General features: G+C 43.0%; 55 protein-coding genes, 1 pseudogene and 1 other annotated feature (1 of these 57 cut by a window edge). Of the genes and pseudogenes, 37 read left to right on the top strand and 19 right to left on the bottom strand.

What is annotated here, in order from left to right:
* Together BM213_RS01410 and BM213_RS01405 are read left to right on the top strand one after the other, a co-directional pair.
* Positions 1–327: transposase (locus tag BM213_RS01410; protein WP_208601845.1), on the top strand; the 327-nt coding region annotated here is incomplete at its 5' end.
* Positions 328–624: 297 nt separating this feature from the next.
* Positions 625–996: a VOC family protein gene (locus BM213_RS01405; protein WP_003397545.1), complete on the top strand. Its 372-nt coding sequence runs from the start codon at positions 625–627 to the stop codon at positions 994–996.
* A 341-nt stretch (positions 997–1,337) separates the two neighbouring features.
* Here BM213_RS01405 and BM213_RS01400 read toward each other — a convergent pair.
* The 3 genes and pseudogenes from BM213_RS01400 to BM213_RS01385 form a co-directional block, all read right to left on the bottom strand.
* Positions 1,338–1,724: pseudogene (locus BM213_RS01400) on the bottom strand (transposase); the annotation flags it as partial.
* Positions 1,725–1,931: 207 nt separating this feature from the next.
* Positions 1,932–2,732, bottom strand: a complete 801-nt coding sequence (locus BM213_RS01390) for an ExeA family protein (RefSeq protein WP_003397543.1) — start codon at positions 2,730–2,732, stop codon at positions 1,932–1,934.
* A complete protein-coding gene (locus BM213_RS01385) occupies positions 2,725–3,948 on the bottom strand; it encodes an IS481 family transposase (protein WP_003397542.1) in 1,224 nt (407 codons plus the stop codon). Before BM213_RS01385 ends, BM213_RS01390 begins: the two co-directional genes overlap by 8 nt.
* A gap of 432 nt (positions 3,949–4,380) precedes the next feature.
* On the opposite strand from BM213_RS01385, the gene BM213_RS01375 reads away from it, so the two are divergent.
* Positions 4,381–4,764: a hypothetical protein gene (locus BM213_RS01375; protein WP_128682684.1), complete on the top strand. Its 384-nt coding sequence runs from the start codon at positions 4,381–4,383 to the stop codon at positions 4,762–4,764.
* Positions 4,765–4,906: 142 nt separating this feature from the next.
* On the opposite strand, the gene BM213_RS01370 is transcribed toward BM213_RS01375, so the two are convergent.
* The 6 genes from BM213_RS01370 to BM213_RS01345 are packed head-to-tail and all read right to left on the bottom strand — an operon-like array spanning position 4,907 to position 10,021.
* Positions 4,907–5,980 carry an ABC transporter substrate-binding protein gene (locus tag BM213_RS01370; protein ID WP_091700162.1) on the bottom strand — a complete coding sequence of 358 codons (1,074 nt, stop codon included), beginning with the start codon at positions 5,978–5,980 and terminating at the stop codon, positions 4,907–4,909.
* A complete protein-coding gene (locus tag BM213_RS01365; protein ID WP_244149157.1) occupies positions 5,977–6,756 on the bottom strand; it encodes an ABC transporter permease in 780 nt (259 codons plus the stop codon). Before BM213_RS01365 ends, BM213_RS01370 begins: the two co-directional genes overlap by 4 nt.
* Positions 6,753–7,550, bottom strand: coding sequence for an ABC transporter permease (locus BM213_RS01360; RefSeq protein ID WP_091700158.1), 798 nt, complete (start codon positions 7,548–7,550; stop codon positions 6,753–6,755). The genes BM213_RS01365 and BM213_RS01360 overlap by 4 nt, the downstream gene beginning before the upstream one ends.
* Before the next feature lies 1 nt (position 7,551).
* Positions 7,552–8,607: an ABC transporter ATP-binding protein gene (locus BM213_RS01355; RefSeq protein WP_091700156.1), complete on the bottom strand. Its 1,056-nt coding sequence runs from the start codon at positions 8,605–8,607 to the stop codon at positions 7,552–7,554.
* Between the two features lie 49 nt (positions 8,608–8,656).
* Positions 8,657–8,884 (bottom strand): Ger(x)C family spore germination C-terminal domain-containing protein, encoded by a 228-nt coding sequence (locus tag BM213_RS01350; RefSeq protein ID WP_244149156.1) that lies wholly within the window; start codon positions 8,882–8,884, stop codon positions 8,657–8,659.
* Between the two features lie 21 nt (positions 8,885–8,905).
* Positions 8,906–10,021: an FAD-dependent oxidoreductase gene (locus BM213_RS01345; RefSeq protein WP_244149155.1), complete on the bottom strand. Its 1,116-nt coding sequence runs from the start codon at positions 10,019–10,021 to the stop codon at positions 8,906–8,908.
* 140 nt (positions 10,022–10,161) lie between these two features.
* Between BM213_RS01345 and BM213_RS01340 the strand changes: the two genes are divergently transcribed.
* The 6 genes from BM213_RS01340 (at position 10,162) to pgmB (ending at position 16,488) form a co-directional block, all read left to right on the top strand.
* Positions 10,162–11,442 carry a transcriptional regulator gene (locus tag BM213_RS01340; protein WP_091700154.1) on the top strand — a complete coding sequence of 427 codons (1,281 nt, stop codon included), beginning with the start codon at positions 10,162–10,164 and terminating at the stop codon, positions 11,440–11,442.
* 89 nt (positions 11,443–11,531) lie between these two features.
* A complete protein-coding gene (locus tag BM213_RS01335; protein ID WP_091700152.1) occupies positions 11,532–11,759 on the top strand; it encodes a hypothetical protein in 228 nt (75 codons plus the stop codon).
* A 173-nt stretch (positions 11,760–11,932) separates the two neighbouring features.
* Positions 11,933–14,536, top strand: a complete 2,604-nt coding sequence (gene adhE, locus BM213_RS01330; protein ID WP_091700150.1) for a bifunctional acetaldehyde-CoA/alcohol dehydrogenase — start codon at positions 11,933–11,935, stop codon at positions 14,534–14,536.
* Positions 14,537–14,612: 76 nt separating this feature from the next.
* Positions 14,613–15,095: a Cys-tRNA(Pro) deacylase gene (gene ybaK / locus BM213_RS01325; protein WP_244149154.1), complete on the top strand. Its 483-nt coding sequence runs from the start codon at positions 14,613–14,615 to the stop codon at positions 15,093–15,095.
* Between the two features lie 18 nt (positions 15,096–15,113).
* Positions 15,114–15,830: a TrmH family RNA methyltransferase gene (locus BM213_RS01320; protein ID WP_167357355.1), complete on the top strand. Its 717-nt coding sequence runs from the start codon at positions 15,114–15,116 to the stop codon at positions 15,828–15,830.
* Positions 15,823–16,488, top strand: coding sequence for a beta-phosphoglucomutase (gene pgmB, locus BM213_RS01315; RefSeq protein ID WP_091700146.1), 666 nt, complete (start codon positions 15,823–15,825; stop codon positions 16,486–16,488). The genes BM213_RS01320 and pgmB overlap by 8 nt, the downstream gene beginning before the upstream one ends.
* Before the next feature lie 8 nt (positions 16,489–16,496).
* Here pgmB and pflA read toward each other — a convergent pair whose 3' ends face one another.
* Together pflA and pflB are read right to left on the bottom strand one after the other, a co-directional pair.
* Entirely contained in the window at positions 16,497–17,225 is a 729-nt protein-coding gene (gene pflA / locus BM213_RS01310) for a pyruvate formate-lyase-activating protein (protein ID WP_091700144.1), read from the bottom strand.
* 49 nt (positions 17,226–17,274) lie between these two features.
* Positions 17,275–19,503 carry a formate C-acetyltransferase gene (pflB, locus tag BM213_RS01305; RefSeq protein ID WP_425265903.1) on the bottom strand — a complete coding sequence of 743 codons (2,229 nt, stop codon included), beginning with the start codon at positions 19,501–19,503 and terminating at the stop codon, positions 17,275–17,277.
* 302 nt (positions 19,504–19,805) lie between these two features.
* Here pflB and BM213_RS01300 point away from each other — a divergent pair, with 302 nt between their 5' ends.
* From BM213_RS01300 to BM213_RS01290, 3 genes are all read left to right on the top strand, one after another.
* Positions 19,806–20,606 (top strand): basic amino acid ABC transporter substrate-binding protein, encoded by an 801-nt coding sequence (locus tag BM213_RS01300; RefSeq protein WP_091700140.1) that lies wholly within the window; start codon positions 19,806–19,808, stop codon positions 20,604–20,606.
* A gap of 66 nt (positions 20,607–20,672) precedes the next feature.
* Positions 20,673–21,326 (top strand): amino acid ABC transporter permease, encoded by a 654-nt coding sequence (locus BM213_RS01295; protein WP_091700138.1) that lies wholly within the window; start codon positions 20,673–20,675, stop codon positions 21,324–21,326.
* Positions 21,323–22,045, top strand: a complete 723-nt coding sequence (locus tag BM213_RS01290; RefSeq protein ID WP_091700136.1) for an amino acid ABC transporter ATP-binding protein — start codon at positions 21,323–21,325, stop codon at positions 22,043–22,045. The genes BM213_RS01295 and BM213_RS01290 overlap by 4 nt, the downstream gene beginning before the upstream one ends.
* Positions 22,046–22,084: 39 nt before the next feature.
* Here the strand turns inward: BM213_RS01290 and ald are convergent, their stop codons facing one another.
* A complete protein-coding gene (ald, locus tag BM213_RS01285) occupies positions 22,085–23,215 on the bottom strand; it encodes an alanine dehydrogenase (RefSeq protein ID WP_091700134.1) in 1,131 nt (376 codons plus the stop codon).
* Between the two features lie 120 nt (positions 23,216–23,335).
* Positions 23,336–24,565, bottom strand: a complete 1,230-nt coding sequence (locus BM213_RS01280; protein WP_091700132.1) for a PucR family transcriptional regulator — start codon at positions 24,563–24,565, stop codon at positions 23,336–23,338.
* Between the two features lie 208 nt (positions 24,566–24,773).
* Between BM213_RS01280 and BM213_RS01275 the strand changes: the two genes are divergently transcribed.
* From BM213_RS01275 to BM213_RS01185, 19 genes are all read left to right on the top strand, one after another.
* Positions 24,774–25,256, top strand: coding sequence for a PTS sugar transporter subunit IIA (locus tag BM213_RS01275; protein ID WP_003397122.1), 483 nt, complete (start codon positions 24,774–24,776; stop codon positions 25,254–25,256).
* A 40-nt stretch (positions 25,257–25,296) separates the two neighbouring features.
* On the top strand, positions 25,297–26,127 hold the full coding sequence (locus BM213_RS01270) for a PRD domain-containing protein (protein WP_091700130.1): 831 nt from the start codon (positions 25,297–25,299) through the stop codon (positions 26,125–26,127).
* A 280-nt stretch (positions 26,128–26,407) separates the two neighbouring features.
* Positions 26,408–27,778, top strand: a complete 1,371-nt coding sequence (locus tag BM213_RS01265; protein WP_091700128.1) for a sucrose-specific PTS transporter subunit IIBC — start codon at positions 26,408–26,410, stop codon at positions 27,776–27,778.
* A gap of 42 nt (positions 27,779–27,820) precedes the next feature.
* A complete protein-coding gene (locus BM213_RS01260) occupies positions 27,821–28,780 on the top strand; it encodes an aminoimidazole riboside kinase (RefSeq protein WP_091700126.1) in 960 nt (319 codons plus the stop codon).
* Positions 28,777–30,216, top strand: a complete 1,440-nt coding sequence (locus tag BM213_RS01255) for a glycoside hydrolase family 32 protein (RefSeq protein ID WP_167357354.1) — start codon at positions 28,777–28,779, stop codon at positions 30,214–30,216. Before BM213_RS01260 ends, BM213_RS01255 begins: the two co-directional genes overlap by 4 nt.
* A 114-nt stretch (positions 30,217–30,330) precedes the next feature.
* Positions 30,331–31,272 carry a sugar-binding transcriptional regulator gene (locus BM213_RS01250; protein ID WP_091700124.1) on the top strand — a complete coding sequence of 314 codons (942 nt, stop codon included), beginning with the start codon at positions 30,331–30,333 and terminating at the stop codon, positions 31,270–31,272.
* Between the two features lie 174 nt (positions 31,273–31,446).
* Positions 31,447–32,661, top strand: a complete 1,215-nt coding sequence (locus tag BM213_RS01245) for a NupC/NupG family nucleoside CNT transporter (protein WP_091700123.1) — start codon at positions 31,447–31,449, stop codon at positions 32,659–32,661.
* 55 nt (positions 32,662–32,716) lie between these two features.
* Positions 32,717–33,382 carry a deoxyribose-phosphate aldolase gene (gene deoC / locus BM213_RS01240; protein WP_091700122.1) on the top strand — a complete coding sequence of 222 codons (666 nt, stop codon included), beginning with the start codon at positions 32,717–32,719 and terminating at the stop codon, positions 33,380–33,382.
* Between the two features lie 15 nt (positions 33,383–33,397).
* Entirely contained in the window at positions 33,398–33,568 is a 171-nt protein-coding gene (locus BM213_RS01235; protein WP_091700121.1) for a XapX domain-containing protein, read from the top strand.
* Positions 33,569–33,593: 25 nt separating this feature from the next.
* Entirely contained in the window at positions 33,594–33,989 is a 396-nt protein-coding gene (locus tag BM213_RS01230) for a cytidine deaminase (RefSeq protein WP_004893149.1), read from the top strand.
* Positions 33,990–34,086: 97 nt separating this feature from the next.
* The gene (locus tag BM213_RS01225; protein WP_091700120.1) at positions 34,087–35,286 is read left to right on the top strand and encodes an MFS transporter; all 1,200 of its coding nucleotides are present in this window, start codon (positions 34,087–34,089) and stop codon (positions 35,284–35,286) included.
* A gap of 66 nt (positions 35,287–35,352) precedes the next feature.
* Positions 35,353–36,168 carry a glycosyltransferase family 2 protein gene (locus BM213_RS01220; protein ID WP_091700119.1) on the top strand — a complete coding sequence of 272 codons (816 nt, stop codon included), beginning with the start codon at positions 35,353–35,355 and terminating at the stop codon, positions 36,166–36,168.
* Positions 36,169–36,179: 11 nt separating this feature from the next.
* The gene (locus BM213_RS01215; RefSeq protein ID WP_091700118.1) at positions 36,180–36,413 is read left to right on the top strand and encodes a hypothetical protein; all 234 of its coding nucleotides are present in this window, start codon (positions 36,180–36,182) and stop codon (positions 36,411–36,413) included.
* A gap of 225 nt (positions 36,414–36,638) precedes the next feature.
* On the top strand, positions 36,639–37,202 hold the full coding sequence (gene ahpC / locus BM213_RS01210; protein WP_003397103.1) for an alkyl hydroperoxide reductase subunit C: 564 nt from the start codon (positions 36,639–36,641) through the stop codon (positions 37,200–37,202).
* A 14-nt stretch (positions 37,203–37,216) separates the two neighbouring features.
* Positions 37,217–38,746: an alkyl hydroperoxide reductase subunit F gene (ahpF, locus tag BM213_RS01205; RefSeq protein ID WP_091700117.1), complete on the top strand. Its 1,530-nt coding sequence runs from the start codon at positions 37,217–37,219 to the stop codon at positions 38,744–38,746.
* Between the two features lie 63 nt (positions 38,747–38,809).
* Positions 38,810–38,987 (top strand) — a binding site (T-box leader).
* A gap of 59 nt (positions 38,988–39,046) precedes the next feature.
* Positions 39,047–40,429 carry a glycine--tRNA ligase gene (locus BM213_RS01200; RefSeq protein WP_091700116.1) on the top strand — a complete coding sequence of 461 codons (1,383 nt, stop codon included), beginning with the start codon at positions 39,047–39,049 and terminating at the stop codon, positions 40,427–40,429.
* 57 nt (positions 40,430–40,486) lie between these two features.
* Complete coding sequence (locus tag BM213_RS01195; RefSeq protein WP_091700115.1) at positions 40,487–41,161, top strand: uracil-DNA glycosylase; 675 nt, start codon at positions 40,487–40,489, stop codon at positions 41,159–41,161.
* Entirely contained in the window at positions 41,136–41,342 is a 207-nt protein-coding gene (locus BM213_RS01190; protein WP_091700114.1) for a uracil-DNA glycosylase, read from the top strand. Before BM213_RS01195 ends, BM213_RS01190 begins: the two co-directional genes overlap by 26 nt.
* Positions 41,339–42,334 (top strand): potassium channel family protein, encoded by a 996-nt coding sequence (locus BM213_RS01185; protein ID WP_091700113.1) that lies wholly within the window; start codon positions 41,339–41,341, stop codon positions 42,332–42,334. Before BM213_RS01190 ends, BM213_RS01185 begins: the two co-directional genes overlap by 4 nt.
* Before the next feature lie 17 nt (positions 42,335–42,351).
* Here BM213_RS01185 and BM213_RS01180 read toward each other — a convergent pair whose 3' ends face one another.
* A complete protein-coding gene (locus tag BM213_RS01180; RefSeq protein ID WP_091700112.1) occupies positions 42,352–43,968 on the bottom strand; it encodes a glycoside hydrolase family 13 protein in 1,617 nt (538 codons plus the stop codon).
* Between the two features lie 105 nt (positions 43,969–44,073).
* Between BM213_RS01180 and BM213_RS01175 the strand changes: the two genes are divergently transcribed.
* Positions 44,074–44,310, top strand: a complete 237-nt coding sequence (locus BM213_RS01175; protein ID WP_091700111.1) for a YwdI family protein — start codon at positions 44,074–44,076, stop codon at positions 44,308–44,310.
* A 10-nt stretch (positions 44,311–44,320) separates the two neighbouring features.
* On the top strand, positions 44,321–44,683 hold the full coding sequence (locus BM213_RS01170; protein WP_003397093.1) for a DUF423 domain-containing protein: 363 nt from the start codon (positions 44,321–44,323) through the stop codon (positions 44,681–44,683).
* Positions 44,684–44,709: 26 nt separating this feature from the next.
* Here the strand turns inward: BM213_RS01170 and gerQ are convergent, their stop codons facing one another.
* The 4 genes from gerQ to BM213_RS01150 all read right to left on the bottom strand — a co-directional run bounded on the left by gerQ (position 44,710) and on the right by BM213_RS01150 (position 47,095).
* A complete protein-coding gene (gene gerQ / locus BM213_RS01165; protein WP_091700110.1) occupies positions 44,710–45,153 on the bottom strand; it encodes a spore coat protein GerQ in 444 nt (147 codons plus the stop codon).
* A gap of 18 nt (positions 45,154–45,171) precedes the next feature.
* Complete coding sequence (locus tag BM213_RS01160) at positions 45,172–45,594, bottom strand: cell wall hydrolase (RefSeq protein WP_091700109.1); 423 nt, start codon at positions 45,592–45,594, stop codon at positions 45,172–45,174.
* A gap of 122 nt (positions 45,595–45,716) precedes the next feature.
* Positions 45,717–46,463 (bottom strand): hydrogen peroxide-dependent heme synthase, encoded by a 747-nt coding sequence (hemQ, locus tag BM213_RS01155; RefSeq protein ID WP_091700108.1) that lies wholly within the window; start codon positions 46,461–46,463, stop codon positions 45,717–45,719.
* Between the two features lie 68 nt (positions 46,464–46,531).
* On the bottom strand, positions 46,532–47,095 hold the full coding sequence (locus BM213_RS01150; protein ID WP_091700107.1) for a YqaA family protein: 564 nt from the start codon (positions 47,093–47,095) through the stop codon (positions 46,532–46,534).
* A 196-nt stretch (positions 47,096–47,291) separates the two neighbouring features.
* Between BM213_RS01150 and pta the strand changes: the two genes are divergently transcribed.
* Both pta and lipL read left to right on the top strand, forming a co-directional pair.
* The gene (pta, locus tag BM213_RS01145; RefSeq protein WP_091700106.1) at positions 47,292–48,275 is read left to right on the top strand and encodes a phosphate acetyltransferase; all 984 of its coding nucleotides are present in this window, start codon (positions 47,292–47,294) and stop codon (positions 48,273–48,275) included.
* Positions 48,275–49,099 carry an octanoyl-[GcvH]:protein N-octanoyltransferase gene (lipL, locus tag BM213_RS01140; RefSeq protein ID WP_091700105.1) on the top strand — a complete coding sequence of 275 codons (825 nt, stop codon included), beginning with the start codon at positions 48,275–48,277 and terminating at the stop codon, positions 49,097–49,099. The genes pta and lipL overlap by 1 nt, the downstream gene beginning before the upstream one ends.
* A gap of 26 nt (positions 49,100–49,125) precedes the next feature.
* On the opposite strand, the gene BM213_RS01135 is transcribed toward lipL, so the two are convergent.
* The gene (locus tag BM213_RS01135) at positions 49,126–49,797 is read right to left on the bottom strand and encodes an RsfA family transcriptional regulator (protein WP_091700104.1); all 672 of its coding nucleotides are present in this window, start codon (positions 49,795–49,797) and stop codon (positions 49,126–49,128) included.
* A 145-nt stretch (positions 49,798–49,942) separates the two neighbouring features.
* Between BM213_RS01135 and BM213_RS01130 the strand changes: the two genes are divergently transcribed.
* Positions 49,943–50,167 (top strand): YuzB family protein, encoded by a 225-nt coding sequence (locus BM213_RS01130; protein ID WP_003397078.1) that lies wholly within the window; start codon positions 49,943–49,945, stop codon positions 50,165–50,167.
* Positions 50,168–50,265: 98 nt separating this feature from the next.
* On the top strand, positions 50,266–51,482 hold the 5' portion of the coding sequence (locus BM213_RS01125; protein ID WP_091700103.1) for an HD domain-containing protein. It continues 106 nt past the right edge of the window; 1,217 of the gene's 1,323 nt are visible here — the first part of the coding sequence; it begins with the start codon at positions 50,266–50,268; its stop codon lies beyond the right edge, outside the window.

Raw genomic sequence — 51,482 nt, 5'->3', positions numbered from 1 at the left:
TTTCTAGACTTTTTACATCTGTTGAAAGAGAAATATGCGAATCGATTCATCGTGCTTGTGTTGGACAACGCGCGTATTCATTATGCCAAGATGGTGCGAGCATTCCTTGATAGTCAAGAAGGTGCTACTTTTCACTTTATCTTTTTGCCGCCGTATTCCCCACAGTTAAACCCTATTGAACGGCTATGGAAGTGGCTAAAAGATGAAGTCATTGCTAACGTCTTGCATAGAGATCAAAAAGACATCGCCCAGTCGATTACTCGGTTTGAACAGCACGTCTTACAGCACCCAGATGAGGTGTTACGCCGCATCGGGTGTGCTGCGTGAATCAGAGGTTAAAATGTCAATTTGGATGTATATAGTTCGTGACGACATTACTAAGGATTGAACTGTTACTTCAAATAACCGTGTTCTCAGTAAATTTGTTCTATGAAAGAGTATCATTTTTCACTGTTGTTCAAACTTTAAATTAGAGTGATAACATAATTGTCATTCGCTGCAAAGCATATACTGTTCTTGCGCGACAAACATGTTCAATAAATTGAAATAAATTAAAATAAATTAAAATAAATTAAAATAAATTATTTTAACTTAATTTAATATATTTACTGAGGAGGAATATACATGAACTTTACTTTCTTAGAAATTGATCATGTTCAAGTTGCTGCTCCTAAAGGTTGTGAAGAAAAAGCACGTGAGTTTTACGGAAAAATTTTAGGAATGAAAGAGATCCCAAAACCTGAGAACTTACAAAAGCGAGGTGGAGTATGGTTTCAATGTGGGAGTCATCAGCTACATATTGGTGTACAAGATGATTTTCAACCTGCTAAAAAAGCACACCCAGCCTTTCATGTAAAAAATCTTGCTGTATTGCGTGACCACTTAATTGAGAAGGGGATTGCAGTAAAGGAAGATGAACCGCTAGAAGGAGCAAATCGTTTTTATGCCAATGATCCTTTTGGCAACAGACTCGAATTTTTAGAGTGGATTAAATAATAACTGTACTTGAGCAAATTAAGCACCACGTCGCTAATGATAGGATATACAAAACTTCCTAATAACGAAATAAGAAACAAAGAAAATGAAATAATAACCATTTTATTACTTTTCAATTCTCTTCGCTTATTACAATAAAAAGCTCCTAAGCATATAGAACTTAGGAGCTTCCTGCATTTTTATACAATTCCTCCATAACGATATCTTCCAAGGACCTCGCTGTTAAAGACTATACGATATGCTCCCTCTTCGTCACCTAGCTTCTTTGCTAGGTCAGTAGCCATTCTTTTAATAAGAAGGTCATTTTGTGCGAGTTTTTTCATTTTGATGGTGTTGCAAAACTAGAGTAAAAACTCGAAGTTATGCATAAGGATACAACATAACACATGCAGTAAATATCGATGAAATCCATACCATCGAGGCTGTTCCACCCCGTCACTTTTTAACTCATTAAATACCCGTTCAATCTCGCGGCGAAGCCCAAACAGCCATTGGCCAAATCTTGTTTTCAAAAAGACAGAAAGAACCCGACCATAGGCATCTTTCCGTTCCACACTATTGCGGCGGTTGATGGGGGAAAGAAATAAGATTCCTGCTTGTTCGGCAGTTTGTCGAACCTTTTCACTGTCGTATGCGGCATCGCCTAATACCAACTCAATATCCCACTGCTGTAAAGAAACCAGCAGCTCTGGCGCCACTGCCGCATCCTTCCGATTCGCTGTGGTCAATGTAAATTAGCACATTATTTCAGAATCCCTTTTTCAAATTATTTCAGGCGGATTCGGAAATAATGTGCAAAATTTTTGCGGATTGTTCCGGATTTTGCACATTCTTTCGGAACGTTTGCACGCTCTTTCAGATGAAGATTTCCAGCGCGCCTGATGGACCTATGGAAAAGAGAAAGCACAAAAGAGGCCGATTCGGCCCCTTTCGTGCTAATACCCCATTTCCTCTGCGGCCATGCGCACCATTTCTTCGTCAATGACGTCCTTTTTCAGCTGATACCCGTATAACAGGCACGTCGTGGCCAACGTGTTGATCACCCGAGGCCATCCCCGCGACTGCAGGGCAATCGCCTCTAACGCCGATGGGGTGAAGATCGGATGCTTCGCCCCGGCCTGTTTCATCCGATGCTTGATGTAGCCCGCCACCTCTTCCTTCTCCAGCGGCCCCATCCGGTATCGCATGATGATCCGCTGGTCGAGAGGGCGGTGCTGATTGAGCCGCAGCTTCCCCTGTAAATGGGGCAGCCCGGCCAAAATCAAGACAAATGGGTTGGTCGAATCCATCTCAAAGTTGAACAAGATCGCGATGTCCTGTAAAAATGCATCCTTCGCTAAATGCATCTCGTCCAAAATGAACACCGGCGTGATCCGCCGTTCATGATACAATCGCTCGATCGCCTGCTGGATTTGGCGGAAGAGGTCTACCTTGCGGTACTTCGGTTCCTCTCCTAATCCCAAGGCCAAACCACGGTAAAAATCCATCACGCCTCCGGTGGATAACGGAAAGTAGACGACATGATACAATGATGGATTCAATGATTCTTTCAGCGCCCGAAGGGCGAACGTCTTGCCCGCCCCCGGCTCTCCGATCAACAGCCCGATCCCCCGGGTTCGTTTCACGTACTCCAGCGCCCGCAACGCTTCCTGAAACGGCGCCCCTTTATACGCCTCGGACGGGTCTGTTTCTTTCGCAAACGGCTCCCGCGAAAGGAAGTAAAACGATTTATACACCGTGTTCTCCCTCCTTCGCCGGAATCGCCGCAAACGGGGACCGATGGCGTTTTACATAGGCGTTGTCCTCCAAACGAATCCGAACGGCCTCCGCCACCTTCCTTCCATCTTCGTACACATAGACGCCCCGTTCGTCATAGCGGAGTTCAATCGATTGCCCAATGAACCGGGGCGGCACTTCATACAGCTGCTTGTTCAAGGTGATCGTTCCATCGGCTTTGACCTTGCGGTGCTCCCGCTTCAGAAAAATCGCATCCAGCCAATCGCTATCTTCGATGAACGACACGAGATGCACTTGCGATTGAAACACCTCATGCGGCGTTTTTCCGTCCAGCGAGGCGTGCGGTTTTCGATGATACTCCTCTTCAAGCCACCTCCAAAAGCGCTCGTTCAGCTCTTCGAGCGACTTCGGGGGATCCAACTCCAGTAGCGGATAAAACCGCGTCTGTACGGTGCGGAAGAACCGTTCGATTTTCCCTTTGCTTTGCGGGTCATACGGCTGGGTGTGGATGAGCGTAATTCCCATCTCGGCGCACGCATACTGCAGCACCTCGGATCGATAAATTTTCCCGTTGTCCGAGTAAATGCGCTTCGGCTTCCCGCAACGAAGCACCGCTTCCTTCGTGACGATCCGCAGCCCGTCAAACTTCTCCGAAGGGAAAAACTGCGCGTACGGCACAAACCGCGAGCAGTCATCGATATAGGCGATCAAAAACGTTTTCTGGGCTTTCCCATTGACTCGAATCGTTGGTCCATGGGATAAGTCCCCTTGCCAAAGCTCATTGATCTGGTCATACGCAAAGCGCTTTCGCTCCGGCATGGGCAAGATTTCTTTCCCGACAAGGTTGTGTTTTTTCAACAATCGGTATATAGTAAAGTAAGAGGTATGATTTTCTGGGATTTCCCCCTGCTCGATCAGGTGTTCGTAGAACACCGTCACGGGCATGGTGGGATGTTCTTTTCTTAGGGCTAAAATATGATCCTCATCATCGGGCGACAGACGCCTTGAGTGGCCGCGGTCCGAACGGCGCTTCGGCTTTAAGGCGTCAAAGCCCCCTTTTTTGTATCGGGTGCACCAATCGAGGATCGTCTTGGCTGCGATTCGTTTGTCGCCCTGGTGGGGAACATGGTGCACTCGCTCGCTCACCTCTTTCAGATACGTCTTCGGTTCCACCTGCCCATTCACCAACGGAGCGATTAGCCCGTACCGAAACATGCCAGAGCGCCAAATCGGCACACAACCGCTGAAGCGACTGACAGGCGAGCGATCCGTCTCCCCAAGCACATAGCGTCAGAAAGGCTTCCGCTGTTAATGAACGCTGCCGCTGAATGAATCCGACTTTCCGTGCCAGACGGGTCAGTTCTTCAGAGGAGAAGAGTTGACGAATCGTTTTTATCCATGCCTTTATCTTTTTTGCCATCAAAAAACAATCCTTTCCAACGATGATTTTCGTTAGAAAGGATACCATGTTTTTGGCGCTGAAAAAAGATCAAATTCTTAACTTGATGGCTATGGGGATTCTCCCTTTCCATACAGGAGACTGAATATTCAGTCTCCTGTGTGGAGAAAATCAGTCCCCTATCAATTCAAATCCATTTCAGAGAAACCCTACCCCATTTACATTACACAAAATTCTTGACGGTACCAATGAAACGCTTAGTTAAAGCCAATAAAGTTAAAAAAGTTACATTAGATTGTTCTCAATTCTTTTTAGATAAGGAAACAATTTACGAAAAAAGCAGGGTTAGCAATAATGAGTTGCCTTATTTTGCTCCTATATTTGATGTGCCTCAACAATATATTGTTGTCGATGGGAATAAGCGGATTATGGCAAAACTAAAAAACGGGCAACGCACATTTACTGGCTATGCATTTACTCCACAGCAAGTGATAGAGTCTTTTTTCTTTGAGTTAGATGGTTGGTTTTACCGCTTGTTGGCGGAGATGAGTGTTTTTTCTAAAATGATTTTCTTTAAAATTCCCTATAGTGAGATTAAAAAACTCTCAATTATAAATTTCCAAAATAATTGAGATGAGGAGATTTTTCCCCTCATCTCTGTATATGCATTAGTAAAGACTATATTTTCAATTTTTATTGTGTTAATTTTTTGCCTCTCAAATCACCACGGTGAACCGTATCATAAGTAAAGAGGATAGCTTTTCTGCTATCCCCTCACTTGCGATGCATTTTAAACTGTAAAAATAACTCATTGTAATAGGCGAGCATACTTTTGCCAAGATTTTCGTACACTTCAAGCTTATCGGCAAGTTGTTCGCTCGGATAAAAACGCTCGTCTTCCACGATGTCTTTTGGCAAATAGTCGAGCGCTTTTTTATTTGGCGTTGAATAGCCAACGTACTCGGCATTTTGGGCTGCATTTTTCGGATCGAGCATAAAATTAATAAATTGATGCGCTCCTTCAATATTTTTTGCTGTTTTCGGGATAACCATATTATCAAACCATAAGTTTGTTCCTTCCTTCGGGATGACGTAATCAAGGCGTTCATTTTCCCACATTATTTCCGCCGCATCTCCTGACCAAACGACGCCGATGGCTGCTTCTTCATTTGCAAGCAGCATTTTAATCTCATCACCGACGATCGCTTTGACGTTTGGAGTTAGCTTATCGAGTTTTTGTTTTGCTTGTTGTAAATGAGCTTTGTTCGTATCATTTAAGGAATAATGCAAACTATTTAACGCCATTCCTATAATTTCTCGCGCACCATCGACAAGCAAAATTTGATTTTTAAAGGAAGGATCCCATAAGTCGTTCCAGCTCGTTATTTCTTTTCCTCCAAGAAGTGCGCGATTGTAGACAATGCCGACCGTTCCCCAAAAATAAGGAATGGAATATTCATTGCCCGGATCAAACGGTAAATTCAAAAAGCGTTGATCAATATAGCGTAAGTTTGGAAGTTTAGAGTGGTCGATCGGCAACAATAAACCTTCTTCTTTCATCTTGCTAATTGCGTATTCTGAAGGGACAGCGACATCAAATGTCGTGCCACCTTGAGAAATTTTTGTCATCATCGCTTCATTTGAATCAAACGTTTGATAAATGACTTTGAGACCTGTTTCTTTTTCAAACTTTTTAATGAGCGCAGGATCAATATAGTCGCCCCAGTTATAAATCGTTAACGTATTGCCTCCCCTATATCCTTCAGATGATTCGATTATACGTACAACATAAAGCAAACTAAAAGTAATGAGCCAAACGAGCAAAAAAAGTGATAATAACTTTCTCATTTTTGTCCCCCCTTCGCACTCGTCCGTTGTGTAATTATGTAATACACAACAACGAGAAGGAGCGTAAATAAGAAAAGAAGGGTAGATAAAGCGTTGACGGATAACGAAATTCCTTGACGCGCCCGCGAATAAATTTCAACTGATAACGTCGAAAAGCCGTTGCCTGTGACGAAAAATGTTACTGCAAAGTCATCAAGCGAGTATGTGAGCGCCATGAAAAAACCAGCAAAAATGCCTGGTGTCACATACGGAAGAACGACTTTCGTCAGCACGTTCCACTCGTTTGCTCCTAAGTCGCGCGCAGCGTCAATCAACGTCGGACTCATTTCCTGCAGCTTCGGCAACACCATTAAGACGACAATCGGAATGCTGAAGGCAATATGCGACAATAAGACGGACGTAAATCCGAGCTGAATGCCTGCGATCGTAAATAAGATGAGAAACGATGCCCCGATAATAACGTCAGGGCTAACAATTAAGATGTTATTTAACGTAAGCAACGTTTGTTTCCAACGATGCTTCGCATAGTAAATGGCGATCGCTCCGAGGACGCCAATGATTGTCGCAAGCGACGACGATAATAATGCGACGATTACTGTATGCAGAACGATCACAAGCAAACGTGTATCGTCAAATACGTCTTTGTACCAATCAAGCGTAAACGATTCGAAATGATGCATCGTTCCGCCGCTGTTAAATGAGTAGTAAATTAAATAAAAAATAGGCATATATAACACAAAAAATACGAACGCTAAATAGAGGCGAGCAACCTTCATTGTCTCACCCCCCATTTTTTATTCCCTGTTATAGCCATGATGCCTGCCATAGCGATCATTAAAAAGACAGCGATTGTCGCACCCATGCCCCAGTTTTGTGTGACGAGAAAATGTTGCTCGACTGCTGTTCCGAGCGTTATGACGCGGTTTCCGGCAATTAGTCTCGTCAACATAAAGAGCGAGAGAGACGGAATAAATACCGCCTGGCAACCCGCTTTGACCCCATCGAGCGTAAGCGGAAAAATGACGCGACGAAATGTCGTCCATTCGCTTGCCCCTAGATCCCGTGCGGCATCAATTAAGGAATGATTCAATTTTTCAAGCGCATTAAAAATCGGCAAAATCATAAATGGAATGAAAATATAAACGGACACGAAAACAAAACTGAAATCTGTAAACAATAATTGTTTTGTCCCGATTCCGATAGCTTCCAATAGCGCGTTGACCGCACCGTATGTACCGAACAGTCCGAGAAAGGCATACGCTTTTAGTAATAAGTTGACCCATGTCGGTAAAATAATAAGCAACAACCATAACTGCTTATGCTTCGTTTTTGTCAACAAATATGCGGTTGGATAAGCGATAAGAAGCGAGCACGCTGTAATTAAAAACGCGTACCAAAACGAATTAACCGTCATTCGTAAATAAACAGGCGTAAAAAAAGTTTCATAGTTAACGAGCGAAAAGCGCCCTTCAATATCGAAAAACGAATAATAAACGATAAGAATGATCGGTGCAATAACAAACAATGCGATCCATAACCAATACGGGACGGCATAAGCGTAGCGCCGCATGTCATTCACCCCCGCTCCGCTTCATCACATGGATAGCTTCCGGCTCAAAATGAAGGCCGATTTCTTCCCCGATTTCCGCCTTTTTCGTCGAGTGAACGAGCCATTCGTTTCCGTACGCATCATAACAACAAAGCTCATAATGTACGCCGCGAAATAAAACGGAATCGACACGCACGCGCAACTTGCCGAGTTCAGCGGTTGTTAATTCTAAGTCTTCCGGGCGAATAACAATATCGACTTGTTCATTTTTTGAAAATCCGTAATCAACGCACGTAAATTGTTGATTAGCAAATTCGACAACAAAATCATCAATCATCGTTCCGACAATGATGTTTGATTCTCCGATAAAATCAGCAACGAAACGATTGACAGGCTCATCATAAATATCTTTCGGTGTGCCGCGTTGTTCAATTTTTCCTTTGTTCAACACGAAAATTTCATCTGACATGGCAAGTGCTTCTTCTTGGTCGTGAGTGACGAAAATAAACGTAATACCGAGCCTCCGCTGCAATTCACGCAACTCATATTGCATCTCTGTTCGAAGCTTTAAATCGAGCGCAGAAAGCGGTTCATCTAGCAACAGTACGTCCGGTTCGTTGACGATCGCGCGGGCGATGGCGACACGTTGTCGTTGTCCACCTGACATTTCATGAATCGCGCGCTGTTCGTAGCCTTCCAAGTTGACGAAACGGAGCGCCTCTTTCACTTTTCGTTCAATGTCTGCCTTCGGTATTTTTTTAATACGTAAGCCAAAAGCGACGTTTTCAAATACGTTTAAGTGAGGAAAAAGCGCGTAATCTTGAAACACCGTATTCACTCGTCGTTTGTTTGAAGGCACGTGGTTTATCCGTTGACCATGAAAATAAATATCGCCTTTTGTCGGTTCGATAAAACCAGCAATTAAGCGAAGGATAGTTGTTTTCCCACATCCAGAAGGACCAAGAAGCGTATAAAATTTCCCGCGCTCGATGTCAAAACTAACATCATCAAGCACAGGAAGATCATCATCGTATTGTTTTGTAACATGGTTAAAGCGAATGATGACGCGATCGTCCATTTTGTTTTTCCCACCTCATTTATCCATTTTTTAAGTCCATTATGAACGATCACTTTATATTAAGCAACATTTTATTGAAGCACACCGTAGCTAATAATTTCGACTGTTGGGTGAATGTTAATTTCTGTTTTCGCAAATTTAACCAGCTTTTTTGCTTTTGAAATTTTTTGTGTTCGTAAGCGCGAGCGTATAAGCCGAATCCGATCGGATCGACTTCATATGTTTGTAATTTTTTTACGACCGATTCGAGCTGTTTTTGTATTTCCTTTGCGAGCAATTTTTCAACTTTCTCCTTTCATTATACATCCCCTTCAATCCGCTGGAGCGGTTCGATGGCAGGTCCTTCTAAAACTTTTCCGGTAAAACAAAAGCGAGAGCCATGACATGGGCAATCCCAAGAGCGTTCACTGTTGTTCCATTCAAGCTCGCACCCCATATGTGTACAAGTCGTGTCGACGACATAAAGCGTACCTTGTTCGTCGCGATACGCCCCTGCCCGTTTTCCATTTACATTGACCACTGCCCCTTCCCCTTTCGATATGTGGCGCGGAGTGCGCAAGGCATATTCAAGCTTTCCGGTTAAGAAATGTTTAGCGACATCGATTCCTTCTGTCACGAAGTTTTGAAGCGATGGATGAGCGATAAATCGTGACGGCGTAAATAGATGGGCATAGCTGTTCTCTTTTTGCAACGTTAAATCGGTTAAAAGATGGGCTGCGACAGTGCTTGTCGTCATCCCCCACTTTCGATATCCTGTCGCGACAAGCACGTTTGGATGACTAGCACGGACAGGGCCGATGTAAGGAAGATGATCTAACGTTACTAAATCTTGTGCCGACCAACGATATAATACATTTGATAATCCAAACGTGTGGTTACAAAATGACTGTAATGCTTCGTAATGTTGCATCATGTTTGTTCCTTGTCCGACTTTATGCGACTCGCCCCCAATCAAGAGAAGCGGTCTGTTGTTCAGCACGGCATATCGAAGCGAGCGCTTTGGCTCATTTGCGCTTAAATACATGCCTTGCAATCGTTCATGCGCTTCGACTGCAATAACGTATGACCGTTCGGCATGTAAACGAGCAAAATAAAAAGAAGGATCAAAAAATGGAAAGTGAGTACAAATGATGACGGTATCACATGTAATGGTAGAGCCGTTTTTTGTTTGTACAATCGGCCGCGTCGCTGTTTCGATATGTTGTGCAACAGTTTGTTCGTAAAAAGATGCCCCGTGTTTTACTGCAAGATCGACTAATGTTTTGACGTAATGAAGCGGATGAAATTGCGCTTGTTTGCGCATCATAACCGCGCCTTGAACAGAAAAAGGAAGCGGTAGCTCGTCGACATACGCGCCATCAATACCGAGCGTTTCGTAGGCTTTCCACTCTGCTTCGAGCGCATGTAAAGACATGACTTCATTCCTCCATACCCATGTTTTTCTTAATTTACCCCGAACGGAAAAGTTTATGATGAACATTTATAAAGATGATAAAATGGAAATAGACGAGTATTGAAACGTTTTTATAACATAACGTAAGAGGGAGAGTTACAGTGAATAAAGATGCAAGTGTTCGTTTACAAGATAACATCGTATTAGAGCATTACGGACTGAATGAACTGCATTTAGAGTCTGTTCGCCATTATCGCGAGCAGTTTGCGAAAGTAAAGCCAAGCCATCCGTGGAATGGCTTGGAAACAAAAGATTTTTTATATAAAATTGGCGCTTGGGGGAAAATACGAAATACAAGCAAAGAAGGGCTAACATTAGCAGGGCTACTAATGTTCAGCGAAGAGCGAATGATTACAGAAGTTTTACCACAATATTTTTTAGAATATCGCGAATATGATGACGATATGCTTTGGTCAAATCGTTTCACATCCCAAGACGGAACGTGGTCGGGAAATATTTACGATTTTTATTTTAAAGTAATGAACGAGCTGCAAGATGGATTAGAGAAAGAAAAAGGGGCGGTTCATGAGGCGCTTATAAACGCGCTCGTTCATGCTGATTATAACGGAGATGGAGGAATTATTGTTGAGCGCCAACAGTCATCTATACAGTTCTCAAATCCGGGGCTTTTTCGCATTCCTTTAGATCAAGCATATAACGGCGGGATGAGCCATTTGCGAAATCCAAATATATTCAAAATGTTTATTTACATTCATTTTTGCAAACGGGCTGGTTTAGGATTGAAAACGATCGAAACGATTTGCTTGCAACAGCCTGTCATTGATCAATACGATTTCCAGGAGCGGACGGTCATAACATTACCAGTTGTGTCCTTCCCAAAAAGACATAAACAAAACGACGATTTAGAAATGATATGTGATTGGTCAGACAATCTAGAGCTAGCCGACTCCATAAATAATGACGGAAACTCCTATAATAGTGACCAAAACTCCATAAATAGTGAGTTAGAGTCCATAAATAAAGAGTTAGAGTCCGTAAACAAAGAATCTAACTGCGTAAATAGCGGACCTAACTCCGTAATTAGCGAAAATAACTCCTATAATAGCGACCAAAACTCTATAAATAATCTAACCAACTCCGTAAATAATGAAGAAGAAACGAATATCGATCAAGAGCTCTGGAGTATTGCTGAGATTGCGCGTAAGAAAAAAAGGCTTGCACCGGCAAAGATGGAAGAAGTCATTTTGCAATTATGTGCCCGCCGACCATTAATGTTAAAAGAATTGGCCTACTTATTAGAAAGGACGCCAGACGGTTTACGAAACAATTATTTAGGAAAGTTATTAGCGGAAGGGAAAATGCGTTTGAAGTATCCAGAACAACTGAATCACCCGAGACAGGCATATATAACGAATAAGTAATATTCATGATTTGTTCAATGTTTCACAATCTAAAAATAAAAAATCATGTTACAATGATGGTAACAACAGAAAAGTTGAGGTGACAAAAGATGCTTATATGTGAATGGAGAGACTTTTCGACAGATGCAGAAACATATACATTGGAGCTATTCGAAGAGATGATTGGCGATGAATTTGAAGCAATGATGTTTGAAGATGATCAAGAAATTCCTTCTTATATATGGACAGTAAATTATGTCGTCATTGTTAAGCGGAATACGCGTATGTACAACGATATTTCTTTTACAAAAATTCCACGCAATCCAGTATGTGAGTAACCGTCTTCTTCATGAGAAGCGGTTCTCTTATACAATATAATTGCTCAATATTTCACAAAGTTGACACACACAAACAAAGCCTAATTCACTAAAATAAAAATGTGAAAACAATCACATTTTTATTTTCAACTAATTTGTGAAGTTTTTCACAAAAAATTATGGGAGGGGCTTATATGGCTGTGGAGGAAAAAGTATTAGACCAAAAGAAAGAAGTTACAAAAATGATTGATACGCTCGTTGCTAATGCTCAAAAAGCGCTTAAAGCGTTTCGTGATTACGATCAAGAAACGATTGATCATATTGTTAAACAAATGGCGTTAGCTGGGCTTGATAAACATATGTATTTAGCGAAACTAGCCATTGAAGAAACAAAGCGCGGCGTGTATGAAGATAAAATTATTAAAAACATTTTTGCGACAGAATACATTTATCATAATATCAAATATGATAAAACTGTCGGCGTTATTCGCGAAAATGAGCAGGAAGGCATCATTGAAATTGCAGAGCCAGTAGGCGTTATCGCCGGGGTAACCCCAGTCACGAACCCGACTTCAACAACAATGTTTAAAGCGCTCATTTCTATTAAAACGCGCAATCCAATCATTTTTGCGTTCCACCCATCTGCGCAAAAATGTAGCAGTGAAGCAGCACGTATTTTGCGCGATGCAGCCATTGCTGCGGGTGCGCCAGAACATTGTATTCAATGGATTGAAACTCCTTCTGTCGAAGCGACGCAACAATTGATGCATCACCCTGGTGTTTCACTCATTCTTGCGACAGGTGGAGCAGGCATGGTGAAAGCGGCATATAGCTCAGGAAAGCCAGCATTAGGGGTTGGACCTGGTAACGTACCTTGCTATATTGAGAAAACAGCAAATATTAAACGTGCGGTGAACGATCTTATTCTTTCTAAAACGTTTGATAACGGCATGATTTGTGCATCTGAACAGGCGGTCATTATCGATAAGGAAATTTACGATGAAGTAAAAAGAGAAATGATCGCTAACAAATGCTACTTTTTAAACGAAGAAGAAAAGAAAAAAGTTGAAAAGCTTGTTATCAATGAAAATACGTGCGCAGTGAATCCGAATATTGTCGGGAAACGAGCGTATGAAATTGCAAAAATGGCAGGGGTTGATGTACCTGTTGATACGAAAATTCTTGTAGCCGAATTAAAAAGCGTCGGTCCGCAAGAGCCGCTTTCTCGTGAAAAACTAAGTCCTGTATTGGCGTGCTATAAAGTAAACAGCACAGAAGAAGGATTAAAGCGGGCAGAAGAAATGCTTGAATTTGGTGGACTTGGCCACTCCGCTGTCATTCATTCAGAAAATCAAGAAGTCATTCTTGAATTCGGTAAGCGAATGAAAGCAGGACGAATTATTTCGAACGCACCATCTTCACAAGGGGCGATCGGTGATATTTACAACGCATACATTCCGTCATTGACGCTCGGTTGTGGTACATTCGGTGGCAACTCTGTTTCAACAAACGTCGGTGCGACACATTTAATTAACATTAAAAAATTAGCGAGAAGGAATGTAAACATGCAATGGTTTAAAGTTCCGCCAAAAATTTATTTTGAAAAACATGCGACACAATATTTAGCGAAAATGCCAAACATCTCACGCGCCTTTATTGTTACAGACCCAGGTATGGTGAAGCTCGGCTATGTCGATAAAGTGTTGTACTATTTACACAAACGTCCAGATTATGTGCGTTACGAAATTTTCTCAGAAGTTGAACCAGATCCATCGATTGAAACAGTGATGAAAGGTGCCGACATGATGCATGCGTTCCAACCAGACGTCATCATCGCCCTCGGCGGTGGTTCAGCGATGGACGCGGCAAAAGCGATGTGGCTGTTCTATGAACATCCGAATACAGACTTTAACGGCTTAAAACAAAAGTTTTTAGATATTCGTAAACGCGTCTTTAAATATCCAAAACTCGGTCAAAAAGCGCAATTTGTCGCGATTCCAACAACATCTGGTACAGGTTCAGAAGTCACATCATTTGCGGTTATTACAGATAAGAAAAATAATGTGAAATATCCGCTTGCTGATTATGAATTAACACCGGATGTCGCCATCGTTGACCCACAATTTGTGATGACGATGCCAAAACATATTACAGCGGATACAGGTATGGACGTATTGACGCATGCGATTGAAGCGTACGTATCGAACATGGCGAACGACTACACAGACGGATTAGCACTAAAAGCCATTCAACTTGTGTTCGAATACTTGCCACGCGCATACAAAAATGGAAACGATGAAGTCGCGCGCGAAAAAATGCATAACGCGTCAACAATTGCGGGTATGGCATTTGCGAACGCATTTTTAGGAATTAACCATAGTTTAGCGCATAAACTTGGTGCAGAATTCCATATCCCACACGGACGGGCGAATACGATTTTAATGCCGCATGTCATTCGTTACAATGCACAAAAACCGAAGAAGTTTACTGCGTTTCCGAAGTATGAACATTTCGTAGCTGATGAGCGTTATGCTCAAATTGCTCGCCTGCTTGGCTTGCCGGCAAAAACGACAGAAGAAGGTGTCGAAAGCCTTGTTCAAGCAATCATTAAGCTAGCGAAAGAACTCGATATGCCGCTAAGCATCGCAGCTACAGGTGTGAAAAAAGAAGAGTTTGAAAGCAAAGTCGAACAACTCGCTGAATTAGCGTTTGAAGATCAATGTACAACAGCCAATCCAAAATTGCCGTTAGTGAGCGACCTCGCTGACATTTATCGTCAAGCGTATAAGGGAGTGTAAGTGAATGAGGGACGTCCCGTAAAGGATGTCCCTTCTTTTTGTTTATGGTACACTAATAGGGGAAAGCGAGGGACGGATGGTGAAACAAACGAAGACGAATGCTGTGCGCATGCTCGATCGCGCACGTGTGCCATATGAATTGCTCACTTATGACTATGACGATGGGCAAATTGATGGGAGATCGGTTGCGAAAAAAATTGGACAACGTGAAGAGATTGTATATAAAACGCTTGTGACAAAAGGGACGAGCGGACAACTTTATGTGTTCGTCATCCCTGTCGCAGCGGAGTTGCATGTAAAAAAAGCGGCGGCTGTTGTCGGTGAAAAAAGCGTGCATATGTTGCCTGTGGCAGACATTGAAAAAATGACAGGGTATGTGCGCGGCGGTTGTTCACCAATTGGGATGAAAAAATTGTACGATACGTATGTTGACGAGTCAGCTCTTGCGCACGAGCAAATCATTGTGAGCGCAGGAAAAATTGGAATGCAAATGAAGCTTTCTGTTCAAGACTTATTAAAGTTGACAAATGGGAAAACCGCACATGTCATTAAAGAGTAGGAGGGTTGTCGCATGCGAATGGCAAAAGAGGAAGAACAGCAATGGTTAGCACAACGTATAGAAGAAGGATTGTTAACTGACGACAATCGCTTGCTTTGGGAAATGATTTTGCCAAGTCGCTTAAAGCGGATGTACGATGTGTTAAGCGAACGGACGAGGTATATTACCATTTTGACAGAAGCGGTAGACGACCCACACAATCAAGCAGCCGTGTTGCGTTCAGCGGAAGCGTTCGGTATTCAAGACGTTCATGTCGTCACCGGAGCGGCTCCATTTGAACCGAATAAATGGGTGACGCGACATGCGGACAAATGGTTAACCGTGCATAAACATTCATCGATTGAGCGGGCAATTCGCCATCTCCAACAAAACGGCTATCAAGTATATGCGAGCTATTTAGGAGAAGGAACAATTCCGCTTGAACAAATTGACGTAGCGAAGCCGACAGTGCTTTTGTTCGGAAATGAGCATCGTGGCGTATCAGAAGGGGCGCTTGCTTTGGCAGATGGAAAGTTCGTCATTCCGATGAATGGATTTGTGCAAAGTTTCAATATTTCCGTTGCAGCAGCTATTTCCCTTTACGATGTGACGAAGCGGGCGAAACAAGTGGTGAACGAGCGCTATCATCTGTCGCTAGCGGAAAAGAAAGAAATATATGAACAATGGATGAAGCTTTCACTTAGCCCGCGACTAAGAAAAATGGTGGAAAGTCAAATGGGAGGACGCAATGATTAAAGCAGTTATTTTTGATTTAGATGGCGTCATTGCTGATACGGTTGAGCTGTACTATATCGCGACAAAACGCGTCGCCGATGAAATCGGAGTGCCCTTTGATCGACAGCTCAATCAAAAGCTTCAAGGTATGAGCAGACAGGCGATGGTTGAGGCGCTTCTTGGAGAAAAGGCGCGTGAATGGTCGGAAGAAGAAAAGCGCGCTCTTGGCGACCGGCGCGGTCAATATTATCGTGTGTTGATCGAGCAATTGTCGCCAAGTGATGTGTTGCCGGGAATGATAGATCTCCTTCGCGACATTCAGCGCGACGGTGTCCCGATGGCGCTCGCATCGTCAAGTTCAAATGCAAGTGTAGTTGTTGAGCGGCTTGGTGTGCGTTCATTTTTCGACGTCATTGTCGACGTAAAAACAATTACGCGCATGAAGCCCGATCCAGAAATCTTTTTAACGGCCGCTAAACATCTTTATGTCGATCCGCGCTTTTGTGTTGCCATTGAAGATGGTGAGGCAGGAATGAAGGCGATTAAGCAAACAAATATGTTTTCCGTTGGTATCGGGAATCATTTAGCATCTTTATCTCCAGACTGGCTCGTGCAACAGACAACACAATTGACGTGGGACGAGTTAAAAAAACGGTTTATGCAAAAAGCTGGTCAATGACGACCAGCTTATTTTACGCCTAATATTTGTTTTGCTTTTTCAACACTTTCTTCTGATGGTGTCGGGATGCCTTCAAGCGGATACGTCAGTCCGAGCGCTTTCCATTTGTACACGCCGAGTTGATGATAAGGAAGCACCTCAATTTTTTCGACGTTGCGCAACGTACGAATGAAGTCAGCTAAGCGATGCAAATCGTTTTCATCGTCTGTGACGGTTGGAACGAGCACATGACGAATCCAAACGGGTACGTTTCGCTCTGATAGTAGGCGCGCAAACGCTAAAATATGTTCATTCGTTTTTCCTGTTAGTTTACGATGTTTTTTTTCATCGATATGTTTCAAATCAAGCAAAATTAAATCTGTATATTGAAGCAATTTATCAAGCTTTTGTTGGAACGATGCCTCTGTCGTATAACATCCGCCAGACGAATCAATCGTTGTATGGATGCCAAGTTGCTTACAGCGACGAAATAACTCAATTAAAAAGTCGATTTGTAAAAGCGGTTCCCCACCGCTTACTGTAATCCCCCCACCGGATGCTTGCATAAACGGCAAATACGTTTCAGCGTCAGCAATAATTTCCTCGACCGACATTTGTTTTCCTTTGCCGATGTCCCACGTATCTGCGTTATGGCAATATTGGCAGCGCAATAAACAGCCTTGTGTAAAAATGACGTAACGAATACCGGGACCATCCACCGTTCCGCATGACTCGATCGAATGAATAAATCCGTTCATGTTGTTTGCCTCCTAGGTAGAAAGCTCCCACACGATGTGGGAGCTGTCATTACATTGTTTCATGGAACGTCCGATTAATGACATCAATTTGTTGTTCGCGTGTTAATTTAATAAAGTTCACCGCATAGCCTGATACGCGAATGGTGAGCTGCGGATATTTTTCTGGGTGCTCCATCGCATCGAGCAACGTTTCGCGGTTAAAGACGTTGATGTTCAAATGGTGACCGCGTTTTTTAGCATATCCGTCTAAAATTGCCACAAGGTTTTGAACGCGTGTTGCATCATCTTTGCCGAGTGCTTTTGGTACGATTGAGAACGTGTTTGAAATGCCATCTAATGCATATTCATACGGTAATTTTGCGACAGAGCTTAACGACGCAAGCGCACCTTTTGTGTCGCGGCCGTGCAACGGGTTAGCGCCAGGTGCAAACGGTTCGCCTGCGCGACGGCCGTCAGGTGTATTTCCTGTCTTTTTCCCATAGACGACGTTTGACGTGATTGTTAAGATCGATGTTGTATGTTTTGAATCGCGATACGTTTTATGTTTGCGCAATTTTGTCATAAAGCGCTCAACAATATCGACAGCGATCGAATCTACACGATCATCGTTGTTACCGTATTTCGGGAAGTCGCCTTCAATTTCAAAGTCGACAGCTAAGCCGTTTTCGTCGCGAATCGTTTTTACTTTTGCATATTTCATTGCGCTTAATGAGTCAGCGACAACAGAAAGGCCGGCGATTCCCGTTGCCATTGTACGCATGACATGTGTGTCGTGGAGCGCCATTTCAATGCGCTCATAACAATATTTATCGTGCATGTAATGGATGACATTTAATGTATTAATATACAATTCAGCAAGCCATTCCATGACGTTGTCAAATTTGCGCATCACTTCATCGTAATCTAAGTATTCAGATGTGATTGGCGCAAATTCTGGACCGATTTGCACTTTTAATTTTTCATCTACGCCGCCATTAATCGCATATAATAATGCTTTCGCAAGGTTTGCGCGCGCGCCGAAAAATTGCATTTGTTTGCCGATGCGCATCGCGGATACGCAGCACGCAATGCCGTAGTCATCGCCGAACTCAGGGCGCATTAAATCGTCATTTTCATATTGGATAGAGCTTGTTTGAATCGACATTTTCGCGCAATATTTTTTGAACGCTTCTGGCAATTGTGTGGACCAAAGCACCGTTAAGTTTGGTTCCGGTGCAGGCCCTAAGTTGTCGAGCGTATGCAAGAAGCGGAACGAGTTTTTCGTCACAAGCGGACGGCCGTCAATCGCGACACCGCCGATCGACTCGGTTACCCACGTTGGGTCGCCGCTAAATAGCTCATTATATTCTGGTGTTCGCGCGAATTTGACGAGGCGTAACTTCATAACGAAATGGTCAACGAGCTCTTGTGCTTCCCGTTCTGTTAATGTCCCTTCTTGCAAGTCGCGTTCGATATAAATATCTAAAAACGTAGAAACGCGACCTAAACTCATTGCTGCACCGTTTTGTTCTTTAATCGCAGCGAGGTAAGCAAAGTATAGCCATTGAAACGCCTCATGTGCGTTGCGCGCCGGCTTTGAAATATCGTAGCCGTAGCTTGCAGCCATTTCTTTTAGTTCTTGGAGGGCGCGAATTTGCTCTGCTAGTTCTTCGCGGAGACGAATAATGTCTTCGCTCATTGTACGCGCACCTGTATTTCGTAAGTCTTTTTTCTTTTCTTCAATTAAACGATCAACGCCGTATAAAGCAACGCGGCGATAGTCTCCGATAATGCGGCCGCGTCCGTATGAATCAGGGAGTCCCGTAATAATTCCGGCTTTACGTGCCGCTTTCATTTCGTCCGTATACACGTCAAATACGCCTTGGTTATGCGTTTTACGATATTGAGTAAAAATTTTCTTTACGTCATCGCTCACTTCATATCCGTAAGCTTCGCACGCCTGCTCCGCCATGCGAATGCCCCCAAATGGCATAAGTGCCCGTTTAAACGGTTCGTCTGTTTGAAAACCGACAACTTTTTCAAGTTCCCTGTTCAAATAGCCTGGTCCGTGCGACGTGATGGTCGATATAATTTCTGTATCCATGTCGAGAACGCCGCCTTTTTCGCGTTCAAGTTTTGAAAGTTCCATCACTTGTTCCCAAAGTGTTTTTGTCGCTTCAGTTGGACCTTGTAAAAACGATTCATCCCCTGTGTAAACGGTTACGTTATTTAAAATAAAGTCGCGAACGTCAATTTCTTTTTTCCACTTATCGCCTTTGAACGTTCTCCAAGCGTCCATTAAAGCTTCGTTCACAGTAAGTAGCGCCATCATAATCTCCTCCCAATCATTAATCATTAAGGAATAGTAACCCCCCTATATAAAGAATACTACTTTATTACACGCATGGGAGAATAAAGTGTTGAAAAATTTGTGAAAGATTGAGCGAAAACATTTTTAAAATAAAGATTTTTCTAAAAATTATTTTTATAAAACTTGTTGCATAAAAACAAAAAAGTTGATAATATGTGAAACATGAGGAGCACAGCATGTTTATACACAAGTATTTATTATTTTACAGCAAATAGTAAGGGGGAGTAACAATGATAAAAAAAGGAATGATTGCAACACTTGTTTCTATACTTATGTTTGCGCTTGTCGGATGCGGCGGTTCGACAGAAAAAACGGCAACAACAGAAAAGAAAATTACCGTTGTAACAGATGCAGCATTTGCCCCGTTTGAATATATGGATAAAGGAGAAATTGTCGGATTTGATGTCGATTTATTAAAAGCAGTCATGGAAGAAGCAGGGTTAGAATATGAATTAAAAAATATCGGCTGGGATCCACTGTTTGCGGCCATTCAAGGAAAGACAGCAGATATGGCCGTTTCGGGCATTACGATTAACGACGATCGGAAAAAAACATACGACTTCTCTATTCCGTACTTTGAATCGACACATATGATTCTTGTCAAAGAAGGAAGTTCAATTAAAAGCGCGAAAGATTTACAAGGAAAAGTAGTCGGAGTGCAAAATGGTACAACTGGACAAACGGCGGTTGAAAAAATTTTAGGAAAAGAGAATCCAAATATTAAAAAGTTTGAGAATACAGTCGTCGCGATTATGGACTTATTAAACGGCGGTGTCGAAGCGGTTGTGACAGACAATGCTGTCGCAAACGAATATGTAAAAAATAATCCAGATGCAAAAATCGTGGCATTTGAAGACCCAGAACATTTTGAATCCGAATTTTACGGTTTTATGTTCCCGAAAGGTAGCGAGCTCAAACAAAAAGTAGACGAAGCGTTGAAAAAAGTCATTGAAAATGGCACGTATACAGAAATTTATAAAAAGTGGTTTGGCACAGAACCGAATATTGAATCATTACAACAACAGCAATAACATGGACGTAAAAGTTGCGTAACTGTTCCCGGTTACGCAACTTTTTCAAAGGGAAAGGTGAGACATATGGATTTTCGTTTTGATATTGTAGTTGAATATGCGCCGTTCTTTCTTAAAGGGGTATTGTGGACGATCGGCCTATCATTAGTCGGTATCGTCTTTGGTACGGTGCTCGGGTTAGTGATTGGGCTTGGAAAAATGGTTCAAAACCGCTTCATTCGTCTTCCGTTTGATTGGTACGTTCATTTTTTTCGTGGAACACCGCTATTTGTACAGATTTTACTGATTCATTTCGGTGTCATGCCGATGTTTACAGCGCAGCCGAATCCGCTCGTATCAGGAGCGATTTCTTTATCGTTAAACGCAGCTGCGTATATCGCAGAAATTTTTCGGGCCGGCATTCAATCGATCGATCGTGGTCAAATGGAAGCAGCTCGCTCGCTCGGTATGACACATGTACAAGCGATGCGTTACATCATTTTACCGCAAGCGATTAAGCGAATGATCCCACCGCTTGGCAATGAATTTATCGTCCTTATTAAAGACTCGTCACTTGCGGCTATCATTGCAGCACCTGAACTAATGTATTGGGGACGGGCGATGCAAGGTCAATATTATCGCGTTTGGGAGCCTTACTTAACTGTTGCCCTTATTTATTTAATTCTCACTCTTTCGCTAAGCAAGCTGTTACACCGGTTAGAAAGAAGGTATGATGCATGATTCAAGTGACCAACTTAAAAAAATCGTACGGATCGCTACATGTGTTAAAAGGAATTGACGTGCATATTCGTGAAAAAGAAGTTGTTGTTGTCATTGGTCCTTCCGGTTCAGGAAAATCGACATTTTTACGTTGTTTAAACATGCTTGAAGATTTCGATGAAGGCGATATTATCATCGATGGATTTCGTTTAAAAGATCCGAAAACGGATTTAAATAAAGTGCGCGAAGAAGTAGGAATGGTATTTCAACGATTCAATTTATTTCCGCATATGACGGTGCTGGATAACATCACACTTGCTCCGATGAAAGTGCGCAAATGGCCAAAGGAAAAAGCGGCAGAAAAAGCGCTACAATTGCTTGCGAAAGTCGGTTTGCAAGATAAGGCGAACGTATATCCGGACTCTTTATCGGGCGGACAGGCGCAGCGGGTCGCGATCGCTCGTGCGCTTGCGATGGAGCCGAAAGTGATGTTATTTGATGAACCGACATCTGCCCTGGATCCAGAAATGGTCGGTGAGGTGCTTGCGGTTATGAAGCAGTTGGCGAAAGAAGGAATGACGATGGTCGTCGTGACGCATGAGATGGGATTTGCGCGTGAAGTCGGGGATCGTGTTCTCTTTATGGACGGTGGAGTGATCGTAGAGGAAGGAACGCCACAACAAATTTTTGATGCACCACAACATGAGCGAACGAAGTCGTTTTTATCCAAAGTGTTATAGGAAAAAGGTGTCCAGTTTGTCAAGACACCTTTTGTTTTTTTATGCTAATAGTTGCTTTTCCAAAGCTACTTCAACCGGAACGTAGTCGTAACCGAGGTCGCGCGCGACAGCTTCGTATGTGATTTCTCCGTTTGCGACGTTTACACCGAGGCGTAATGCATGGTTGTCGGCAACCGCTTTGTGTACCCCTTTATTTGCGATTTGCAATGCGTACGGCATTGTCACGTTTGTAAGCGCAAGTGTTGATGTGCGCGGAACAGCTCCTGGCATGTTTGCTACCGCGTAGTGAACGACGCCGTGTTTCACATATGTTGGGTTGTCGTGTGTCGTCACATGGTCGCTCGTTTCAACAATGCCGCCTTGGTCAATTGCTACGTCAACGATGACAGAGCCTGGTTGCATCGCTTTTACCATTTCTTCTGTCACAAGTTTTGGCGCTTTCGCCCCAGGAATTAATACGGCACCGATCACAAGGTCGGACTCGGCGACAGCTTGCGCGATGTTCATTGGGTTAGACATAAGCGTATTAATTTGGCTTCCGAAAATATCATCAAGTTCACGTAAACGTTCGGCGCTTAAGTCGATAATTGTTACGTTTGCGCCTAAGCCGATCGCAACTTTCGCAGCGTTTGTTCCAACGACGCCACCGCCGATAATCGTTACTTTTCCGCGGCTAACGCCCGGAACACCGGAAAGAAGAATACCTTTTCCGCCTTTTGTTTTTTCAAGGAATTGGGCACCGATTTGCGCTGCCATACGTCCCGCCACTTCGCTCATCGGAGTTAAGAGCGGTAGCGTGCGACCAACTTGTACCGTTTCATAAGCGATCGCAATGACGCCTTTTTCTTTAAGTGCACGCGCTAACTCAGGTTCAGCAGCAAGGTGTAAATATGTGAATAGTATTAATCCTGGACGGAAGTATTCGTATTCGTTTGGTAGCGGCTCTTTTACTTTCATAACCATATCCGCTTGCGCCCATACATCTGCGGCGTGCTCGACAATTTGTGCCCCTGCGCTCACGTACGCTTCATTTGTGAAACCGCTTCCAATGCCGGCATCTTTCTCAATTAATACAGTATGCCCATTGCTGACGAACGACATGACGCCAGAAGGTGTAATGGCTACGCGATTTTCGTTATTTTTAATTTCCTTTGGAACACCAATAATCATGTGCTGTTTCCCCTTTCAAGTTGTCTTTTCGTATTATCTACAGTATAAATGTTTTTTATCACTTGTTGTTTGTTAAGAAAGGAGAAAGAAAAAACGAGCTTTTGTGGATTTCCACAAAAGCTATGTTGCTCGATATTTGTCTAATTTCATATCAACGTATAGTTTTACTTTTTCACTCATATTGCTTAAATCGATATGTCCAATTTCGCTAATTCGCTTTAGCCGATAAGCAAGCGTATTTGGATGAATATTGAGCGCTTTTGCCGTTTCGTTAACATTGCTGTCGTAATCGAGATACGTTTCGATCGTTTCAACTAAGTTTGTATGATGTTGAGCATCGTACTGTTTCAGTTTGTTGAGCGCAGCGTTGTGGAAATCCCCATGTCGCTTTTTCTCAAAAAGTAAATCGAAAAACTGATACATGCCGAGATGTTGGTAACTTTGAACATCGGCAAGTTGATGAGGAAATGCGCGCTTCATTTTTAATACGGTTTGTGCTTCTTCGTAGCTTTTAGCGATGTTCGTATAACATTCATATACGTTTCCGAAAGCTCCCATTACAATGTCGACGCGAAAACGTTCTTTCATTTGCGCCATGAACGAACGGAAAAACCGTTCAATATGCGCTTCACCGTAGACGTTCGAACTTGGGGCGACAACCACGATGAGCCGTTGATGATCGATCGTATAGAGCGGCACGGCAAGCTGTTGTGTCGTCTTTAATAAGTAATCAATTTGCCTTTCCACTTGCGTTTGAATATGTTGTTGAAATTGAAAAATGCCAACAGCAAAAAACGGATATACGTGTACGTTTAATTCGTTGCATTGTTCAACAATATCGTGCGGAGACGAAAAGTGTCCGGTTAATAGCTTCCAAAAAAATTCTTGAATGCGCTCTTCTTTTTTATGCTTCCGAATTTGCGCTTGCAACAATAAATTCTTTGCCGCTTTTGCCGCCTGTTTTAATACATCGAATTGTTGTTCCGTCCAAGGTTCATCCATTTCAATCGCCCAAATAAATCCGAGCGCCTCTTTATTTTTCCAAATTGAAATGGCGATGCGGTTGCCAAGTCCTATTTCTGAAATTTGTGCCACACGGACAGGCTGTTCGCTTTGCAAAAGCTTTGGGATCACCCCTTCGCGCCATAAGCTATTAATGACGCGTTCCGGCACGCGACGATGGATAATGGTTGCTGTACGGGCAGGATCGGTGTAATGCTCATGTCCGCTATAAGCAATTAAGCGATGGTTTGCATCTTCAATCGTAATCGGACATTGCAATAACTCGCTCACATGATCGGCAAACTCCTCTAAGCTGTCAAAATGAGTGGCAAAAGGGTTCACAAACATCCACTCCGTTTCGTATGTTGTCTTATGATTATTGTAGCATATTGACAAATGAAAGATCTTACTTTAACTTATAAGAAGAAGCTAAATACCGTAGGATTGTGACTGCATAAGCAGGCAAGACCTAAAACGGATGGGAGGGTCGTGTCTTCCTTGCGTTTTAGGTCTTTTGTTTTTATCCAAATAATTCTTTGTAAGGGGGATATTTCAAATGTTTAAATGGCTTCGTAAACGTGAGGAAACGATTGTCGCCCCGTTAACAGGAAATGTACGACCGCTCGATGATGTTCCAGACCCTGTATTTGCCCAAAAGATGATGGGAGAGGGTTTGGCGATCGAGGCAATAGACGGTGTTGTTGTTTCACCAGTCAATGGAGAAGTCGTACAAGTATTCCCGACGAAACATGCAGTAGGTTTGCGTTCAGAGGGAGGATTAGAAATTCTTATACATGTTGGAATCGATACTGTTCATATGCAAGGGGAAGGGTTTGAAGCGTATGTGAAAGCGGGAGAGCGTGTGAAGGCTGGTGACTTGCTTTTGTCGTTTGATGTATCGCTTGTGCAACAAAAGGCGAAAAGCGATCTTACTCCTGTAGTCATAACGAACGGGGATGCGGTGAAAGAGTATGGTTGGGAACATGTGGAACAAGTGGAAAGAGGAAAGACCGTTTTAATGAAAGTACATTTGAAGTAATATAAGTGATATAACGAAATAGATCGCTAAGGGGACGAAGATGACGTTGCGAATTCATAAAATTTTAAATAATAACGCCGTCGTTGTATTGGATGAAGGGCAAGAGAAAATTGTAATGGGTCCAGGTATTGCTTTTCAGAAAAAGAAAAATGACATCATCCCTCGTGCGAAAATCGAAAAAATTTTTGTGATGGAAGAAGAAAATGAAAAATTCCAAGAGTTGTTACGTACCCTTCCAGAAGAGCATATTGACATCGCTGAAGAAATTATTAGCTATGCCGAAAGAGAATTGCAAGCCCCGCTGAATAACCATATTCATATTGCGTTGACTGATCATTTATCTTTTGCGATTGAACGAATCCAGCAAGGGTACCAAATTCAAAATAAGCTGTTAAATGAAATTAAAGTGTTATATAAGAAAGAATATCAAATTGGTCTTTGGGCAAAGCAGCTTATTCGCGAGCGTCTCGGTATTGACATTCCGGATGATGAAGTTGCCCATATTGCGCTTCACATTCATACCGCGAAAATGGACGCAGCCAGTATGAATAAAACGTTACAGCAAACGACTTTAATTCGTGAAATGATTGATTTCATGAAGCAAACGTTACGCATTCATATTGATGAAGAAAGCATATCTTATCAGCGGCTTGTTACCCATTTACGTTTTGCGCTTAATCGAATAGAAAATGGTGAGCTGTTTCATACTATGGACCCAGACATGTTAGCGCTCATTCAAACGAAGTACGAAAAAGAGTTTGCATGTGCTGTTGCGATGGCTGAATATGCGAAAAAGGAATACGGAATTGAATTCCCTGTCACCGAATTAGCTTATATTACGTTGCACATCCAACGTCTAACCATAAAATAATATTTTTGGTATGAGTAAAATGTTTGTGGGAGAAAAGGAAAAAAAAAAGACAGGTTCCCTATTTGTTTGTTATTGACTTAATTTCGACAATAACATAAAATGAAAGCGGATAAAAAATTAGATAAAGCGGGATTGTGACTGCATAAGCAGGCAAGACCTAAAATGTGCGACGATTCCTACAGCATCTGTACGCACGTTTTAGGTCTTTTTGTTTTTCACAACATAATATTTTTGTTTTTCACAATAATAATATTAAGAATATTAAGAGGGAGGAATCTACATGAATTACGAACACGTTGCTAAGCAACTCGTTTCGTTGCTTGGTGGAAAAGAAAATATCATTAGTGCGGTTCATTGTGCAACTCGTCTTCGTCTTGTGCTAAAAGACGAAAAGAAAGTGGACCAACAAGCAATTGAACAACTTGATGGGGTAAAAGGTGCATTTTCTAGTTCCGGTCAGTATCAAATTATTTTTGGTACAGGTGTTGTTAACAAAGTGTATGAGCAATTTGTCAAAGAAGCAGGTTTACAAAACGTAAGTGCTGATGTGCACCAAGAAGCAGTCAAGCAAAAAATGAATCCGCTTGTTCGACTTGCAAAAACATTATCAAATATTTTCGTTCCAATTATTCCAGCAATTGTAGCTAGCGGTTTATTGATGGGATTACTTGGTATGATGAAGGCTTTCAAATGGGTGGCCCCAGATAGTGCTTGGATCGTATTGCTTGACATGTTTTCAAGTGCAGCTTTCATCATTTTGCCAATTTTAATTGGTTATAGTGCAGCCAAAGAATTTGGGGGAAATCCATTTTTAGGAGCAGTTATTGGTGGAATCATGACACACCCTTCGTTGTTAAATCCATGGGGATTAGCAAGTGCTGAACCTGAGTATTTGCATTTTCTCGGTTTTGATATCGCAATGATTGGATATCAAGGAACGGTTATTCCAATTTTACTTGCAACATATGTCATGAGTAAAATCGAAAAAAGCTTGCGTAAAGTTGTTCCACACGCAGTCGACTTACTTGTTACACCGTTTATTACGGTTATTTTAACAGGCTTCACTGCGATCTTAGTCATTGGTCCGCTTGGAAATATTGTCGGAGAAGGAATTACAACAACGTTAAACTTCATATATGACACAGGTGGAGCGCTTGCGGGTCTTATTTTCGGTGGTTTGTATTCGATGATTGTCATTACAGGTGTTCATCATAGTTTCCATGCGATCGAAGCCGGATTGCTTGCGGATATTGGTAAAAACTATTTATTGCCTATTTGGTCAATGGCAAACGTTGCTCAAGGTGGAGCGGGTTTAGCAGTATTTTTAAAATCAAAACGGACGAAAACGAAGGAAATCGCTTTGCCAGCTGCATTTTCCGCCTTTTTAGGTATTACCGAGCCTGTTATTTTTGGGGTGAACTTAAGATATCGAAAACCGTTTATCGCTGCTGCCATTGGTGGGGCGGCTGGTGGAGCGTATGTTGTATTTACAAACGTTGTCGCAAATGCATATGGATTAACGGGCATCCCAATGATTGCGATCGTCGCACCAATGGGGATGGCGAACTTAATAAACTATTTAATCGGCTTTGCAATTGCAGTTGGTACAGCGTTTGTGGCAACATGGATATTAGGATTTAAAGAAGAATAAGGCGAGTGAATGACTCGCCTTTTTTTGTAGGAGGGAACAACGATGAAACGAGGAGTCATTAGTCTTGGTGAAGCGTTAATTGATTTTATTCCGCTCGATGCAACAAATCAGGCTTACCAAAAAAGTCCTGGTGGGGCGCCAGCGAATGTCGCGGTCGGTGTCGCGCGGCTCGGTGTGCCATCGACGTTTCTAGGGAAAGTGGGCCGAGATGTACTCGGTGTCTTTTTAAAAGAAACGCTTGATGAATATGGTGTAAATACGACTTGGCTCCAATTTAGTGATGATGTTCGTACAGGTGTCGTTTTTGTGACGTTAGCGGAAAATGGGGAACGAAGCTTTGATTTTTACATTAACCCAAGCGCAGATCGCTTTTTACGCGAAGAAGAAATTGATGAATCGCTATTTCGGACACATCGCATTCTCCATTTTGGTTCGATCTCACTCATTAGTGAGCCAGCACGAAGCGCGACAAAGCGGGCTGTTATGTTAGCTAAAGAAAACGGCATGATTGTCTCGTATGATCCGAACTTGCGTCTCGGTTTATGGGAAAGTGAACAACAAGCTCGTCAAATGATTATATCAATGTTACCAGAAGCGGATGTACTTAAAATTTCTGAAGAGGAATTGACGTTTATTACAGGGGAGAAAGATATACAAAAAGGTGTAGATGCTCTTGCTTCCTACAACATTCCGCTCATCGTCGTCACGCTAGGGGAAAACGGTAGTTATGCGTTTACGAAAGAAGGATCCGTATTTACGCCAGCGCTTAAAGTAGAGGCGGTTGATACGACAGGGGCAGGAGATGCGTTTGTTTCCGGTATGCTTTATTGCTTGCATGAGCGAGAAGGGGCGATCAACGACTTGTCGCTTGCGGAAGTTGAACAAATGGCGCGTTTTGCGAGTGTTTCAGGGGCGTTAGCTGCATCAACAAAAGGAGCAATGACAGCCTTACCGACGCGTGATGAAGTCGAACGAATTTTACGAGAAGGTTGGTCGAGATGAAATCATTGAACGAAAAAAAACAAATACAGCTCGCGGAAGAAGAAATAAAAAAATATGCTTCAATTGTTGAAAGTGACCCAAATCGTTTGCGTTATCATTTAATGCCTCCTGTCGGATTAATGAACGATCCAAATGGACTGATTTATTGGAAAGGGACGTACCATGTGTTTTATCAGTGGATGCCATTTGCAACGACACATGGAGCAAAATTTTGGGGACATTATACGTCACGTAATCTCATTCATTGGGAAAGACAAGCACCCGCGCTAGCCCCAAGTGAATGGTTTGACAGAAACGGTTGCTACTCTGGAAGCGCCGTGGACAATGATGGTGTACTTACACTTTTTTATACAGGGAATGTCAAAGACGATGACGGAACACGCCATACGTATCAATGTATGGCAATATCAAGTGACGGCCTTCACTTTGAAAAAAAGGGGGTTGTTGTTCATCTCCCAGACGGTTACACGGCTCATTTTCGTGACCCAAAAGTGTGGAAGCATGAAAACAAGTGGTATATGGTGATTGGCGCACAGAGCGAGCAATTAGATGGAAAGGCAGTATTATTTCGCTCTGATGATCTCATGCATTGGGAGCATATCGGTGCTATAGCAGGAGGAGAGGACGGGAACTTTGGGTACATGTGGGAGTGCCCAGATGTATTCCGTTTGGGTGGAAAAGATGTTCTCATCGTCTGTCCACAAGGATTACAACCAGAAGGTATGCATTACCAAAACGTATATCAAGCAGGATATTTTGTTGGACAGTTAAATTATGAAACAGGACAATATGCACATGGCACATTCACTGAATTAGATCGAGGATTTGAATTTTATGCTCCGCAAACGATGGTTGATGAATACGGTCGCCGTATTATGATCGCCTGGATGGGCGTTCCCGACCAAGATGAAGATAAACATCCAACGATTGCTTACCGATGGGTACATGCATTAACGTTGCCTCGCGAACTCGTTTTAGTTGGCGATAAATTATATCAACGACCGATTGAGCAGTTGCAGTTGCTCCGAAGCGACGAAGTTCACTATCCAAATGTATCGTTGCATAAAGAAACGATGCAATTTGATGGAGTGGAAGGAAAAACGGTTGAGCTGTTACTTAAGCATATTGAAGGTCAAGGTGTTTTATCCATTGACATACAAAACGATGTTTCGTTTTCATATGATTTTGAGAAAAGGGTGGCCACGCTACAACGTGAAAGCTTTGCACGGCGAGGTGAAAAAGAAAAAAGACAGTGCGTTTTATCGAATTTGCGAACACTCCATATATTCATCGATACATCGTCCATCGAAATTTTCTTAAATGAAGGTGAAGAAGTGTTTACAGCACGGTTTTTCCCACATGAGAAAAACGAACATATTGTATTTAAAACAAATGGACGAGCCGCGTTTCGCTTATACAAATGGAAATTATGTTAAAACTTTTGCTTGTCAAATGTTCAACTGCTTTCGTATGATGAAAGAAAAGGGAGTATTCCTTCAAATTATGGAAGGTTGCTCCTTTTTCATTCAATGACAAAAGGTGATGAAGCGATGGAGCAAGATAAGTTAAAAAAAGTAGTGGAAGCTGCGAAGTTGTATTATTTGCTAGATTACAACCAAAATGATATTGCCAAAAAGCTCGGCGTGTCGCGACCGACCGTGTCCCGTTTATTGCAGCAAGCGAAAGAGGAAGGAATTGTGGAAATTAAAATTAACGATCCCGCAGAAGATATTCAACGATTAGCGAAGCAACTTGAACAAAAGTTCAATCTCAAGAAAGCAATTGTTGTGTCCGTTCCTGAACATCAAGATGGCATTATTAAAAAATATGTTGGAAAAGAGGCAGCTGAATATTTACGTTCAATCGTAAAAGACGGTGATGTCATTGGCGTGACATGGGGGACGACGCTGTATCATGTTGCGTTACAGCTTAAACATAAGCATGTGAAGGATGTCAAAGTCGTTCAATTAAAAGGTGGCGTCAGTTTGTCGGAAACAAATACGTTCGCTTCTGATATTTTACATTTGTTTGGAAGCGCATTCAATGCAACGGTACATCACTTGCCTCTCCCGGCCATCGTCGATCATGTCGTTGTTAAGCAAGCGATGGAAGCCGACCGCCACATTCGTAAAATTCTCGATCTCGGTCGACAAGCGAATATTGCTGTATTTACGATTGGATCAATTAAATCGGAGTCGCTATTGTTCCAGCTTGGTTATTTTACAGAAGAAGATTTGCAAACGATTTATTCAAAAGCAGTCGGTGACATTTGTTCACGCTTTTTTGATCAAAACGGAAAGCTATGCAGCGAGGAGTTAAATGCCCGCACGCTTGGCATTGAGTTAGAAGAGTTGAAAAATAAGGAATACTCGATTGTGATTGCGGGAGGTATTCATAAAGTGGCAGGCATATATGGCGCGTTAAAAGGCAAGTATGCCAACGTGTTAGTGACAGATCAATTTACTGCGGAATGTTTGTTAGAAAAAGAATAAAAAAACGACAAACGGGGGAAAAGAAGAAAGCCCCCCTTTATTTATGTAAAAAGGAAGAAAGATTTAGCGAAGCCATGAATTTTTCTTTGACATTTGTTCATGTTAACGTTTACATATGTTCATTTTCTTGTTATATTGATTACGTAACTAAAAAACTTGTTAGGAGTGTGCAACATGAATATCGTTTGGGGACTTGTTGGTATCTTTGTTGTTCTTGGGATTGCTTTTCTTTTTTCAAATAACCGCAAGGCGATTAATCCACGAACGATTTTAGGTGGTCTTGCGATTCAAGTGTCTTTTGCGTTTATCGTTTTAAAGTGGGAAGCAGGAAAAGCTGCATTGCAATGGTTAACGAATGGTGTGACGAACATTATTAACTATGCGAGCGAAGGGATTAACTTCTTGTTCGGAGGCATGTTTGCGGCAGAAGGAATCGGATTCGTCTTTGCGTTCCAAGTGTTGCCTGTCGTCATTTTCTTCTCAGCGTTAATTTCCGTTCTTTATTATCTCGGTGTCATGCAGTGGGTTATTAAAATGATCGGGGGTCCGCTTTCGAAATTGCTCGGAACGAGTAAAGCAGAGTCAATGTCAGCGGCAGCGAACATTTTCGTTGGGCAAACAGAAGCTCCGCTTGTTATTCGCCCATATTTGTCAAAAATGACTCAATCTGAGTTGTTTGCAGTTATGACGGGAGGATTAGCGTCTGTTGCTGGTTCTGTTCTTGCCGGTTACGCGCTTTTAGGTGTTCCGCTTGAATATTTGCTTGCGGCAAGCTTCATGGCTGCCCCAGCCGGATTAGTTATGGCGAAAATGATCGTGCCTGAAACGGAGCCGATTAAAGAAGATGAACAGTTTGAAATGGAAAAAGATGAACAATCGACAAACGTCATCGATGCAGCTGCGCGCGGTGCAAGCGACGGTTTAAAGTTAGCATTAAATATCGGTGCGATGTTGTTAGCGTTTATCGCCCTTATTGCTTTAATTAACGGATTGCTCAGCGGAATCGGTAACTTGTTTAATTACGATGGGTTAACGCTTGAGAAAATTTTAGGTTTCTTATTTGCGCCTATTGCATTTGCGATTGGTGTGCCGTGGTCTGAAGCAGTAACAGCTGGTGGGTTTATCGGCCAAAAATTGATTTTAAACGAATTTGTCGCTTACTCATCTTTTGCACCACAAATTCCAGATTTATCAGTGAAAACAGTAGCTGTAGTTAGCTTTGCACTATGTGGATTTGCTAATATTTCTTCGATGGGAATTTTACTTGGTGGTTTAGGAAGCTTAGCGCCAAACCGTCGTAGCGACATTGCGCGCATGGGATTAAAAGCCGTGCTTGCTGGTATGCTCGCTTCATTGTTAAGCGCATCGATTGCCGGTATGTTTATTTAAAAGCGGAGCGCCTCGTGCGCTTCGAACATGTTCAATTTCAAGGAGGAATGAATTGATGAACATTGCTAGCATGATTGATCATACGTTATTAAAGCCAGAAACGACGAAAGCGCAAATTGAAAAGTTGGTAGAAGAAGCGAAAAAGTACGAATTCGCATCAGTATGCGTAAATCCAACGTGGGTAAAATTTGTGGCTGAACGTTTGCAAGGAACAAAAGTAAAAGTATGTACTGTCATTGGCTTCCCGTTAGGAGCAACAACGCCAGAAGTAAAAGCATTTGAGACAAAACAAGCGATCGAAAACGGTGCGCAAGAGGTCGATATGGTCATTAATATTGGTGCGTTAAAAGATGGTGACGATGATCTTGTAGAGCGCGACATTCGTGCTGTTGTCGAGGCTGCAAAAGGAAAAGCGTTAACAAAAGTTATTATTGAAACAGCGTTGTTAACAGATGAGGAAAAAGTGCGCGCATGCGAAATTGCTGTTCGCGCAGGCGCTGATTTTGTGAAAACATCAACGGGATTTGCCAGCGGCGGTGCAACAGTAGAAGACGTCGCATTAATGCGCAAAACAGTTGGTCCAAACGTCGGCGTGAAAGCATCTGGCGGTGTGCGCAGCGCAGCTGATGCTAAAGCGATGATTGATGCGGGGGCAAATCGGATCGGTACAAGTTCTGGACCTGCTATTATGGAAGGAACAACTTCAAACGAAGCATACTAATGGAGGCATTCACATATGAAAGAAGTATTACTAAGCTTACTTGCTGGGCTTGTCGTTGGAATTTTGTTTAAATTTTTACGTTTGCCGTTGCCAGCCCCGCCTGTGTTGGCAGGAGTGATAGGGGTATTTGGCGTATATTTAGGTGGGGTCGTTGCTGACTGGTTAATGAAGACGTTTTTTAACTAAATAGCCCAAGAAGGGATGATCAACAATGAATAAACAACTATTAATTGAAGCGGCAAAACAAGCGAGAGAGCGGGCGTACGTTCCGTATTCAAAGTTTAAAGTTGGGGCAGCGCTATTAACGAAAGATGGGAAAGTGTATGGAGGTTGCAACATCGAAAACGCATCATACGGTTTATGTAACTGTGCTGAACGTACGGCTTTATTTAAAGCGTACTCAGAAGGAGACCTTGAGTATGCGATGTTAGCTGTTGTTGCGGATACGGAGCGTCCTGTTCCGCCATGTGGCGCATGCCGTCAAGTCATTGTTGAATTGTGTGACCCGAATATGCCTGTCATTTTAGCCAATATGAAGGGCGATGTACAGGAAACGACGGTGAAAGAACTTCTCCCTGGAGCTTTTTCAAAAGAAGATTTGCGATAAGCGTCGGCTTTTCCGACGCTTTTTGCATTGATACATAACAAAAAAGGAAATATAATCGTGTAGAGGATAATTTGACAGCTGACAACGGAGGGGTGACATGAGTCAAGATGTATCAAGAAACAAGTTGCTTTGGATCGCGGGGCTTGGATGGTTGTTTGATGCGATGGATGTCGGGATGCTTTCATTCATTCTTGCGGCTTTGCAAAAGGAATGGGGATTAACAGCTGAGCAAATGGGTTGGATTGGGAGCGTGAACTCGATCGGTATGGCCGTCGGTGCTCTCGTGTTCGGATTGTTAGCTGATCGTATCGGTCGAAAGCAAGTATTTATTATTACGCTTTTATTATTTTCGATCGGAAGCGGCTTATCTGCTTTTGCAACAACGTTAACGGTATTTTTAATTTTACGATTTTTTATCGGTATGGGACTTGGCGGTGAACTTCCGGTTGCTTCCACGCTCGTATCGGAAAGCGTACCCGCCCATGAGCGCGGGAAAGTTGTCGTTTTATTAGAAAGCTTTTGGGCAGGTGGCTGGCTATTAGCTGCGCTTATTTCCTTTTTCGTTATTCCTGCATATGGATGGCAAATGGCGCTCATTTTAGGGGCTTTACCTGCGTTATACGCCATTTATTTGCGTATTAACTTGCCTGATTCACAAAAGTTTATTGCGGTAAAAACGGCGGAGCGTCGTTCTGTTTGGCGCAATATCGCAGACGTATGGGCAAAACCTTATGCGAAACAAACGACGATGCTTTGGATTTTATGGTTTGCGGTCGTCTTTTCGTACTACGGCATGTTTTTATGGCTGCCGAGCGTGATGGTGATGAAAGGATTTAGTTTAATTAAAAGTTTTGAATATGTGCTAATTATGACGTTTGCACAGTTGCCGGGCTATTTTAGCGTGGCTTGGTTGATTGAACGCATCGGAAGAAAAGCGGTGCTCATTATTTATTTAGTTGGGACAGCGTTAAGCGCTTATTTCTTCGGAAATGCCGAGTCGGTTGCGATGTTAATGACGTTTGGAGCGCTGTTATCATTCTTTAATCTCGGCGCATGGGGAGCGCTTTATGCCTACACGCCAGAACAATACCCAACGGTTATTCGCGCGACAGGGGCAGGCATGGCAGCTTCATTCGGACGCATTGGGGGCATTTTAGGACCGCTTCTTGTCGGTTATTTAGTTGCACAAAACGTGTCGGTGACGATGATTTTTGCGATTTTTTGCGTCGCCATTTTTATCGGTGTACTCGCCGTTCTTTTTCTCGGGAAAGAAACGAAACAACAAGAACTCGCATAATTGTACAAAAAGAAGCTATAATGGTATCATTGTAGCTTCTTTAATTTTTGAAAGGAGACATGTCATTTGGGTGTTTCTGTAGTCATTGCAACATATAACCGGCTACTTCCATTAGCGGAATTGTTAGAGTCATTAAGTAAACAAACATACAAGCCAACGCAAGTGATTATTGTTAACGATGGAGGTTCATCTGTACAAGCTGCGGTTGATGCATATCCTGAGCTCCCGATCGAACTCATTGAATTGCAAGAAAATGTCGGGCATGTTGAAGCGCGGAATATCGGTGTGCGTGCAGCAACAGAAGATTTTATCATGCTTTGTGATGACGACGACTTATTATTGCCATGTCATACGGAACGAATGATTGCAAATATGAACGACGCGGACTTTGTATATAGCGATGTAGAAATTTTTCATTACCGCATTGAAAACGGGCTGCGCTTACCGACTGATCGCTTTTTATTTGCATATGAATGCGATTTACAGGCGATGCGGTCGTTTTCAACATACGTCCCTTCAGGAAGCATGTATCGCCGCGCCATTCATGATACGATCGGCTATTTCGATCCGTACGTCCATAATTATTGGGATTGGGATTTCTTTTTGCGCGTTGCGAACGAATATCGCGTGAAACGCGTGCCGATCGCGAGCGTCCTGTATGCTTTCTCAAATGAGGGTGATCATTTATCGAAACAAATGAATGAAACGAGACAAATGTATTTAAACCGATTAAGTGAAAAACATGAACTTGGCAACCTACCAACAAAAAACTTTTGGCTTCTTTTATCTGAATCGGAAGTGCAAAAAAGAAGAGCGAAAAGTGAAATCGTATGGAACGGTGAGCCGTTTCGCTCGCGCTTAGCACATATTGTCATGTGTTAGGAGGAGAACAAGTGTATTGGTGGAGCATCCAGCAATTATTTATTTTGCTTTTGTTTTCCCCGCTGCTTGCTCGTCACGTCTTTGACGGATATGGGATACGTTTTTTGCTGTTTGTTTGCTTAACGTTTGCCATTGCTTTATTCGCTGAGCATCAAGTAAAGAAAAATAAAAAAGCGAAGTCGTTTTTTATATCGGCGGTATTATGTAACATACTTATTTTGCTTGGCTTCGCTTTTGTTGCATGACAGAGTCGTTCAGAAGGCTCTGTTTTTGTTTTATAAAAAAGGGATAAAAAGAAAAATGTCGAAAAACTAATTAAACCGACAAGTTTCTACTTGACAAATAAAAATTACTATATGATAATTTATATCGAATTATAATTGTTATAATTTAATTTGTCAGTCATATTTTCTATATGGCTGGACCATACTACTAACATGCAAAAAAATGATGCAGGAGGATGATGAAACATGCCATTAGTAGGAAAACAAGTACAACCATTTAAAGCGATGGCGTACCATAACGGTGAATTTATCGAGGTAACAGAAGAAAACTTAAAAGGAAAATGGAGCGTCGTTTGCTTCTATCCAGCAGACTTTACGTTCGTTTGCCCAACAGAATTAGAAGATTTACAAAACGAATATCCGAAATTAAAAGAGCTTGGTGTTGAAGTATACTCTGTTTCAACGGATACACACTTCACGCATAAAGCATGGCACGATCATTCGCCAGCTATTAGCAAAATTGAATACGTAATGATCGGCGACCCTTCACAAAAATTATCACGCATGTTCGAAGTGCTTGATGAAGAAACAGGTCTTGCGCAACGCGGTACGTTCATTATCGACCCAGATGGCGTTATCCAAGCAGTTGAAATTAACGCTGACGGCATCGGTCGCGACGCAAGCACAATTGTAAACAAAATTAAAGCTGCACAATACGTGCGCAACAACCCTGGCGAAGTATGCCCAGCAAAATGGCAAGAAGGTGGGCAAACATTGAAGCCAAGCCTTGACCTTGTAGGTAAAATTTAAGGAGGCTTACGTCAATGGTATTGGATGCTGAAATTAAAGCACAGCTCGCCCAATATCTACAATTGATGGAAAATGACATTGTGTTAAAAGTGAGCGCGGGAGACGATTCAGTTTCCCGCGATATGCTTGCTTTAGTCGATGAGCTTGCAACAATGTCATCGAAAATCAAAGTAGAAAAAACAACGTTAGAGAGAACGCCAAGCTTTAGCGTCAATCGCGTTGGCGAAGAAACGGGCGTTGTGTTCGCGGGAGTGCCTTTAGGACATGAATTTACTTCCCTCGTGCTTGCGTTGCTTCAAGTGAGTGGACGTCCGCCAAAGGTCGATCAAGCGGTCATTGATCAAATTAAAGGTTTACAAGGAACGTACCGTTTTGAAACATACGTCAGCTTAACGTGCCATAACTGTCCGGACGTCGTTCAAGCATTAAACGTCATGAGCGTACTAAATCCGAATATTTCACATACGATGATTGATGGAGCAGCATTTAAAGAAGAAGTCGAACAAAAAGACGTGATGGCGGTGCCAACTGTCTTTTTAAATGGCGAACCGTTTGCGAGCGGCCGCATGTCGCTTGAAGAAATTCTTGCGAAGTTAGGAAGCACGCCAGATGCTTCAACGTTCGCAAACAAAGACCCGTTCGACGTGCTTGTCATCGGTGGGGGACCTGCTGGTGCGACAGCAGCCATTTATGCTGCGCGTAAAGGCATTCGCACGGGAATTGTCGCTGAACGTTTTGGCGGTCAAATTTTAGATACGCTAGGCATTGAAAACTTTATTAGCGTCAAATATACAGAAGGTCCAAAGCTCGCGGCAAGCCTTGAAGAACATGTGAAACATTACAATGTTGACATTATGAACTTGCAGCGTGCGAAACGGTTGGAAAAGAAAGACCTCATTGAAGTTGAACTTGAAAACGGCGCCGTTTTAAAAAGTAAAGCGGTCATTATCGCGACAGGTGCGCGTTGGCGCAATCTCGGCGTCCCTGGCGAAGCGGAGTTCAAAAATAAAGGGGTTGCTTACTGCCCGCATTGCGATGGTCCGTTGTTCGAAGGAAAGCATGTCGCGGTCATTGGCGGTGGTAACTCTGGGGTCGAAGCGGCAATTGACCTGGCGGGAATTGCTAAGCATGTGACCGTTCTTGAGTTTGCGCCAGAATTAAAGGCGGATGCTGTGTTGCAAGATCGTTTGTACAGCTTACCGAACGTAACAGTCATTAAAAATGCGCAAACGAAAGAAATTACAGGTACAGACAAAGTAAACGGTCTCACGTATATTGATCGCGCAACAGGCGAAGAGCACCATATTGAACTTCAAGGTGTATTTGTTCAAATTGGACTCGTACCGAATACAGAGTGGTTAGAAGGAACGGTCGAGCGCAATCGCTTCGGTGAAATTATCGTCGATAAACGCGGTGCAACAAACGTTCCTGGTGTCTTCGCTGCTGGCGATTGTACAGATAGCGCATATAAACAGATTATCATTTCCATGGGCTCAGGCGCAACAGCTTCTTTAGGTGCGTTTGACTACTTAATTCGGAATTAACCGGTTTCCCTCCCCTTGACGCTCGTATTGTCGTTTGATACAATATTAGCCAAACGAAATACAGGTGCAACGATGAAAGATGGATAGTAGCTAAGATCGTTCTTTTATAGCGAGCTAGGGGGGGTGGAAGCCTAGCAAAGACGCTTAGCGAAACGGCAGTCTGGAGTTGCTTCACGCAAAAAGTGGATGCGTTACGCATCAACTAGGGTGGAACCGCGGGAGTTACGCTCTCGTCCCTAGGCGAAAGGCCTAAGGACGAGAGCGTTTTTTTGTTTACACTTCATAAGAGGAGGATGAAATATGTCGGTAACGATGGATCAAATTGTGGCACATGCGAAACATCGCGGTTTTGTTTTTCCTGGCTCAGAAATTTACGGTGGGTTAGCGAATACGTGGGATTACGGTCCGCTAGGGACAGAATTAAAAAATAATATTAAGCGCGCATGGTGGAAAAAGTTTGTCCAACAATCGCCGTACAATGTCGGATTAGATGCAGCGATTTTAATGAACCCGCGCACGTGGGAAGCGTCAGGTCATTTAGGGAACTTCAACGATCCGATGATTGACTGTAAACAATGTAAAGCGCGTCACCGGGCAGACAAACTTATCGAAAGCGCCCTTGAAGCGAAAGGCATTGAAATGGTTGTCGATGGGCTCCCATTTGAAAAAATGGAGCAGCTCATCCAAGAGCACGACATCGCTTGTCCGGATTGCGGCAGTCGCGACTTTACGAACATTCGCCAATTTAACTTAATGTTTAAAACGTTCCAAGGTGTAACGGAATCGAGCGCGAACGAAATTTATCTTCGTCCTGAAACGGCACAAGGCATTTTTGTAAACTTTAAAAACGTGCAGCGGACAATGCGCAAAAAATTGCCGTTTGGTATTGCGCAAATCGGAAAAAGTTTTCGGAACGAAATTACACCTGGAAACTTCACATTCCGTACGCGCGAATTTGAGCAAATGGAGCTTGAATTTTTCTGCAAGCCGGGCGAGGAATTGCAATGGTTTGATTATTGGAAACAATATTGCGAACAGTGGCTTTTATCGCTTGGCATGAAGCGTGAAAACATTCGTTTGCGCGATCATTCTGAAGATGAACTATCTCACTACAGCAACGCGACAACAGATATTGAATATAAGTTCCCGTTCGGTTGGGGCGAGCTGTGGGGCGTTGCATCGCGCACCGATTACGATTTGCGCCGTCATATGGAATATTCAGGAGAAGATTTCCATTACCTCGATCAAGAGACGAATGAGCGTTTCATTCCGTACTGCATTGAACCTTCACTTGGTGCAGACCGCGTGACGCTTGCCTTTATGATTGATGCATATGAAGAAGAACAACTTGCAGACGGCACGACGCGCACCGTTATGCATCTTCACCCAGCATTAGCGCCGTACAAGGCCGCGATATTGCCGTTGTCGAAAAAGTTATCAGAAGGTGCACGTGCTATTTTTGAACAGCTTTCCCAGCACTTTATGGTCGATTACGACGAGTCTGGTTCGATCGGAAAACGATATCGCCGTCAAGATGAAATCGGAACACCGTTCTGTATTACGTATGATTTCGACTCAGAACAAGATCAAATGGTAACTGTGCGCGATCGCGACACGATGGAACAAACACGCATTCCAATCGCACAATTAAAAGACTTTTTAGAAGAAAAAATTCAATTTTAACGAAAAACAGGCTATCCTATCGTTAGGGTAGCCTTTATGTTAGGAAGGAGTGAAACGATGAGCATATTGAAAAATGATTGGGCGCCTCTATTAGAAGAGGAATTTCAAAAGCCGTATTATTTGAAGTTGCGTCAGTTTTTAAAAGAAGAATATCGCACGAAAACGATTTATCCCGATATGCACGATATTTTCAACGCCCTTCATTACACGCCATATGCCAATGTGAAAGTCGTTATTTTAGGACAAGATCCGTATCATGGACCGAATCAAGCGCACGGATTAAGTTTTTCTGTCAAACCGGGCGTCCCTTTACCTCCGTCGTTATTAAACATTTTTAAAGAGTTACAAGATGACCTTGGGTGCTATATTCCAAACAACGGTTATTTATTAAAATGGGCGAAGCAGGGAGTGTTATTGTTAAATACGGTATTAACGGTGCGAAGAGGGGAAGCGAATTCGCATAAAGGAAAAGGATGGGAGCATTTTACGGACCGTGTCATTGAACTTGTAAATGAAAAGCAAGAACCGGTCGTCTTTATTTTATGGGGGCGTCATGCCCAAGCGAAAAAAGCGCTCATTACAAATGAACATCATTATCTTATTGAAGCCCCGCATCCGAGCCCACTTTCAGCCGCGCGAGGCTTTTTCGGCAGCCGCCCGTTTTCGAAAACGAACGCGTTTTTACAACGAACAGGGAGAGAGACGATTGACTGGCAAATCGAAAACATTTGATACACGAATAAACTGTTATGCATGCAAACATTTTTACGTCACGTGGGACCCGCAGCTGCCGCGCGGTTGTCGTGCGTTCGGTTTTAAAAGTGCTGCGCTCCCTTCCATTGTCGTGAAACAATCGTCTGGTACGCCGTGCATGAAGTTTGCTAAAAAAGAAAATAAGGGGAGAAACGAATGAGTTCATCGCGCTCCATCGTCGTTTCTGTCGTCGCGATGATGGTAGCCATTATCGCAGGCACAGTAGGATTTATGTTCTCAGAACAATTATCTTTTTTTGATGCGCTTTGGCTGACAGTTGTCACCATTTTAACGGTTGGTTACGGGGATACTGTTCCACAAACATTTTACGGAAAACTGTTTGCCCTCATCATTATTCCAGTCGGCATCAGCATCGTCACCTACGCGACAGGGGCAGTCGTTTCTATGATGATGGAAGGCGAATTTTCAAAAACGGTACGGAGGCGAAAAATGAAAAAGAAAATCGAGATGATGGCAAATCATATTATCGTATGCGGATTTGGGCGCGTTGGCGAACAAGTGGTGCGCGAGCTTGTTAAAAACGGGACACCTGTCGTTGTTATTGAGCGAAAGACGGATTGGCTCGAAGAAATGGACGACCCTCCTCCGTACGTCGAAGGGGATGCGACAGAAGATGACGTATTGATCGCGGCAGGCATTGAACGGGCGGCTGGCTTAATTGCCGCGTTGCCATCTGATGCTGATAACGTCTTTATTGCCTTAACAGCAAAAGGAATAAACCGCGACATTCAAGTTGTCGCGCGTGCCGAGCGGCCAGAATCAGAAGAAAAATTGCGGCGCGCCGGTGCGGACAAGGTGATTAACCCTTCGTTTTTGAGCGGCCGGCGCATGGCGATGACGATATTAAAGCCAGTTACTGTCGATTATGTTGATACGATTTTTCACGACCGTACCGGACAATACGCCATTGAGGAAGTAAAGATTGAGCCTCATTCTTCATTTGTTCATACGTCTGTCGGCGATCAAGCGGTAAAGACGCGCTTTCGAGTGACGATTATTGCTATTCAGCGACAGGACGCCATCATTGGGAACCCGTCCCCAGATGAGCGGTTTTGCGCGGGCGACATCGTCATCGTCTTTGGGGAAAAACGAGCGTTAGAAGCGTTTGAACAGGCGGTAAACAAAAAGTAAGCAGCCACATCGGCTGCTTACTGTAATGCATAAATTCTCGCTTCGTGTGGGCGCATATGAAGCGTCGTTCCTTCTTCTTTGACGTCTATATAGTTGCCGAGCAAGAGGCGGCGACTTGCAGAGCTGAGCTCTTCTGGCAATGTATATACGTTGTCGCTGTCGCAATGATTTAAAACGATCAGCCAGCGAACGCCATCGAGCTCGCGTGTATAGGCATAAATGTACGGCTCATTTTCTGAAAGATCGCGGAATGTGCCGTACACCATTACCGGATTTTGTTTGCGTAATTGAATAAGCTTTTTATAGTAATAATATACTGAGTTCGGAGCGGCCAATGCCTGTTTGACGTTAATCTCTTTATAGTTTGGATTTACTTTGAGCCACGGCGTGCCTGTTGTAAATCCTGCATGTTCGCTATCGTCCCATTGCATTGGTGTGCGCGAGTTATCGCGGCTCAATAGCTGCAAGCTTTCGAGTACTTCTTTCGGATCGCGTCCTTTCGCGACTTCCTCGGCATATTTATTTTTCATCGCAATGTCGTTGTAGTCATCGATCGAGTCAAATTTGACGCCCGTCATGCCGATTTCTTCTCCTTGATAAATGTATGGCGTTCCAGGCAACGTATGCACGAGCGTAGCGAGCAATTTCGCTGATTCAACACGGAACTGTTTATCGTTTCCGTAGCGCGTCACTTGTCGCGTATGGTCGTGGTTGTTTAAAAATTGTGAGTTCCATCCTTTCCCCCACAACCCTTCATACCAACGTTTTTGAATTTGTTTAAAGCGAATCGGATCCCATGTCGGCATTTCGTCACATACTTCAAAATGGAACAGTGTATGTAGCTCGTTTCGGTCTTCCTCAACATATTTTAAGCCTTCTTCTGGCGATACGAAAGCAACTTCCCCGACGGTAAAAATGTCATAATGTTTAAGTACTTTGTCGTGCATTTCTTGTAAATACTCGTGCACGCCCGGATTGTTTGTTAAATAGCGAATGTCATACGGATTTTCTGCGTCCGGAAATCCGTCTGGTTTCGCTAATAAAGCAATCGCATCTAAACGGAATCCGTCGATGCCTTTATCTAACCAAAAGCGCATCATTTTATAAATTTCTTCACGAACTTCTTTATTTTCCCAATTCAAATCTGGTTGTTCAACTGCAAAGGAATGGAAGTAGTATTGCCCTGTTTTTTCATCGTATTCCCATGCGGACGGTGTAAAGTACGAACGCCAGTTATTTGGCTTGTCACGCCATATGTACCAATCGCGCTTCGGGTTGTCTTTTGACGAACGCGACTCAATAAACCAAGGATGTTGATCGGATGTATGGTTTACGACAAGGTCCATAATTAATTTCATTCCACGTTGATGCACTTCGTGAAGCAGGCGATCAAACGTCTCCATATCCCCTGCTTTATCCATAATGCGATAATAGTCTGAAATGTCGTATCCGTTATCTTTATCTGGTGACTCGTAGCACGGATTGAGCCAAATGACATCGACCCCTAAATCGTGAATGTAATCGAGCTTTTGAATGAGCCCTTCTAAATCGCCGTATCCATCGCCGTTTGAATCAAAAAAGCTTCGCCAATATACTTGGTATACGACAGCTTCTTTCCACCATGTCCGTTTCATTTGTTGTCACTCCTTTGTCCAATTAAAGCGTTTTCAATTTGAAAAGTTGCTATGTATAAGATACCATTGTTTTAAGGGAAAAAGGAAGACGGGAGTGAAAACGTTTTGAACATATTAGTGACACATGTGTTAACAAAAATGGAAGAAGAAATTGCAAAAGCAAAGCATACGTCGTCACCGCAGGCGTTGCGTGAGCATATGTATGCCGTTCGTGCATTGTGTGACGTTATTTTACAACAGCCGTCAGCGAACACGTCAACGATCGTTGCCACGCAGCCGGCAACAAAAGAACGATTAGACATTGACGGCGATGCGAACGGACCGTCATTACTTGATTTTTAGGAGGGGGAGCATGAAACGATTTACGATCATCGCCTCGGTTAGTGCGGCGTTATGTGTTGCGCTAGGCGCGTTCGGGGCGCACGTGTTGGAAGGAACAATTCCGGATCGATACATAGACACGTGGCAAAAAGCGGTACAATACCAAATGTTCCATACGCTCGGTTTGTTTCTCGTTGCGTTGTTTGCGACAAAATGGCCGAACGTGACGCCAGCTGGTTGGTTTATGGTTGCGGGCATCGTCTTATTTTCAGGAAGTTTGTATATCCTTAGTTTGACACAAATCAAAATACTTGGGGCGATTACCCCGTTTGGAGGCGTATCGTTTATTATCGCTTGGTTACTTTTAGCGTATACTGCGATCAAACATATGTAAAACGAGGCGCGTTGGACGCCTCGTTTTTAACGTGGAGCATATGTGCTTAATCCGACACCTGATGCAAATGGATATTCATAATTAATTTCTTCATCAAATGTCACATAGTCGAGATAAATCATCGGCAATAAATAGCGCATGCCTGTTTGTGGATCACTTAAAATAAGATGGTCGCGTCCAGCTGCTTCAACGACGCCGCGGAAAATTTTCGCATTCCATTCACGATTGTTTTCAAACGTCGCATAAACTGTGGCGATTTTACCTTTGTTTAGGCGCAAAATGTTTTCAATGTACGACTCTTCAATCGGGAGCATCCCCGGTAGCGGTTGGCTTGCGGTCGTTGGTGTTTGCATCGCTCCCGTTTGGGGCGTAAACGTTGGTGTAGGCAACCCAAATGGATATGTTGGCATTTGGTACGGATAGTAGTAAGGATATGCATAATAAGGAACTTGTTGTCTTTCTTCACTCATACTAATCCCTCCCTTAAATTAATATACGCGTGGACAATCCCAGCGAGTTGGCGCGTAAAAACAATGAGATTTGAAGCGACCGGTATTCCATTGATTAAACCATCGTGCTGGACAAGGACCATCTGGTCGGAAAAACCAAAGCGCATGCGTTGCTGGATGAAATCGCTCACCGCGAATGACGCGCCGGGCAAGGCGCATGTCTTCTTCGCGGGCACGTTGATAAAAATACCCCTTTTGTACAGCTTCAAATCCCCCAGGACTTTGGAATACCATTTGTCGAATGGTACGCAGTCCAATAAAATCTAGACAGTCTGCGATGACTCGATTAATTCCTACGTTCCCTACCATAAGCATGCCGAGCTGTCCATCTCCTTCTGCTTCCGCTCGCATTAAACGGGCCAGTAATTTCACATCTTCTTCTGTATGTGCAACAACAGCCATCCCTTCCCCTCCCTTTATGGAAATCGCTATTAGCCTATGATGAAACATGCGAAAATGTGAGGAAAGTCGTCATTGTTATATGTATGAAGCACATCATAAAAAAAGACCTCCAAATCGGAGGCCTATACATGTAAAAACGATTGTATTTTTTCCTTTGGCAAGATGTTCCCAACAAAAAACGAGCCAAACTCACCAAATCGTGCGCTTACTTCATCGAAACGCATTTCGTACACAAGCTTTTTAAACTGAAGGACATCGTTTGAAAAGAGAGTGACGCCCCATTCGTAGTCATCAAAACCGACAGAGCCCGTAATAATTTGTACGACTTTTCCTGCATATTTTCGTCCTGTCATGCCATGTGCGCGCATTAAATTGCGGCGTTCTTCCATCGGAAGCATGTACCAATTATCATTTCCTTGACGACGCTTGTCCATTGGATAGAAGCATACGTGATTTGTTTTCGGTAAAATCGGATATAAACGGCGGCGCACTTCTGGGTTTTCATACGGATCGCCAGCTTCTGCCGGCAAATAGTTGCTTAGCTCAACGACAGAAACGTATGAATACGCAGGGATGAGATATTCAGCTAACTTTGTTTTATTGATTGCTGTTTCGATTTCATGAAGTTCTTCCATCGTCGGACGTAAAAGCATAAACATGACGTCCGCTTTTTGCCCCATAATCGTGTAAATGGCGTGACTTCCCTCTTTAGCCGCTTCCGTTGTTTCCCATTTTTCCACTAGCGTTAAAAACTCATGAATTGCTTCTTGACGCTCATCATTCGAGAGCATTTTCCAAGCTACCCAATCAATTGTGCGAAAATCATGCAGGCAATACCAACCGTCTAACGTTTGTGCTGCTTCGCTCATATGTCACACTCCTTTTGTATGTACTGTTAAAAATTTTATCATATGTGTTTCGTTTATGACAAACCGCACTATTTCAATCGTTTGTAAATGAGGAAAGCGATGACCATGACTATTCCGCCGACGATCGTAATCGTTGTGAAATGTTGTTCGATAAATGATTTCGCTTGAGCGCCTAAGATGAAAATAATGAGCCCTTCGGTGAAAAAGCGCGCTCCGCGGCCGATGAACGACCAAAAAAGCAACGTGCGAATGCTGACGTTTGAAATGCCTGAGAAAATGGTAAATACTTTATACGGAATAGGTGTAAATCCTGCGATGACAATCGCCATCGCTCCGTATTGTTGAAAGTATTGATCGACTTTGTCCATTTTTTCATCAGAAATAAAATAACGCAAAGCCGGTCTGCCAAATTTTTTCCCGATATACCATCCAAGCAAGGCGCCAAGTACGGAAGCGACGGTCGTTAAAAACGAAAACCATAATGCCTTCTCCGGCTGCGCGAGGCTTAACGGAATTAATAACACATCAGGCGGGATAGGGAAAAAAGAAGATTCCGTAAATGAAACGATAACTAAACCAATGACGCCAAACTCAAGCAACCATTGTTCAATGTGATGAATCCATTGTGACATACGTAACGCTCCTTTGTATTGTACATGTTTTTTAACAAATATATCACTTTTTAAGTGATATATCACTCGAAATAAAAAAACAGAATTATTATAAAAAAAAGACTATTTTCGTTTGCGGCGTAATTCATTGCTTTTCGTCTCAATAAGAGTATTCTAATAGATAGACGAATTTTTTTAAACTAAGGAGGAACATTTCGTGAGTGATTTATTTGCAGCCTTAAAACAAAAGGTGGCAGGAAAAAATGTAACGATCGTGTTTCCAGAAGGATTAGATGAGCGTATTTTAACAGCTGTCGGACGTCTAGCGGAAGAAAATGTATTACAGCCGATTGTCATCGGCGATCAAGAAGCTGTCGTTCAAAAGGCGAAAGAGCTCGGCTTGACGTTGGAAAAAGTAGAAATCGTTGATCCGCGCTCATATGAAGGAATGGATGAAATGGTGGCGGCTTTCATTGAACGCCGAAAAGGGAAAGTCACAGAAGAAGATGCTCGCAACATTTTACTTGATGAAAACTATTTTGGCACAATGCTCGTCTATATGGGAAAAGCGCACGGTCTTGTTAGCGGCGCCGCGCATTCGACGGCAGATACTGTACGTCCCGCGCTACAAATTATTAAGACGAAACCGGGCATTCGTAAAACGTCTGGCGTATTCATCATGGTGCGTGGCGATGAAAAGTACGTGTTTGCAGATTGTGCCATTAACATCGCTCCAGATAGTCAAGATTTAGCGGAAATTGCTGTTGAAAGCGCTCAAACAGCGAAAATGTTTGACATTGATCCGCGCGTAGCGATGCTTAGCTTCTCAACGAAAGGGTCAGCCAAATCGCCAGAGACAGAAAAGGTCATTGAAGCGGTGCGCCTTGCAAAAGAAATGGCACCAGATTTAACGCTCGATGGCGAGTTTCAATTTGATGCGGCGTTCGTACCTTCAGTTGCGAAAAAGAAAGCGCCTGATTCTGTCATTCAAGGCGATGCCAACGTTTTTATTTTCCCGAGTTTAGAGGCGGGAAATATCGGCTACAAAATTGCCCAACGTCTCGGCAACTTTGAAGCGGTCGGTCCAATTTTACAAGGATTAAATCAACCGGTAAACGACTTATCGCGCGGATGTAATGCCGAAGATGTGTACAAATTATCGCTTATCACAGCAGCGCAGGCGCTAGCGGCGATGGAATAATGAGCGAATTGTTGCGACAACAAACGTGGCGCATTATCGATCATTCGAGTCTCGGCCCATTGTTTGATGCTAAGCAGTCATTTGCATTTGATGATGCGCTTTGCGAATCGGTCGGTAACGGTCATTCACAACCGATTGTTCGCTTATGGGTGCATCATCATACCGTTGTACTCGGTATTCAAGATACGAAATTACCGCATATTGAGAGAGGACTCGCCTACTTACATGAACAAGGGTGGCATACGATCGTTCGCAACTCCGGTGGGTTGGCGGTCGTACTAGATGAAGGGGTTTTAAACGTTTCACTTATTTTTCCTGATACAAAAAAAGGAATTGATATTGATCGTGGATATGAAGCGATGGCGGCACTTATTGCACGCATGTTGTCAGAAGTGCATGTACAAGCGGGGGAAGTTGTCGGTTCGTACTGCCCGGGAAGCTTTGATTTAAGCATTGATGGAAAAAAGTTTGCAGGTATTTCACAGCGGCGCATTCGAGGTGGTGTCGCGGTGCAAGCGTATATATGTGTAAGTGGAAGCGGCGCCGCAAGAGCGGAGTGGATTCGCCAATTTTATGAGCGCTCGCTAGCAGGAAAACAAACGAAGTTCACGTATCCGACGATCGTTCCGCATACGATGGCGTCGCTTAGTGAATTACTCGGCAAAGAAATGACCGTTTCAACGCTTATCATCCGCCTATATGAAGCGCTCCAATCGTTCGGGAGTAGGCTTGAGCCGTCATCGCTTACCTCGGAAGAATGGGAGCGATATTACATGTATTTTCAGCGCATGATTGACCGTAATGAGATGATGTTGCCGAAATAAAAAAGCTGTCCGATGCGACAGCTTTTTTACTCGGCAATCTTTTCGATTTTTTCTAAATTTCCGTTGCGGTCCATTTTGAAAATAGGGGGCTTAAACTCATCTTCTGAAATTTCCATTTGTCTTGCGCGATTAATAATGCGTGCCATCGTTCCGTAATCTTCGCGTAATTCTTCATTTTCTTTTTGTAGTTTTGTAAATTGTTGTTCTAGTTGTTTATGTTGTTGTTGTAGTTGTTCGAGCTCAAGTTTTAGCTGCTTATTTTCTACTAGCGCTGTTTCTTGACCGATATACGATTGTTTTAAAGAGTGCAAAAAAGCAATGACATGGTCAAGCGTTAACTGACTTGTTTCGACATGTTCATATTCATTCGCCTGCACTTCTAACGGTTCCATTCCTAACTCTTCAAGCGAAGGTACAGGAGGTGTATAAAGCGGCCGTTTTCGCAACGCATGTTTATTTCCAAGTGCGCGTTGCCGTTGTTTACGGAACTTCTTTGCCATTTGTAGCGATTCTTCGTACTGTTGACGCACGACTGCATTCCAGCGAAACCCGCATGCCGCTGACGTGCGGTTTAATTTATCGCCCACTTCTTCAAACGCATTTAACTGCGTGCTCCCTTCGCGCACATGGCGAAGCACTGTTTCAGCTAACAATAAATCCTCTTCTTCAGTCCAAGCATCTTGCCGCTTTTTTGACATATGAAAAACTCCTTTCACATTCTTTTACTTTTATAATCACCAAAAAAGGAAAAAGATATACTATTTTTCAAAGGAAATAGATGCAACTTGCATTGTTTGTATATAAGCGTTAGAATACTCGTTAGCGAAAAGGAGTGAGGACGTTATGCAAAATGAATTTCGCGTCTGTGACGATTGCCAAGCAACAAACTTAAAAACGTTGTTGCCAAGGTTAAAAAAGTTGGATCCGAACGCCACGATTGAAATCGGTTGCCAATCATATTGCGGTCCGGGTCGAAAAAAAGTGTTTGCGTTCGTCAACAATCGTCCTGTATCAGCGATGACGGAAGATGAATTAATTGAAAAAATTGCTGCGAAGTTGAAAAAATAAAAAAATCGCCTTTGTTTAAAAAGGTGATTTTTTCTTTTATTTCAGTAAAAAGGAACCCTTTGTTTTTTACGAAGAACGCTCTATAATAAAGCTATGTTATGGACGGAAGAGAGGGAGAGAGATTGTATCCCAACGAAAAGTTAAGCGAAGAGAAAGTGTTTAAAGATCCGGTGCATCGGTATGTGCACGTGCGTGATAAAGTCATTTGGGATTTAATTGGCACAAAAGAATTTCAACGGCTGCGTCGCATTAAACAGCTCGGCACGACGTATTTGACGTTCCACGGCGCGGAGCATAGCCGCTTTAATCATTCGCTTGGCGTATATGAAATTGTGCGCCGCATCGTTGACGATGTGTTTGCTGGTCGACCGGATTGGGATGAAAATGAGCGTTTGCTTTGTTTATGCGCTGCGCTTTTACATGATTTAGGGCACGGGCCGTTTTCGCATTCGTTTGAAAAAGTGTTTCATCTTAATCACGAACAATTTACGCGCGCAATTATTTTAGGTGATACGGAAGTGAATGCGGTGTTGCGCCGTGTGTCGCTACATTTTCCGAAAAAGGTCGCTGAAGTGATTGAAAAAACGTATGAAAATAAGCTTGTCGTCAGCTTAATTTCTAGCCAAATTGATGCGGATCGCATGGACTATTTATTGCGCGATGCGTACTATACAGGTGTCAGCTATGGACATTTTGATATGGAGCGCATTTTGCGCGTGATGCGTCCGCGTGAAGAACAAGTAGTCATTAAGCGAAGTGGCATGCATGCGGTAGAAGACTACATTATGAGCCGATATCAAATGTATTGGCAAGTATATTTCCATCCTGTTACGCGCAGCGCAGAAGTCATTTTGACGAAAATTTTGCACCGTGCGAAACATTTATATTTATCCGGTTATACATTCCAAACACCTCCAGTTCATTTCCAATCTCTTTTTCATGGAAACATGCAACTAGAAGACTACTTACAACTGGATGAAGCGGTGACGTTATATTATTTTCAACAATGGCAATACGAACGGGATGCGATTTTAAGCGACTTATGCCGTCGCTTTATGAATCGTCATTTATTTAAATACGTTGAGTTTCAACCGACGAATGAAGAAATGAAAAAATTGATGGAATTGACGACGTTATTTAAAAAAGCAGGCATTGATCCGGACTATTATTTAGTTGTTGACTCTTCCTCTGATCTCCCTTATGACTTTTATCGTCCGGGGGAAGAAGAAGAACGGCTTCCGATTTATTTGTTAATGCCGAATGGGGAATTGCGCGAACTATCGCGAGAATCGACAATCGTCGATGCGATTTCCGG

This window comes from Anoxybacillus pushchinoensis, from assembly GCF_900111795.1.
GTDB classification, from domain to species: Bacteria; Bacillota; Bacilli; order Bacillales; family Anoxybacillaceae; genus Anoxybacillus; species Anoxybacillus pushchinoensis.
Note: the sequence above shows the minus strand (reverse complement) of the source record. Positions and strands in the feature narration are given on the sequence as shown.

Bases quoted from the DNA above. Each gene is read 5' to 3' on its own strand.
- BM213_RS01405 (WP_003397545.1), top strand. From the start codon at position 625: ATGAACTTTACTTTCTTAGAAATTGATCATGTTCAAGTTGCTGCTCCT.
- BM213_RS01385 (WP_003397542.1), bottom strand. From the start codon at position 3,948: ATGTTTCGGTACGGGCTAATCGCTCCGTTGGTGAATGGGCAGGTGGAA.
- BM213_RS01375 (WP_128682684.1), top strand. From the start codon at position 4,381: ATGAAACGCTTAGTTAAAGCCAATAAAGTTAAAAAAGTTACATTAGAT.
- BM213_RS01370 (WP_091700162.1), bottom strand. From the start codon at position 5,980: ATGAGAAAGTTATTATCACTTTTTTTGCTCGTTTGGCTCATTACTTTT.
- BM213_RS01365 (WP_244149157.1), bottom strand. From the start codon at position 6,756: ATGAAGGTTGCTCGCCTCTATTTAGCGTTCGTATTTTTTGTGTTATAT.
- BM213_RS01360 (WP_091700158.1), bottom strand. From the start codon at position 7,550: ATGCGGCGCTACGCTTATGCCGTCCCGTATTGGTTATGGATCGCATTG.
- BM213_RS01355 (WP_091700156.1), bottom strand. From the start codon at position 8,607: ATGGACGATCGCGTCATCATTCGCTTTAACCATGTTACAAAACAATAC.
- BM213_RS01345 (WP_244149155.1), bottom strand. From the start codon at position 10,021: ATGTCTTTACATGCGCTCGAAGCAGAGTGGAAAGCCTACGAAACGCTC.
- BM213_RS01335 (WP_091700152.1), top strand. From the start codon at position 11,532: ATGCTTATATGTGAATGGAGAGACTTTTCGACAGATGCAGAAACATAT.
- adhE (WP_091700150.1), top strand. From the start codon at position 11,933: ATGGCTGTGGAGGAAAAAGTATTAGACCAAAAGAAAGAAGTTACAAAA.
- ybaK (WP_244149154.1), top strand. From the start codon at position 14,613: ATGGTGAAACAAACGAAGACGAATGCTGTGCGCATGCTCGATCGCGCA.
- BM213_RS01320 (WP_167357355.1), top strand. From the start codon at position 15,114: ATGGCAAAAGAGGAAGAACAGCAATGGTTAGCACAACGTATAGAAGAA.
- pgmB (WP_091700146.1), top strand. From the start codon at position 15,823: ATGATTAAAGCAGTTATTTTTGATTTAGATGGCGTCATTGCTGATACG.
- pflA (WP_091700144.1), bottom strand. From the start codon at position 17,225: ATGAACGGATTTATTCATTCGATCGAGTCATGCGGAACGGTGGATGGT.
- pflB (WP_425265903.1), bottom strand. From the start codon at position 19,503: ATGGACGCTTGGAGAACGTTCAAAGGCGATAAGTGGAAAAAAGAAATT.
- BM213_RS01300 (WP_091700140.1), top strand. From the start codon at position 19,806: ATGATAAAAAAAGGAATGATTGCAACACTTGTTTCTATACTTATGTTT.
- BM213_RS01295 (WP_091700138.1), top strand. From the start codon at position 20,673: ATGGATTTTCGTTTTGATATTGTAGTTGAATATGCGCCGTTCTTTCTT.
- BM213_RS01290 (WP_091700136.1), top strand. From the start codon at position 21,323: ATGATTCAAGTGACCAACTTAAAAAAATCGTACGGATCGCTACATGTG.
- ald (WP_091700134.1), bottom strand. From the start codon at position 23,215: ATGATTATTGGTGTTCCAAAGGAAATTAAAAATAACGAAAATCGCGTA.
- BM213_RS01280 (WP_091700132.1), bottom strand. From the start codon at position 24,565: ATGTTTGTGAACCCTTTTGCCACTCATTTTGACAGCTTAGAGGAGTTT.
- BM213_RS01275 (WP_003397122.1), top strand. From the start codon at position 24,774: ATGTTTAAATGGCTTCGTAAACGTGAGGAAACGATTGTCGCCCCGTTA.
- BM213_RS01270 (WP_091700130.1), top strand. From the start codon at position 25,297: ATGACGTTGCGAATTCATAAAATTTTAAATAATAACGCCGTCGTTGTA.
- BM213_RS01265 (WP_091700128.1), top strand. From the start codon at position 26,408: ATGAATTACGAACACGTTGCTAAGCAACTCGTTTCGTTGCTTGGTGGA.
- BM213_RS01260 (WP_091700126.1), top strand. From the start codon at position 27,821: ATGAAACGAGGAGTCATTAGTCTTGGTGAAGCGTTAATTGATTTTATT.
- BM213_RS01255 (WP_167357354.1), top strand. From the start codon at position 28,777: ATGAAATCATTGAACGAAAAAAAACAAATACAGCTCGCGGAAGAAGAA.
- BM213_RS01250 (WP_091700124.1), top strand. From the start codon at position 30,331: ATGGAGCAAGATAAGTTAAAAAAAGTAGTGGAAGCTGCGAAGTTGTAT.
- BM213_RS01245 (WP_091700123.1), top strand. From the start codon at position 31,447: ATGAATATCGTTTGGGGACTTGTTGGTATCTTTGTTGTTCTTGGGATT.
- deoC (WP_091700122.1), top strand. From the start codon at position 32,717: ATGAACATTGCTAGCATGATTGATCATACGTTATTAAAGCCAGAAACG.
- BM213_RS01235 (WP_091700121.1), top strand. From the start codon at position 33,398: ATGAAAGAAGTATTACTAAGCTTACTTGCTGGGCTTGTCGTTGGAATT.
- BM213_RS01230 (WP_004893149.1), top strand. From the start codon at position 33,594: ATGAATAAACAACTATTAATTGAAGCGGCAAAACAAGCGAGAGAGCGG.
- BM213_RS01225 (WP_091700120.1), top strand. From the start codon at position 34,087: ATGAGTCAAGATGTATCAAGAAACAAGTTGCTTTGGATCGCGGGGCTT.
- ahpC (WP_003397103.1), top strand. From the start codon at position 36,639: ATGCCATTAGTAGGAAAACAAGTACAACCATTTAAAGCGATGGCGTAC.
- ahpF (WP_091700117.1), top strand. From the start codon at position 37,217: ATGGTATTGGATGCTGAAATTAAAGCACAGCTCGCCCAATATCTACAA.
- BM213_RS01200 (WP_091700116.1), top strand. From the start codon at position 39,047: ATGTCGGTAACGATGGATCAAATTGTGGCACATGCGAAACATCGCGGT.
- BM213_RS01195 (WP_091700115.1), top strand. From the start codon at position 40,487: ATGAGCATATTGAAAAATGATTGGGCGCCTCTATTAGAAGAGGAATTT.
- BM213_RS01185 (WP_091700113.1), top strand. From the start codon at position 41,339: ATGAGTTCATCGCGCTCCATCGTCGTTTCTGTCGTCGCGATGATGGTA.
- BM213_RS01180 (WP_091700112.1), bottom strand. From the start codon at position 43,968: ATGAAACGGACATGGTGGAAAGAAGCTGTCGTATACCAAGTATATTGG.
- BM213_RS01170 (WP_003397093.1), top strand. From the start codon at position 44,321: ATGAAACGATTTACGATCATCGCCTCGGTTAGTGCGGCGTTATGTGTT.
- gerQ (WP_091700110.1), bottom strand. From the start codon at position 45,153: ATGAGTGAAGAAAGACAACAAGTTCCTTATTATGCATATCCTTACTAC.
- BM213_RS01160 (WP_091700109.1), bottom strand. From the start codon at position 45,594: ATGGCTGTTGTTGCACATACAGAAGAAGATGTGAAATTACTGGCCCGT.
- hemQ (WP_091700108.1), bottom strand. From the start codon at position 46,463: ATGAGCGAAGCAGCACAAACGTTAGACGGTTGGTATTGCCTGCATGAT.
- BM213_RS01150 (WP_091700107.1), bottom strand. From the start codon at position 47,095: ATGTCACAATGGATTCATCACATTGAACAATGGTTGCTTGAGTTTGGC.
- lipL (WP_091700105.1), top strand. From the start codon at position 48,275: ATGAGCGAATTGTTGCGACAACAAACGTGGCGCATTATCGATCATTCG.
- BM213_RS01135 (WP_091700104.1), bottom strand. From the start codon at position 49,797: ATGTCAAAAAAGCGGCAAGATGCTTGGACTGAAGAAGAGGATTTATTG.
- BM213_RS01130 (WP_003397078.1), top strand. From the start codon at position 49,943: ATGCAAAATGAATTTCGCGTCTGTGACGATTGCCAAGCAACAAACTTA.